This window comes from Haloarcula sp. K1 (genome assembly GCF_001647155.1).
Classification (GTDB): Archaea; Halobacteriota; Halobacteria; order Halobacteriales; family Haloarculaceae; genus Haloarcula; species Haloarcula hispanica.
In genome coordinates, this window is sequence record NZ_LRHL01000043.1 from 113186 (window position 1) to 169902 (window position 56717).

Consider the following 56717-nt stretch of genomic DNA (forward strand, 5'->3'; position numbering starts at 1 on the left):
CGGCGCGAGGGCGAGGTCGATAGCGACGAGTCGGTCGTCTGCCTGACCACGGGCCACCTGCTCAAAGACCCCGAGGCGGCCGCTGAGGCCGGGAACGAGCCGGAGCCGGTCGAAAACAGCACCGAAGCCGTGCTGGACCTCATCGAAGAACCGTCGTCGGTCGCCCAGACGGTTCGGCGACAGGCGTCGAAGGCCGCCGACGCGCCGCTGGTCCCGGCGCTGGTCGCCGGCGGCCTCGGCGTCGCGTACCTCTACCGAAAGTTCCTCTCGAAGAAGTAACGTCGGCGAACGGGCCGCCAACGGCGAGGCCCTGCCCGACTTTCTGGTCGAAAACTGACTGCGCTGGCTCTTTACTCAGTATTTTCCGTCTTCTACCCAGTAGAAATATCTATCTTCCCCGGGAACAGCCAACCAATGGACGCACAGACGCGAAGTGCAGTACGACTGAGCGCTGCCGTCGAACCGTCGATTGCGTTGCGGATGCCACCAGCGCGGGTGAGACTGTGACGGGCGTCTACGAGCGGGCGCTGGGCGAGGCCGCGGCCGACCTCCACCCGAAGGTCCGCGACCGGTACAGCCTCGCCCCGGACGACGGGACGGTCTGTGTCGGTCGCGGCGAGATGGATATTACCCGCGGGACGCTGGTCCTCCCGGCGCTGTACGCGATGACGACCCAGAACATGCTGTTTCCCGAAGCCGGCGAGGACGTGCCGTTCTCGGTGACGACGGTGGCCTACACGACGGACGGCGGTCACGAGGCGATGACGACCCGCCGCGCCTTCGACTTCGGCGACACCACCCGCCTGTTCGACTCGCTGACCGTCTGGGACGCCGAGGCCGAGCGACTGCTCGACTTTCTGGGGACACACGGCCGGATCGCCAGCGAACTCCACCCGCGGGTCGAGGACGGGGCGCTCGTGGTCGCCGGCGGCCGACAGTGGGCCCGCCTGGGCAACCACTACGTTCCCCTGCCGGGACCGCTTGCCGCCGACGTGGAGGTCCGGGACCGCTACGACGAGACCGACGAACGCTACCACGTCACCGCGACTGTCGAGAACGACCTCGTGGGCCACATGCTCGGCTACCGCGGGACGTTCACGCAGGACCAGACTGCCAGCGACGGGACGCCCGACGAGCTACGCATCGTCCGCGGGCTCGACCGGCTCCCGCCGCGATGAGCGACCGCGCCGGCGGGTCCCGGCAGCCAGCACTCGGCAGTGTCGCCAAGCCGTCTATCCGGGGCATCGCCGTGGCGGACCTGAGCGCGGTGCTTGGTGCGGTGGTCTGGCTGGCGATGACGGTCACAGGCGAACTGGCCGCTATCGAACGGGCGCTCGCCCTCGCGCCGCTTGTGCTGGTCCCGCTCGCCCTCCGCACGGCGGTGACCGGAGCGTTCGAGGCACCTGTCAGTCGGCTCACGACCACAGCCATCTGGCTCCAGCCGGTCGGTGCACTCCTGTTTGCGGTATCGCTGGTCGTTCCGTCACCAGCACTGCTGGCCGCCGCGCTCGCAACGCCGTGGCTTGCGGTCACCGGCCTCCTCGGACTCGCCGCGCTCGCACGGATCCGGGTTCGAAGCGGCCTGACGCTCCCGGAGACGGCTATCGACGCCGGCTTCGCCTACGTCTCAGTTGGTGCAATCGCGCTCCTGCTGGCCCATCTCGACCTGACGTTCTGGTTCGACCGCGTCATCATTCGGCTGACGGCGGTCCATTTCCACTACGCCGGGTTCGTCCTCCCGGTCGCGGCGGGACTGACCGGCCGACACCTCGGTGACCGCTCGCGGGGATTCCGCACCGTTGCGGGTGTCATCCTCGTCGGCCCGGCACTCATCGCGGTCGGCATCGCCTTCTCGCCGCTGGTGGAGGTCGTCGCAGTGAGTCTCTTCACCGTCGCCGTGGCGGCCTTCGGCGTCGTGGTCCTGCGTCGCGTCGTCCCCACCTGTCACCAACTGCAGGGGCTCTTGCTCGGCATTTCGGCCGTGGCGCTCCCGATCTCGATGGCGCTTGCGCTCGGCTACGGGGTGTCGACGTTCACCGGCCGCTCGCTGGGTCTGACGATTTCGACGATGGTCGCGCTCCACGGCTCGCTCAATGCCTTCGGGTTCGGGCTGTGTGCGACGCTCGGGTGGCGGCTCTCGGTCCAGTGACGCCGGTCAGTGCTCCGCTCGCTCCGGCTCTAACCGGTAGCGCGTCGTCTCCTGTCCGTCGAACCGGGGGCCGTTTCCGGTCGAGGTGAACCCAACCGCCTCGACGGCGGCCCGGACTTCTGATTCGTCTTCCGGCAGCAGTAGCTCCACGGACATGTGTTCCCGGCGCGCGAACTCGATAGGGTCGGTCAGGAGTACTTCGCAGGCGTCGCTCGACCCGGCCAGTTGCGTTACGTGGACGGTCCCACGCTCGGCGTCGAAGCTCACGAACCCCACGATGTCGTCGTCCTCTTCGGCCACGCGGACGGTGCGGTCGTGAACGAGGTTCTGCATCACGTCCGGCGGCCCGTCAGCGAGGGTGGCCAGTCGCTCGGCGTCGTCCTCGATAGCGTCGCGGATATCCATGCATATGTGTGGGAACCCCACGCAAATAAACGGTGTGTCGGACGCTTCGGGTCGCGTTCGCTTCCGTAGCAGTAGGTCGTCACGCGACGGACTCTGTCGGGTCCTGCCGACAGTGCGGTGTGGAAACAGATGGACACAGTTATCCCGAGCGACGGATAACGCGAGGGCAATGACTCACGTACACATGGACACGGTGGTAGCATGCGCGTAGTCGCCAAGTTCGGTGGGACGAGCCTCGGCAGCGGCGACCGCATCAACCGGGCCGCTGACTCGATTGCTGCGGCCGTCCAGCAGGGCCACGAGGTCGCGGTCGTCGCCTCGGCGATGGGCAACACGACCGACGAACTGCTCGACGAGATCAACTACGACGCCGACTCCGCGGACCGCGCCGAAATCGTCTCGATGGGCGAACGGACCTCCGTTCGGATGCTCAAGGGCGCACTCGCCGCCCGCGGTATCGAGGCCGTCTTCCTCGAACCCGGCAGCGAGGACTGGCCGATCATCACCGACGAGTACGGCGAGGTCGACGTCGAGGAGACACAGAAGCGTGCCCACGCGCTGGCCGGCCAGCTCAAGGACGTCGTCCCGGTCATCACCGGCTTCCTCGCCGAAGATTATCAGGGCAACGTGACGACGCTCGGCCGCGGCGGCTCCGACACCAGCGCCGTGATGATGGGCGACTACATGGACGCCGACGAAGTCGTCATCGTCACCGACGTCGAGGGTGTCATGACCGGGGACCCGCGTGTCGTCGAAGGCGCACGGAACGTCGGCAAAATATCCGTCGACGAACTCCGTTCGCTGTCGTTCCGCGGGGCCGAGGTGGTCGCGCCGTCGGCGCTATCATACAAGAGCGACGACCTCGGCGTTCGCGTCGTCCACTATCAGCACGGCGACCTGCTCTCCGGTGGCACGTCCATCGAGGGCGAGTTCCAGAACCTCATCGACCTGCAGGAACAGCCAATCGCCTGCGTGACCGTCGCCGGCCGCGCTATCCGGAACAGCCCGGGCATCCTCGCGGACCTGTCGGGCGCTATCGCTGACGAGGAGATCAACATCGAGGCCAACTCCTCAGGGATGGACTCGCTGACGTTCTACGTCGACGAAGACGACGCCGAGGAAGCCGAAGCACTGCTGCACGCCCGTATCGTCGACGACGAGACGCTCTCGTCGGTCACCGTCGAGGACGATATCGCCGTCATCCGTGTCACCGGCGGCGATCCGAGCCAGTCGGCGCTCGCCCATCAGGTCGTCGAACCGCTGGCCGACGCGCACATCCATCTCTACGACGTGATTACGTCCGCAACATCGGTCTCCGTGTTCGTTCCGTGGGAGGACCGTGAACAGGCCCTCTCGCTCGTACAGGACGTGTTCTGACCGCTGAATTCTTTTTAATCGGTTGAGGAGGCCTGCTCGAACCGGCTCGCGGGCAGCAACAGTTCGCTCACTTCGGGGAGGTGTTTCAGGTTGTAGACGATCTTCGCGTCGTCAGACACCGGTGCGGCGATACACGACAGGCGAATCCCCTTTTCGGTGAGGTCCGGCGGGAGAATGTGGCTCGCCGGCGACGGCATCTCGCCTTCGACGACTGCCACCGCGCAGTTCGTGCACGCGCCGCCACGGCAGGCAAACGGCCACGCGAAGCCGTTCTTTTCGGCCGCTTCAAGCAGCGTGTCGTTCGGGTCGACGTAGAACCGCCCGAAATCAGTCGACTGCAGGTTCGCGTCGGCGGCTTTCGCGAACAGGTCCTCGTCTTCCAGTGCCCAGCCGTGGTCTTCGAGCACCTCGAAATTGAGAAATTCTACCATCGGGTCGTCCGGTTCCGGCGGGGCCTCCTCGGCCTCGGATTCGGACTCTGACGCCTCGTCGGGCAGGGGGTCTCCGGGCTCGTACCCGTTCTGCAGTCGCTCGTAGGCTGTCTTGACTGCCTGGAACTCGGCCGCCGACCCGCCCTGATCCGGGTGTGCCTCTTTTACCCGCTCGCGGTACGCGTCGACGATCTCCCCGTCGTCGGCGTCCGGCGTGATTCCGAGGACCTCGAATGGAGACGCCACGCAACACAGTAGCGGTCACGGACATAAATCCCCTCCTCCCGCTGCAGTATCTGCAGGCTACCGACGACAGCCGACGTGCTGTTCCCGGGCTACCGGCCCTGTGTCAACCGGAAACCGATTTGCCGCGGCAGGTCAGCGTCGGTAACCGCGTCGATGACCTCGCTCGTGTCGTAGGCCACGCGGTGCTCCTCGACAGTCAGGTCCGCGAGGTCGAGCACGGCGTAGGCTGCCCGGTGGTCCTTGTCGCGGGGCTGGCCCACGCTGCCGGGGTTCATCACGATGCCGTCCTCGTACACCTCGTGGTGCTGATGGTGTGTGTGCCCCATCACGAGTACGTCCTCGTCGCCCAGCAGGTCCGGGCCGAATTCCTCGGGGAACGTATAGTGGTCCGGGTCGTCCGGGTGGCCGTGGACGAGTTTTACCCGGCCGTCACACACGCGGCGCTCGTCGGGCAGCGCCGCCAGCCACTCGATCTGCTCGTCGGATAACTGCTCCGTGGCGTGTTCGACGCCGGCCTGGGCCATCCCGTTGAACGCGAACGGCGTCTCGGCGGCGACCGCCCTGTCGTGGTTGCCCATCACCGTCGGGACTTCTTCGGTCGGCCAGGGAACGTCCGCTGGGAGCCCATCGGTGTGCCCCCGCATCGCGTCGACACAGTCGGCGTGCCAGGGGTTGTAGCCGACCACGTCGCCCGCACAGACCAGCCCGTCAACCGGCGGCATATCCGCAAGCACCGCCGCTAGCGCCACCCGATTGCCGTGGATATCAGAGAGGATGCCGAGTTCCATTGCTAGTGTCTACCCCCTGTGGGGTCTTGAGTGTCGGTCCTGGCTCAGTATCTGTGTCCGCTGCGTGGCCATCTGCTCACTCCCCGTTGTACACTGCCACGTCGAACTCGCCAGCCGACCCCGCGACGCCGGCCGAACAGACGGCGTGCTCGTACTCGTGGTCGTACACCTCGCGGGCCACCTCGCTGGCGTCGGTCGCGGCCAGGTCGAACGCCGTCGGACTGTCCTCCTCGTAGGTCGCCACCAGCGTCGGCTCGGTGACTTCCTCGACCAGCAGCGCGTCCCGGCGGACGGTCCCGATGACCGCCCCCGGCCCGTCGGCGTTGGTCGTCGGGTCCGCCCCGTCGACGCCGACGATGCCGGCGACCCGCGGCGTGTCGTAGTCGTCCTTCTCGAAGTCGAGCGAGAGGAGCGGCTCCGCGATAGCGTCCCGTGCCGGATAGCCGAGTTCGAGCTTTTCGGCGATTGGGTCGACGTGAGAACCGTTCCCGATGACCGCGCCGCGCTCGGTGACGCGGACGCCGTTGTAGGAGATGTAGGGGTTGTCCGTCTCCGGCGCGTCTGGCGTCGGCTCGACGGTCACTGTCCCGTCGCGCTGGACTGCCTGGCGGTTGGGGAACGAGCGCGAGGAGACACGGTACGCACCGACCTCGGGACTGACGACGACAAATCGTCCAACGTACATACGCGAGTGTGCACAGCACCCCGAAAAAGCGCTGTCGATGTCTTGCCGTCTAGCGTAGGCGTTACGCTGTTGTCTTCCCGATAGTATTGTGCGGGCTGCTGACACGCTTCATGTCCGACCGAATCGCGCAACGCTTACAAAGGGGCACCCGATACTGTAGAGTGCGCACAGTCCATTGGGGTAGAGGCCAATCCTGAAGCCTTCTGGGGGCTTCGACCCTGGTTCGAATCCAGGATGGACTATTTCTGTGGCGAACAACTCGTGAGCGACAGCGTCGTTGTTACTGGACTATTCTCTGGTGCCGACGGAACCAGCAACGCCTCGCTTGCCCCTGGCTACTTGTAGCTCCCTTCCAGAGAGAACATATGACACCGACACACGTCCTCGTCCCGCTGGACGGGTCACCGCTGGCTGACGAGGCGCTGACGTACGCGCTGGAGACGTTTGACTGTCGGATTACAGTCCTGAACGTCGTTGCGCCGCTCGACACGGGAATGAGCGAAGGTGGGATGCTCGAACCGGGCGCGGATCGCCGGGCGGCGGCTGACGAACGGGCCACGAATCTCGTCGACCGGGCGGCACAGCAGGCCAGCGAGGTCGGCCAGCAGATCGAAACGGCTGTCGAGACAGGTGATCCGGCAGAAACGATTCTGGACTACGTCGAGGCGGTCGACGTGGATCAGGTGGTAATGGGTGGCCACGGTGGAACGCGAAACGAGATCGCCCGGCGGTTGCTCGGAACGGTCGCGACGGCGGTCGTCAGCGAAGCGCCAGTGACAGTGACGGTCGTCCGATAGTCACCGACGCCGACGACTCGGAGACAGCACGCGGCGACTCACGCTTGGCTGCCGAGGACGGCTTCCAGCCCCTGATACACGCCGAAGCCGATCACGACGCTGGTGGCGAGCGTGATGAGCCAGAACCCGACAGTCACGCCTATCTTCCGGCGCGAGACCCCGGCGGAGCCGCCGGCGAGGCCGCCGCCGATGACTCCGGAGATGATGATGTTGTTGAACGAGATGGGGATGCCAAGCGCGATGGCGGCCTGTGCGATGATGAAGCCGGGGACCAGCGCCGCAATGGAGCGGCGGACGCCGAGTTGTGCGTACTCGCGGGAGGTCGCCTGTAGCAGGCGGGGGGCACCCATCCACGCGCCGCCGAGGATACCCACGGAACCGAGCGCCAGCAACACGATCCCGGGGAGGCCGAGTTCGGTACCGTAGAGGTTTTCGAGTGGCCCGGTCGCGAGGCCGACCTGACTGCCGCCACTGGAGAAGGCGACGACGCTGCCGAGAACGACCAGAAACGTCTTGATACCCTTGTCGACGGAGGCCTGTGTCTGCAGGCGGATGTAGTAGAAGCTCCCGGCGGCGACGAGCAGCGTCGCGGCGACGGCGGCGATATCCGTCCCGGTGACCATCGCGGCGAAGCCGGCCAGCGAGCCCTGGTCGGTGCCGGCAGGCGACGGGATGATGCTCAACTGGACGTTGGCGACGATACCGCCGACAACGCCGGCGAGCAACGGGACGCCGACCGTTTCGGGGATGTCGTCCCGACGTAACACAGTCGCGGTGAGATAGGCCAGGCTTCCCGAGACGGGCGGGACGAGCAGCCAGAAGGTGGCGATGCGGCGGTAGGTGTCGAAGACGGGGTCGCCGCCGAGCGAGAGGCCGACGCCGACCATCGCGCCCGTCGTCGCGAACGCCGCCGGAACGGGGTAGCCCGAGTAGATACCGAACGCCATGAACCCAGTCGCGGTCAGCAGGCCGGCGACTGCCGCCAGCGAGGTGATTGCGACGCCGTCGATGAGACCGGCCCCGACTGTTTCCGAGATGCTCCCACCCTGTGTCAGCGCTCCCAGCGCGGCGAGGATGCCGATCAGGAAGGCGGCGCGCATCGTCGAGATGGCGTTTGCACCGATGGCTGGGGCGAACGGCGGTGAGTTGCTGTTCGCACCGAGTGTCCAGGCCGTTACAAGGCCGGTGACTGTCGCGAGGACGACCAGCGCCCAGAAGACGACGGTAGTCACCGCGTGCTGAACTCCGCTTGAGCCTGCCAGTTGTTGCTGTGTGAACGCGACCAGACTGTCATTGCCAGCCGTTCACACCCAGTACATAAAATGTCCGCGGCGTCGACAGCGAACAGTAACCGGCCCGCCTTGCCATGGTTTGTCGCCGATGTGGCTAATGTGCGACACCGAAGTCTTTAACGCCTATCGACACCGCTGGTGGGACATGTCACAGCGAAGACGCACGTTCATCAGTAGTGTTGGTACCGCAACTGCAATCGGGTTAGCCGGCTGCCTTGGCGGCGGCGACGGTGGCGACGGCGGCGACGGCGGAGACGGCGGAGACGGCGGCGACAGTGGTCCGGCCGCTCGTATCGGAATGGTGTACGCGACGGGCGGACTCGGCGACGGGTCGTTCAACGACCAGGCCCAGACCGGTGCTATTCGGGCAGCAGACGAGCTAAACATCGAATACGACGAGTCGCAGCCGGAAGCGGTACAGGACTTCGGCAGCCTCCAGCAGCAGTACGCACAGTCCTCGAACCCGGACTACGACCTCGTCTGCTGTATCGGCTTCCTGCAGGCGGACGCCCTTACAGAAACCGCCGAACAATACCCGGACCAGAACTTCATGATCGTCGACTCCGTCGTCGAGGCGGACAACGTCGGCTCGTACGTGTTCGGTGAGCATCAGGGCTCGTTCCTCATCGGACTGATGGCTGCGAAGCTGACCAGTCAGGACTTCTCGGCTGGAGCCGGATCCACGCAGGGTGACTCCGCGAGCGTCGGTTTCGTCGGCGGTGTCGAGGGTGACCTCATCGGTCGCTTCGAGGCCGGCTACAAAGCCGGCGTCAAGCACGCGGAGGAGGACGTCGAGGTCCAGTCGGCCTACGTCGGCGATTTCAACGACCCTTCCGGCGGACAGGAGGCGGCCCTCTCGATGTACGAATCCGGTGCTGACATCGTCTACCACGCGGCCGGCAACACCGGGACCGGCGTGTTCCGTGCGGCCCAGGAGGCGGGGCGCTTCGCAGTCGGCGTCGACCGCGACCAGTCGGTCACGAAAGCGGACTTCAGCGACGTCATCCTCGCGAGTATGGTCAAACGCGTCGACAACGCGGTGTACACGTCGGTCGAATCCGTCGTCAACGACAACTTCGAGGGCGGTGCCGTGAACACGCTCGGTCTCGAACAGAACGGTGTCGAAGCGGTGTACGGCCAGCAGCTCGGCTCGGAGATCCCACAGGGCGTCAAAGACGAGGTGTCCGAGGTCCGCCAGAGTATCATCGACGGCGACATCAGCGTTCCGACTGACCCCGACAACGCCTGAGACGGATCGTTAAAGCGATTTGCCGATCTGTTCCGCCTCCGCGGTCGGAATTATCCGAAAATAATATACAACAATCCGTCCGAGTCACCGCGGCCACACACGCGGTTGCCGCATATTTTTGCCAGACATGTGGAACCGTGAAGTTAAAACAACGGGAAGGTAACGGCTCAGAGTATGGAACAGGCCGTCCACCTCGATGGTATTACAAAGCGGTTTCCGGGGGTAGTCGCGAATGACGACGTCGATCTGGCGGTTGAGAAGGGGACGGTTCACGCACTGCTCGGCGAGAACGGTGCGGGAAAAACCACCCTGATGAACGTCCTCTACGGGCTCTACCAGCCCACCGAGGGGACGGTCAACGTGCACGGCGAGACACAGCAGTTCGACTCGCCACGCGACGCCATCGACGAGGGTGTCGGTATGATCCACCAGCACTTCATGCTGGTCGATCCGATGACCGTCACCGAAAACATCACGCTTGGGAACGAGCCCCGCAAGTGGCTTGGACTCACGGTTGACAGCGAACAGTCCCGAGAACAGGTCCGTGAACTGTCCGAGCGGTACGGGTTCGACGTGGACCCCGACGCCCGAATCGAAGATGTCGGTGTCGGCGTCCAGCAGCGCGTCGAGATCCTCAAAGCGCTCTATCGCGGCGCGGATGTCTTGATTCTGGACGAACCGACGGCAGTACTCACGCCACAGGAAGTCGAAGATCTCTTTCGCGTGCTCGAAGAGCTGACCGACCAGGGCAAGACGATTATTTTCATCACGCACAAGCTCGGCGAGGCGATGGAGGCTGCCGACGAAATCACTGTGTTGCGCGAGGGGAAAAACGTCGGGACGGTGCCGGCCGACGACATCACTCGGGAGGAACTGGCCGAGATGATGGTCGGCCGAGAGGTGCTGCTGGATCTCGACCGGGAGCCCGCCGAGCCGGGCCGGTCTATTCTTGCGGTTTCGGACCTCGTCGTGGAGGACGACCGGGGTGTCCGCGCAGTCGACGGGATTTCGCTCGAGGTCCGGGCCGGCGAGGTACTCGGTATCGCCGGCGTCGACGGGAACGGCCAGTCGGAACTGGTTGAGGCAATTACCGGGCTCCAAATGCCTGACGAGGGGACGATTACCTACGACGGCGTCGACCGGACCACCGACAGCCGCCGGGAGCGCATCGAGGCCGGGCTGGCCTACATCCCGGAAGACCGACAGGAGCGGGGACTGGTGATGGACTTCGACCTCGTCGAGAACGGCCTGCTAGGGAGCCAGCACGCGGCCGACTACACCTCGAAGGGGCGCATCGACTGGAACCACACGCGCGACCACGCGGAGGAGATAATCGAAGAGTACGACGTTCGGCCGCCGGATGCCAACGCCCACGCCAAGTCCCTCTCCGGCGGGAACCAGCAGAAGTTCGTCGTCGGCCGGGAGTTCGCCCGGGACCCGCGTCTCGTCGTCGCCTCCCACCCCACCCGCGGCGTGGACGTAGGGTCGATGGAGTTCATCCACGATCAGATCAACGCGCTCCGCGAAGCGGGCCGGGCCGTGTTGCTCATCTCCTCGAACCTCGACGAGGTCCAGTCGCTCTCGGACCGTCTCGCCGTCGTCTACGAGGGCGAGATCGTCGACATCGTCGACCCCGAGCGCGTGACCGAGGAACAGCTCGGACTGCTGATGGCCGGGCAGCAACCTGACGCCGTCCCGACCATTGCGGCGAACGGGGAGGGTCACCAATGAGCGACGACGGCCCGTCGCGGAACGGCGACGACCCGCCGGCACCGGCCTCGGACGACCGGTGGTCACAGTACCGGCAGCGACTCATCAGGCTGGGCCAGACCTCCGTCGGCGAGCGGATTCTCATCGCCGTCTCGGCGCTGTTGCTCTCTCTCGTCGTCGGGACGGTCATCGTCACCGCTGCGGGACTGATGGCGACGTGTCGGTCGCCGGTACTTTCCTTTGGTTCCACGACGCTGTGCTACGACCCGTTCTACGTGTTCAACCGCCTGTTCCTCGGCGCACTGGGCGACCCCTTCACGGGCGGCTGGTCGCCGCTGAACGCGCAGTTCGCGGCGACGCTTCGGGAGACGACGATTCTGGTGTTCACCGGACTCTCGGTCGCCTTAGCCTTCCGTGCGGGCATCTTCAACATCGGGACGCAGGGCCAGCTCATCATCGGCGCGCTGGCGGCCGCACTGACGGTGTTGTGGGCCGGCTCGCTGGTCTCCGGAACAATCGCCCTCGTTCTGTTCATCCCGCTCGGGCTGCTCGCCGGCGCAATCGGTGGCGGCCTCTACGGTGCGATACCCGGCGCGTTGAAAGCTTACGCCGACGCGAACGAGGTAATTACCACTATCATGCTCAACTTCGTCGCTGTCCGGGTCTCGCTGTATCTCGTCCGGAACCACTTCGCCGACCCGACGAGCCAGGCGACACAGACCCGAACACTGCCCGTCGAGGGACAGTTCCCCTCGATCCTGTTCGACCCGCGGACGGACTTCTCCTTGCTCGCGCTCCTGATTGCGCTCCTGTTCGTCGGCGGCGTCTACTACCTGCTCGAACACACGGCCTTCGGCTACGACCTGCGGACCGCCGGCATCCAGCCCGCGGCCGCGGAGTACGGCGGTGTCGACTCCGCCCGGACCATCCTGACGTCGCTGACGCTGTCCGGTGCACTCGGTGGTATCGGCGGGGCCGTGTTCGTGATGATGACGCTCGGGAAGTTCCAGACTGGCATCCCGAGCTACGGCTTCGACGGGATCACCGTCTCCATCCTCGCCGGCAACAACCCCATCGGGGCCGTCTTCGCCGCGCTCCTGTTCGGCGTCCTCAAGTCCGGTTCGAACGTGGTGGCGTTCGCGACTAACGTGCCGCCACAGCTGGTCGGTGTCCTGCGCGGGCTCATCATCCTGTTCGTCGCGATGCCGGAGTTCTTCCGTATCATCGGTCGGCGGCTCGCAAGGGGACAGCGCGACAGACAGGCCACCGCGACCGCGGGAGGTGGTGCCGATGACTAACGACAGCGCCATGGAGCGACTCTCGTCGATGTCAGGCCGGCTGTTCATCGCCGCCGCGGCGTTCCTCCTACTGGCCGTCCTCGCCGGATTCGGCCTCCTTGCGCCGGCGTCGACGCCCGGTCAGATATTCTGGGTACTGGCCTCGAAATCGACGCTGTCCTCGACGCTACGGCTCTCGGTCCCGATCGTGCTGGCCGCGCTTGGCGGCATCTTCGCCGAGAAGAGCGGCATCATCAACATCGGGCTCGAAGGCCTGCTCATCATCTCGGCCTTCGCAGCTATCTTCGGGGCCGACGCCACCGGCTCGCTGTGGCTCGGGTTCCTCATCGGCATCGTCGCGTCGACGCTGCTCGCTGCCGTGTTCGCCGTCGTCTGTATCGAGTTCCGCGCCGACCAGATCATCGCCGGCCTGGCCGTCTGGCTCATCGCGCTCGGCCTCGCGCCGTTCGCCTCGCAGGTGTTCTACGGCGGGCCGAACACCAGCAACGTCGGCACCTTCGATACGATAACAGTCCCGGCGCTGGCCGACATCCCGTTCTTCGGCGCGCTGTTCGACGCCTCGCCCGCGGTGTACATCATGTTCCTCGCCGTGGCGGCGTCGTGGTACGTGCTGAACCGCACCACCTTCGGCCGCTGGGTCCGGGCCGCCGGCGAGAACCCGAAGGCGCTGGACACCGCCGGCGTCGACGTGTCCCGCGTCCGCTACGCAGCCGTCCTCCTCTCCGGCGTCCTCTCGGGGATGGGCGGGGCCGCGCTGGCCATCAACATCGGCCAGTTCACCGGCAACGGCCCGACGATGGTCAACGGCAAGGGGTTCATCGCCATCGTCGCCTATCTGTTCGGCAACTACAACCCGGTCGGCGCGCTGCTGTCGACGACGCTGTTTGCCGGCCTCGACGCCGTCCAGTTGCGCCTCCAGACAGCCGATGTCATCGCCGTCCCCGATTCACTGGTCCAGGCCATTCCGTTCGTCGCCGTCATCGTCGTCCTCGCCTTGGTGGGCAAAACCCGCCTGCCAGAAGCCGCTGGCGAGCACTACGAGTCCGGCGAGGAATGAGCTAGACACAACCTTCTCTGGACTTGTTTCTGCCCGCAGCAGTTGATCAAATGCGAACAGCCAGAAAGCCCCCGCACTATCGACTCCCGCGGCTTGCTGCGCCCTTCACTCACTGCGTTCGCGCCAGTGCTTGCTGCGCCGGGGTTCGCCGATGGTGCGGCCCCTTTCAGTCCCGCCCAGCGTGGATTGGCCAACCGGCTATGGGTGGGGATGAAAGGGGCGAGGCGCTGGGCGTTCGAGATCGTCCGAAAATCTTCGATTTTCGGGATGATGAGAGAGCTCTGCTCTCTCGGACCACGACACAAGCACCGCAACGAAGTGAGGAGCGAGGGACCTGCGGTCCCTCGGAACGTGCGAACGGCGTTCCGCGCCGTGAGCAGAGAGCGCAGCGAGCCGCAGGAGCCCAGCGCCTCGGGACTTTCTGGTAGCCACTGGAAGAGAATAGTCCAATCCTAGCCGAACACTCATGTGCGCGGCAGGCACAGGACGAGGTAGCAAATGTCGCGCCGATATGACCACGCCCGGGTTCAAGAATACTGGCAGCAGGCCTGGGAGCGAGACGGAGTGTTTGAATGCCCCACTGACGCCGAGAACCCGACGTACGTGTTGGGAATGTTCCCCTATACCTCTGGCTCGTTGCATATGGGGCACATCCGGAACTACGCCATCACGGACGCGTCTGCTCGGTACCGGCGGATGGCCGGCGACGACGTGCTTCACCCGATGGGGTGGGACGCGTTCGGCCTGCCGGCGGAGAACGCGGCCTACGAGCGGGACACGGACCCCGAGTCCTGGACTCGGACGTGTATCGACCAGATGAAAGCCGACCTCCGGGAGATGGGCTTTGGCTACGACTGGTCCCGGGAAGTCACCACCTGTGACCCCGAGTACTACCAGTGGAACCAGTGGCTGTTCACCCAGTTCTACGACGAGGGACTGGTCGACTACGGCGCGGCGACGGTGAACTGGTGTCCGGACTGTGAGACAGTGCTTGCTGACGCGCAGGTCGAAACGCCGCCGGAAGCTGATGAAGGCGAAACGACTGCCGGCACTGGCCACAGCCACACCCACGGCGGCGTCTGCTGGCGCTGCGGGACCGGCGTCGAGCAACGCGACCTCGACCAGTGGTTCTTCGCCATCACCGACTACGCCGAGGAGCTGTATCGCGGGTTGGATGACCTGGAGGGATGGCCCGACGGCGTTCGGGACAGCCAGCGCAACTGGATCGGTCGACAAGAAGGTGCTCGCGTCGCCTTTTCGGTCGACCACGACGACCACGACACTGTCGAGGCGTTCACGACGCGACTCGACACGGCGTACGGCGCGACGTATCTGGCGCTGTCGCCGGGCCACGACCTCGCGCGAGCGCTGGCCGAGACGGACGACGCCGTCGCCGACTACGTGGAATCAGTGGCGAGCACGGATGACGCCGGGATGAGCGGCGTCGAGACGGACCTCACCGCGACCCACCCCTACACCGGCGAGGAACTGCCGGTGTACGTCGCGGCGTACGTGCTGGATGACGTGGGAACAGGCGCGGTCATGGGCGTGCCGGCCCACAACGAACAGGACCACGCCTTCGCCGACGAACACGACCTGCCCGTCGAGCAGGCTGTCGAACCGGTCGACGGCAGCGGGACGGACCTGCCGCACGCGCCCTACACCGGCGACGGGATGCTCACGGACAGCGGCGAGTACGACGGGCTCGCCAGCTCCGCCGCCCGCGAGCGCCTGCGCGAGCACGGGGCCGCCGAGTCCGCGGTGACCTACCGCCTGCGGGACTGGCTCATCTCCCGGCAGCGCTACTGGGGGACGCCGATTCCCATCGTTCACTGCGACGACTGCGGCCACGTCCCGGTTCCGGAAGACGACCTGCCGGTGGAACTGCCCGACTACGTCCAGACGACCGGCAATCCCCTCGATGCGGCTGAGGAGTGGAAGCAGACGACGTGTCCCGACTGCGGGGCCGACGCGGTGCGAGAGACGGACACGATGGACACGTTCGTCGACTCCTCGTGGTACTTCCTGCGATACTTGTCGCCGCATTTCGAAGATGCCCCCTTCGACCAGGAAACCGCCGACGAGTGGCTCCCGATCGACGTGTACGTCGGCGGCGAGGAACACGCGGTGCTCCACCTCCTCTATATACGCTTTTTCACTCGTGCCCTGTCGGATATCGGCCTGCTGGACCGTGAAGAGCCCGTCGAGCGGCTCATCAATCAGGGAACGGTGCTCCACAGCGGCGAGAAGATGTCCAAGTCGAAGGGCAACGACATCGCGCCCCACGAGTACGGGGCCGAGACGACGCGGCTGTTCGTCCTCTCGGCGGCCCACCCCTCCCAGGACTTCGAGTGGACCGTCAAGGACGTCTCGACGGCCTACGACTTCCAGCAGACGCTGTACCGACTTGTCACGGAGTACACTGACAGAACCGAGACACGGACCGAAAGCACCGACCACGACGCGTACCTGGAGCGGGAAATCGACCGGACTATCGCGGCCGTCACCGAAGAGTACGACCGCTTCCGGTTCCACCGCGTCATCGGCGAGCTACAGCGGTTCGCCCGGCTGCTGGGGCGCTACGCGGGCTACGACCGGCCCTACCAGTTCGCCTACGGTCGCGGCCTGCGGGTGCTCGCCGGCCTCGTCGCGCCTATCGCCCCCTTCCTCGCCGAGGAGATGTGGCAGCTGCTCGACGAGGACGGCCTCGTCGCCGAGAGCCGGTGGCCGGAACCGCTCCGGGACGTGGAGGACTATCGCATCGAGCGCCAGGTCGTCCGGCGAACGCTCGACGACGTGCGCGAGATCACGGAGGTTGTCGACATCGACGAACCGAACGAGATCGAACTCGTCGTCGCCGCCGACTGGAAGTACCGGGCCTACGAGATCGCCCGCGAGTCGGACCCCGACGACGCCATCGTCGGCGAAATCATGGCCGACGAAGACATCAAACAGCACGGTGACGCGGCCGCCGAGTTCGCCGACCGCCTGGCCGACCGCGGCGCGGGACTGGAACCGATCATCGACGGCGAACGCGAACTCAACACGCTCCAGCAGGCCGCGTGGCTGTTCGAAGACGAGTTCGGCTGTGACGTCGTCGTCCGGCGGGCCGCACCCGACGACGACCTCGCGGCCAAGGCGCGACCGAACAAGCCCGCGATCCACATCTCCTGACTACTCGGTCGCGGCCGTCGTTTCCGCCTGGGCGGCCTCGTGGGCGCCGGTCACTGCGTCGACCAACTTCTCCCGCTGTTCGTGGCGTATCAGGTGCGAGCGGCAGTCACAGTCCGAGCAGCCGAAGGCGTCGACGCGGTCGAACCCTTTTGCCGCCGGCCCGTCGACCCGTTTGGCGACGGCGCACTCGACGTCGGCCTCGGTCGTGACGACCCGGTCGACGGTCGTCGCCGCGTCGCCGAGCAGATAGTCGATGTGCCAGTGCCGGGTGTCGTTGTCGCCTTCGGCGACGGCGCGGTGGCGGTCGATGCGGCCGAAGCCGCCGCTGCCCAGCGCACTCCCGGTGTAGGCGTACCAGCCCGCCGGGAACTCGATTTCGCCCAGCGCGCCGACTGCAATCGGCCCGCTGGCGTCCCGTTCGAGAACCAGCGTGTAGGTCCCGCCAGGCATGCGCGCTCAGGTCCCGATGTCGGGGTCGGCGGCGAGTTCGCCAAACCCGTCGATGCGGAACGCCCGGGAGTCGGTGCAGTCCTCGTTTTCCGCGGCGAGTTCGCCGATGACCCAGTTGAACCGGCGGCCAAAGTCGTCGTATGGCGCGTCCGCGAGCAGGTCGGTGACGCGGTCGCTCGTCAGCTCCTCGTCGTACTCCTCGGCGAAGTCGGCGATGTTGTCGGCGGCTGTCTGTGCGATCTCGTCGTCGGTCTCGTCGGCGAACGCCGCGGCGAGCGTCTCGCTCAGGTCGGACATACGCGAACGAACGCGACGATGCCACCTATGCGTTCTGAAACAGAGGGCTGTCCGAGCGTTTCTTGTGTTGAGAGCGACAATATCGGCACAATGAAGCCGTTGCGACAAAGCCCAACCGTGGTCACGCTGGCGGTCATCGGTGCTGTGTTCCTCGCACAGCAGGCCGTCGGCGTGGTGACCGCCCCGCGGAGCCTGTTCGCCCTCTCGCCCCCGTTGTTCAGTCGTCCCTGGACGCTCGTTACAAGCGTGTACGCACATGCTGGCCTGTCACATCTCCTCGCAAACGCCGTCGGATTGGCTCTCGCCGGCGTCGTCCTCGAACGCCGGACGTCGCCGCTCCGGTTCCACGCCTTCTTCGTCTCGACCGGCGCACTCGCCGGCGTCTCACAGGTTTCGATTACCAGTCTCGTCGGCCCGCTGGTCCCCGGGATGGTCAGCCACGTCTCCGTGCTCGGGGCCAGCGGCGCGGTGTTTGCCCTCTTCGGCTACCTGCTCGCTGCCAACCGCCTGACCGACACTGTCATCGGGGGCTTCGAACTCGCGCCGCGCGTCCAGTTGGCGCTGGCCGGCATTGTTGCCGCCGCGATCACCCTCGCGACCGCAAACCCTGGCGTCGCGCTCATCGCACACTTCACCGGCCTTTTGCTAGGGTTCCTTGCCGGGCGCGTCCACCTGCTGCGGCCGACGGACTCGTCACAGACGCCCGAGGCCGCCAACTACTGAGCAGCACGTCGTTCCGAGACAGTTTCGCCACGCCCGTTCTGATAGGACGCTGCTGATACAACTGGCCCCACACTTCGTAGGTGCCTGGTAACAATATGTACTGAGTGCGTAGCGCAGTGTATGTGGGACAGTGACATAGAAACGGCCGACCCACCGCTGGGGAGGTGTCCGGTCTGTGACGTGAGGATTCCCGCAGCGAATCTCGTCATCGCGTACGACACGGCCGGCGACTGGCCGCGGATGCTCGCGACGTGTCCGGATTGTGAGGGCGCGGTGAATCCGGTGTGATTCCTGCTGGAACAGACATGACAGAAACCGTGGACGTGAATATACATAGACACGCCGAAGCGGCCGCCTATATGTGTAACAACCACCGATTAGGTGCGGTATACTGTTGTTTCGACCAATGATACCAAGGCCAGACAGGGTGAGTGACAGTGGGGTCATCGAGCAGCGATAGCCCCCCGCTGCCCCAACGGAGCGACACCGATAGATTACGACCGACGGACGCCGGCCGATACCTCGACACGCTCGTGTTTGCGGTCCACGGAGTCTGGACCGTGACGCTCGTCGGTGTCCGACCGTTCGCGTTCTGGGGAGCCGTACTACTGCCGCTGTTGTATCTCCCGTCGCTCTACGGCGTCGGCACCGGACAGGATACGGCGCTGTTCCTCGAACTTGTTGCCTGGCACGTCGCTTCTATCGTTCTCGGACACGGGCATACGCCCTTCTGGAGTCGATAACTCGATACGCCTGGGTTCACCAGGATCATTTGATATTCCGTCACACTTCCACACTCCACTCGAAACAATGGGGGTATGGTGACGGTTCACGACCGGTTTGTCAACCAACGAAAACCTGCTCGTCAAGCCGCTCGGTGGCTGTCTCGGCCAGCATCTTGAGGTTCACTGTATCCTCCCGGTTGTACGACACCAGCGTTTCGAGTGCACCGTCTCGGCCCTGTTCGTGTTCCCGCCAGAGCCGCACCGCGTCCCGGCCAGAGATGTCCGGTCGGTCCCGTTCGATGCCGATGTCCTGCTCGACCTGCTTGAGGCCGCCGGAGAGCCCGATTTTCTTGCAGGTGTACATCAGGTCCAGATGTGGGCGGTCGAGATTGACATCGAAGTTCGCTTCGAGGAAGGGCACGTCGAATCGCTTGCCGTTGAACGTCACCAGCAGGTCCGCGCCGTCGAAGGCGGCCCGGAGGTTCTCGGCGGTCAGGTCGTCACCGGCGATGAGCGTCTGCGTCTCCCCGTCCTGATGGAGGCTCACCGTCGTCACCTGATTGCGGTCCTGATCGAGTCCGGTCGTCTCGATGTCGAAGAAACAGGCCCGCTCGCGGAAGGTCTCGTACAGTCGCCAGCGCTCGCTGCTGGGAAACGCGTGGTCGAAGTAGGACACGTCGGTTTCGGCCACGCGGTCCCGCCCCTCGTCAATGAACTGTTGGATTCGGTCGCCGCGCTGGCCGCCGACGACGGACGGTTCGAACTCGTCCCAGTGAGTCACGCCCTGCTCCCAGATGGACCGCTCGGTCTTCTCCCCGACACCGTCGGTTCCGATGAAACTGTTCTCGACGCGCACGCTCTCGGGTACAGGTTGGGCTGTATGTAAGCCCGTCGGTGCGCGTGACAGGCCACCGGAGCGTCATGTCCCTCCCCGCCTAATGTCCACACATCGGAAGGATGCTGTTGTACACTGATTGACTTTCCACGGAGACGACGACTGTGCTATCGCAGCTATCACACACTGACTGGGGCCGGCCGAACGTCCGCTCACAGAACGGACAGACGAACCGTACCGGGTCCGGGGTTTCGGATAGGGGCATGGCTTCGCAAGGAGTCCCGTATATGAGTAGCCAGCCGCTATGTGTATGCTACGCCCCTGATTCTGTTGCTACCTGTATAGCTGCCCTTCGTTGTGGGCGCTGCTGACGAGCGAAAGCACGAAGCCGAGCGACGCCACAGAGTAGCCCATGACGACGTTTCTACTCGCCACCAACTCGGTCCACGTCACTGCGGCCGCCGCTGACTACCTCCAGAAGCGCCTCGACCCGGCAGCTGATGACGACGTCATCGTGGTCGCCGTCCGCGACCCCGATGCACCGTCGCGCGACGCGGGCGACGCAGTCAATGTCGCCCGGTCGCGGCTTGCATCGTTCATGCCCGCAACAGAAACAAAGGACGGAGAGCCAGTAACGGAGATACTGGCGGCTATTGACGAGCACGACCCGGACGAACTCCTCATCGGTCCCCATCGCGGAACCGACGACAGCGAGGGCGTCGGGTCGACGGCCCAGGAAATCCTGGCTCGGGTCGACCGCCCAGTCATCGTCCTCCCGCTTCCCTAGCGAGAGAACAGGCCATCGTCCTCGAAGGTCAGACCGAGGTCGACATCGAGCAGGTCCTCGGCCATCGCGGCGACGGTCGGTGCGACATCGGAGTTGGGGTCCGTCGCAAGTGGTCTGGGCGCGCCCGCGCCGATGTGCGGAACCGTGTGTGCGGCGTCCTCGACGGGTTCGCTGTCATCGCCGTGGACACGCGTCGCGACGACGGCTGTGGCCGGCGCACCGATGTCTCGAAGCCGGCCCTGCTGTCTCGGAAGGAGGTCGCCGCCGCGCCGGCTGGCCGGCACCACGAGCGCCCGCCGCTGTGCGGTCGTGGCAGCGGCGACGGCCTGATTCGACGCAATCGGCGGCACGTCGAGCAGGACGTGGTCGAACCGGCCGGCCACCTCTTCGATAGCCCGTTCGAGCGTCTGTGCGCTCTCGGCTGACTTCGCTCGCGCGAGGCGCTCGAACGGCGCGTGGGCCGGACAGAGCGCAACCCGCCCGTCGGCGTCGATATCCCACTCGAACAGCGCGCTGTCGACCGGCACGTCGCCGACGGCTACCGCAGTCACGTCGGCGTCGAGTCGCCCGTCGACGTACGTTGCCAGTCCCTGCGTGCCGAAGGCCGCGTCGACGACGGCGACGGACCGCCCACCCCGGGCCAGCGTCGCCGCCGTCTCGACTGTCAGCCTGGTCGTTCCAGCCCCACCGGTACACCCTACGAACGCGAGCGTCGGAACCCCCATGCGTCGCTGTTGGACTATCTTTCGATAAAAAGATACGGAATTTTACGCCTGTTCGGCCACGATATCGTCCTCGATGGCGTCCAGTTCGTCATCAGAGAGGTCGGGGCGGTCGTTGACCAGCGCGTGGATCGGCCGGCCGCCGTCGTCCTCGAACCGCGGGATGATGTGGCCGTGGACGTGCGGGACTTCCTGGCCGGCGACCTCCCCGTTGTTGAACGCGACCGTGCTGGCGGGGGCGTCGACCGCTGCTTCGACGGCGGGGACGAGTTCGTGCAGGGTCGACAGCACCTCCGCGGCCACGTCGGCGGGCGTGTCGTTCAGCCGTTCGTGGTGGGCCTTCGGGATGACGAGCGTGTGCCCCGGCGAGAGGGGATTTGCATCGAGGAACGCGAACACGGTGTCGTCCTCGTAGACGGTTCGGCTCGGGATGTCACCGGCGACAATCTGGCAGAAGATGCAGTCCTCGCTCATGGTCGTCCCTGTGTCCGGCGGTCACAAGAAGGTTCTAGGTGTCATCGACACTGGTGACCGTGTCGGCGATGGCCGCCGTGTACTCGTCGTAACTGTAGCCCAGCCGCGAGAGCCAGACCTCCTGATACGAGGGGTGGAGCAGCGGGACCACGGGAACGCTCAGCGCCTCGCTCTGCAGCGGGTCGAGCACGCTGTCGAGAAACCCGTCGAGGCTGTCGTCGTCCAGCGCCAGCACGGTCTTCGTCGCGTGCTTGCCGGTGGTCAGCACCGCCGCTGGCTCGATTGCTTCGACTTCCTCGACGAGGTAGGGGCGGCAGTTCGCCAACTCCGCGTCGGTCGGGTCGCGGTTCTCCGGCGGATGGCACTTCACGGCGTTGGTGTAGTAGCAGTCGTCGTGGCCGAACCCGGCGTCGGCGAGCACCTGCCGGATTTTCCGGCCGGAGCGCCGCGAGGTGTAGGCCATCCCGGTCAGGTTGCCGCCCCGCCACTGCTCGGCTTCCGGGTCGCCGTCAGCCGGTGCTTCGCCGATGACCACGAGGTCGGCCGACGGCGGGCCGTTGCCCCACGAGATACAGGTCCGGCTCTCGGCGAGTTCCGGGCAGCGTCGGCAGTCCTCTGTGAGGGCGTTTTGCTGCTCGTCGGTCGGGAACGCTGGCACATGCGCTGGCACGGCCGTCGGCGGCAAAGCCGTGGCGGTCGCCACCACAAGACGTTTATCGCCGGTGGCCGCTCCAGCATCTGTATGCCCTCCTACGAGTACCGCACTATCGAGGTTGACAGTGATGTCATGATCGCCGGACTCGGCGGCGAGGTCACGCCGCCGGTCGAACAACTGAACGAACTCGGAGCCGAGGGGTGGCATGTCGCCGCTCCGCTCACAGACAAGACCGGCGAGACGGTCAGCTTGCTCCTCCAGCGTGAGCGCGAGCCCTGAACAGCACACATACAACCGATTGTCCTTTATTGGAGGCGGCGAATGTGCCGGTATGGAACGTTTCGCCGCTGTCGACGACCAGTACAACCCCGACGCCGTTGAGGACGGCATCTTCGAGTACTGGGACGACGTCGACGCCTACGAGCAGACGAAGGCCCACCGGGCCGACGGCGAGGACTACTTCTTCGTTGACGGGCCGCCCTACACCTCCGGCGCGGCCCACATGGGGACGACGTGGAACAAGACCCTGAAGGACTGTTACATCCGCTACCTGCGGATGCAGGGGTACGACGTCACTGACCGGCCGGGCTATGACATGCACGGCCTCCCCATCGAGACGAAAGTCGAGGAGCGCCTCGACTTCGAGAACAAGAAAGACATCGAGCGCTTCGGCGAGGAGAACTTCATCGAGGAGTGCAAAGACTTCGCCGAGGAACAACTCGAAGGCCTCCAGACCGACTTTCAGGACTTCGGCGTCTGGATGGACTGGGACGACCCCTACAAGACGGTCAACCCCGAGTACATGGAGGCCGCCTGGTGGGGCTTCCAGCAGGCTCACGAGCGCGGCCTCGTCGAACAGGGCCAGCGCTCTATCAACCAGTGTCCGCGCTGTGAAACTGGCATCGCCAACAACGAGGTCGAGTACCACGACGTTGGCAAGCCGTCGATTTACGTCAAGTTCCCGCTGGCGGACCGCGAGGGCGAGCGGAGCGAGACCTCGGAACGAGCGAGCGGTGAAACCGCGAGCCGCGAGGGCAGTCTGGTCATCTGGACGACGACGCCCTGGACAATCGTCGCCAACACCTTCGTCGCCGTCGACGGTGACCTCGACTACGTGGGCGTCGACGCTGAGAAAGACGGTGATACCGAACGGCTCTACGTCGCCGAGGCCTGCGTCGAGGACGTGCTGAAGGCCGGCCGCTACGACGACTACGAGGTCGTCGAGGAACTCACCGGCGAGGAGATGGTCGGCTGGGCGTACGAGCACCCGCTGGCCGAGGAAGTGCCGGACCACGCCCAAGGCGAGGGCTCTGGGCAGGTGTACACCGCCGACTACGTCGAGGCCGACCGCACGGGCCTCGTCCACTCCGCGCCCGGCCACGGTGAGGAGGACTTCGAGCGCGGACAGGAACTCGACCTCGAAAGCTTCTGTCCGGTCGGGAGCGACGGCGTTTACACCGACGACGCGGGCAAGTACGCCGGGACGTTCGTCCGCGACGCCAACGACGAGGTCATCGACGACCTCGACGAGAACGGCGTCCTGCTCTCCAGTGAATCTGGCCACACCGTCCGCGAAGGGCAGTGCTGGCGCTGTGACACCGACATCGTCCGTATCGTTACCGACCAGTGGTTCATCACGGTGACCGACATCAAGGACGAACTGCTTGCGAATATCGAGGACAGCGAGTGGTACCCGCAGTGGGCCCGCGATAACCGCTTCCGGGACTTCGTTGAGGACGCGCCGGACTGGAACGTCTCGCGGCAGCGCTACTGGGGCATCCCGATCCCCATCTGGCTCCCTGAAGACTGGTCCGGTGACATGGACGACGCCATCGTCGTCGGCGACCGCGAGGAACTCGCCGAGCGGGTCGACCAGGACATCGACCCCGAAAACGTCGACCTCCACAAGGGCACGGTCGACGACCTCACCATCACCGAGGACGGCACGACCTACACCCGCGTCGGCGACGTGTTCGACGTCTGGCTCGACTCCTCCGTGGCGACGTGGGGGACCGTCGACTACCCCGAACAGACTGAGGACTTCGAGGAGCTGTGGCCCGCCGACCTCATCATGGAGGCCCACGACCAGACCCGCGGCTGGTTCTGGTCGCAACTGGGCATGAGCACCGCCGCCACCGGTGAGATTCCGTACAAGCAGGTGCTGATGCACGGCTACGCCAACATGCCCGACGGCCGCGGCATGTCCAAGTCCAAGGGCGTCCTCATCGATCCCCACGAGGTCATCGAGAAGCACGGCCGCGACCCGATGCGGCTGTTCCTGCTGTCGGTGACTGCCCAGGGCGAGGACATGAACTTCTCCTGGGAGGAGACCGCCGAGATGCAACGGCGGCTCAACATCCTCTGGAACGTCGCGCGCTTCCCGCTGCCGTACATGCGTGCGGATGATTTCAATCCGGAGGAGACCACAGTCGAGGATGTCCGCGAAGACCTCGAACTCGTCGACGAGTGGGTCCTCTCCAGGCTTCAGACCGTGACCGAGGCGATGACCGACTCGATGGACGACTTCGAGAACGACAAGGCGGTCGACGAACTGCTCGAATTCGTCGTCGAAGACGTTTCCCGGTTCTACATTCAGGTCGTCCGCGAGCGGATGTGGGAAGAAGAGGACAGCGCCTCGAAACAGGCCGCCTACGCCACCCTCTATCGCGTGCTGGAATCGGTGGCCGCGCTGTTCGCCCCGTTTACGCCCTTCGTCGCCGAGCAGGTGTACGGTGCGCTCACCGGTGATTCGGGGCACCCGACGGTCCACATGTGCGACTGGCCCGAGGTCGACGCCGACCTGCACGACCCCGCGCTCGAACGCGAGATTGAGGTCGTCCGCGAGGTCGAGGAGGCGGGCTCGAACGCCCGCCAGCAGGCCGAGCGCAAGCTCCGGTGGCCCGTCACCCGCGTCGTCGTCGACGTGGACAGCGACGACGTGGCCGACGCGGTCCGCGCGCAGGAAGCTATCATCGCCGACCGGCTCAACGCCCGCGCCGTCGAGGTTGTCGGCGCTGACGACGAGTGGGGCGAACTCCAGTACTCCGCCGAGGCCGACATGAGCGAACTCGGCCCGGCCTTCGGCGACGACGCCGGCCGCGTCATGAACGCGCTCAACGAGGCCCGCGTCGCCGAGCAGTCACTCGATACCCTCGAAGGTACAGTACGCGAGGCGCTCGGTGAGGACGTCGACCTCACCGAGGAGATGGTCGCGTTCCGCCGCGAGACGCCCGAGGGCGTCACCGGGACGGAGTTCGCTGCGCTCGATGGCGGCGGCGTCGTCTACGTCGACACGGCGCTCACCGAAGGCATCGAGAGCGAGGGGTACGCCCGCGAGGTCATCCGCCGCGTGCAAGAGATGCGAAAGGACCTCGAACTCGATATCGAGGAGCGCATCGTCGTGGACCTGGCAATCGACGACGAGCGCGTGGATTCGCTGGTCCGCGAGCACGAGGCGCTCATCAAAGAGGAGGTTCGGGCTGACGAACTCGGCGGCGTCGAGGACGGCCATCGAAAAACGTGGGACGTCGAAGGGATTGAGATGGAAATCGCGATAGCACCGGTCGCCGCGGCTGAGGCGTCGGATTAAGCGGCATGCAGTCGCGTTACAACGAGCGGGGTTTTTTTGCCCCTCGTGTTTCAGCACCGGTGTCTACAGCTCTTCGGCGACGACCGGTGCGGCGCTGACCTCGCTGACGGCGCGTTCAAGCGTGTCCGTGCCGTAGACGGCTTCGACGCCGGCGCTGTTGAGCTTCGTCAGGGCGTTGCTGGCGAGCATCGGGTGGATACAGGTGACGAACACCCGTTCGGCGTCGCGGTCGTCGAGGACGCCAACGGACTCGCTCATCGTCGACCCCGTGGCGATGATATCATCGACCAGCACCACATCACGGCCCTCGACCGGCGCGTCGCTGGGGCTGATCTCGATGTCGCCGGTGTCGTAGTCACGATCCTTCTCGAAGAAGTCCGTCTCACCCTCGCCGTACGCGTCCCGGACCGTCGTCGCGAGGGCGATTGCGCCTTCGTCGGGCGAGAGAAAGAGGGGGTTCGTCAGGTCCGCAGGCAGCGGGTCGGCGAGAACACTCGCCGCGTCGACGTTGGTGGCTGGCACGTCGAAGAAATCACAGACGGCCGGTTCGTGGGGATTTACGGTCAGTACACGGTCGGTTCCCGTCGAAATGGCGCGGGCCATCGCCCGCGAGGAGACCGGTTCGCCAGGCTTGAATGCCTCGTCCTGACGGGCGTAGCCCATGTACGGGATGACGGTGATGACCTCACTCGCGCCGCTTTCGCGGGCCGCGTCCTGCAACTGGAGCAACTGGAGGTGCGCGTCGCTGTCGACAGTGGATGCGACGACGACGGCACGCTCACCGGAGACGGCTTCGGGCACCCGGACGACGTGCTCACCGTCGGGAAACCGTTCGTACTCGACCCGTCCAAGCCGCTCGCCCGTCGCCTCGGCGAGGGTCGCCGCGAACGCCTGCGTGTCCGCCCCGGGGATAATCATGTGCGGTGGGTGGCTGTCCGGGCTAAACCTCTTTTCGATTCCCCGACATCGTGGCTGACTCTCCCTTCAGACAACTGTGCATTGTAATTGACACCCCTAGCGACAACACTCACGTAACTTGTGTGATCATGCCTATTTTCCGATACAATGATATATTTTCATAATATTATTTACAACTAGATGAGGTATTTATCTCTGCTCGATTCCAAAGTACGAACAGCGCAGTCCCTCCAAAATCATGAAGGTATTACATTTAGATGACGAACCTGATTTTGCGGATTTGACCGCCCAGTTCCTCGAACGGGAAAACGAACGGCTCGAAGTTCAAACGGCAACGAACGGTACTGACGGTCTTGCGATTCTTCGGGCGGAGAACATCGATTGTATCGTCTCGGACTATGATATGCCAGTAATGGACGGGCTGGAGTTCCTGGCTGCAGTCCGCGAACAGTCTCCTGACCTGCCGTTCATCCTTTTTACTGGCAAAGGGAGCGAAGAGATCGCGAGCGAAGCTATCACGGCCGGCGTGACGGAGTACATCCAGAAAGAGCATGGGACTGACCAGTACGCGATCCTGGCCAATCGAATCACGAACCTTGTCGAACGCTACCGTGCCGTCCGTACAATCGACCGTAGCTACAGGGCGATGAAGACTGCCAGCGAAGGGATCAGCCTCATCGACCCGGACGGGACGTTTTCGTATGTGAACCCTGCCTTTGCGGACCTATTTGGATACGAGCAGGATGAACTGGCCGGCGAGCCCTGGACAATTCTGTACCACGACGATGAAGCGGACCGGCTAGAGAACGACATCATCCCAGCGGTCAAAGAAAACGAGTACTGGTCGGGTGAAACAGTTCGACTGATGAAAGACGGCGACAGGCTCGTTACGAACCATCGCCTGGCTCACGCTGACGACGGGGTACTCGTGTGTACGGCGCGGGACATCACCCCCGAACGGACGCAGTTGGTGGGACAGAGCACTCAGTTCGACGTTCTTATCGATGCCATGGACGACCACGCCTTTTTCACCCTCGACCATGAGGGCTACGTCACTCGCTGGAACGACGGTGCTCAACAATTCACTGGCTATAACGCGGAGGAAATCATCGGAGCGCACGTTTCGACGTTCTTCGAGGAGTCTGATCTGGCGAACGGCCTTCCCGAGCAACTCCTCGATACCGCGAAAACAGACGGGACCGTCTCCCACGAAGGGTTACAGATCCGTCAGGACGGCACGCGCTGCTGGACAGACATGACGCTCTCTGCGAGCTTTGACGAGTCCGGAGCGCTCCGTGGCTACGGCATTATTTTGAAAGAGGCCGACAGACAGCAAATACCGCAGTAAGAGTGCATGGACGCCGGTCGATACTGATCTATTGCCATGAAGGCCGGATAGAACCGCGAAGTCCCGCTTAGATACTACTGATCGAATCAGGCCACAGCGACGCCAACGACGTCGGGGACGCCCAGCGAGCGCTGTCGCCAGCCGCCCTGTCCGTCGGCGGTCGCCTCGGCCGCGGTTGCGACGAGGAAGGTCCCGTTCTCGGTGATCGCGTAGGTGTCGTCGCCGTAGGTCACGTCGACGACGCGCTCGGTCGCTGGCAACGTGCAGGGCTCCCACGCGCCGGCTGTCAGTTCGTACAGGCCGTCCGCCGCGGCGGCATGGACCTGCTCACCGTCGCTTGCAACTGCCAAGTGTCGGCCCGACCGGACCTCGGTCCACTCGCCGTCGCTGTCGGTGCTCCCGCTTTCGTAGCGGTACAGCCCGCTCTCGGTCGCGGCGTAGTCACCGGCTACGTCGACCACGTCCACCAGGCCGAGTCGGTCGAGCGACGGGAGGGCGTACACGCCCTCGGCCGCGGCGAGGCGGTCGCCGTCGATGGCACGGACGTCCGCGACCTCGCCGATATCTCGCCACTCCCCGCTGTACCGAGCGACGCGGCCGTCGCCGGCTGCGAGCAGTCCGTCGCCGTCGTAGCCGACGGCGGTGGCTGGCCCGAACCCAGTCGGAACGAAGCCGTCGTCGGTCAACACGAGCACGTCCTCGTCGGTGGCGACCGCGACTTCGCCGCTTGCGCCGGCCACATCACGGGCATTGCACCGTTCGCTCAGGCTGAACCGCCCGATCTGGCCGCCGGCCGTCTCGACGCGGGTGACGCCCAGTCCCGACGCGACGTACGCGTGGGTCTCCGGACGTTTCGCCCCGTACATTCGCTTCTCGGACAGTGCGATGTCGTCGTCGCTCACCTCATATCGCCTCTTTGTATGCTTCGAGCGCATTCTCTATGTCTTCACCTGTGTGGGCATCACAGATGAACTGTGACTCGAACTGGTTCGCCGTGAGGAACACGCCCTGGTCTTTCATCGCAGGCCAGAACAGGCGCTCCCACCGCTCGGTCTCGGCCTGTGTCACGTCGTGGCCGGTCTTCGGACAGTAGTCGAAGCGTGGACAGGACTCCCGCTGCCGGCAGCCAGCCTCGCAATGTCCGTCGAAGGAATCAGGCCCGTCGCGGGTGAAGATGACCTTGAACATCGAGTCCCGGCCGACGACGGTGTACTCGGGGGCCTGGTCTTCGAGGATGTCCTGCAGTCCCGCTCGGAGCCGGTCGCCGAGCTCGTTGACGTGGTCGTATACGTCGTGTTCAGCCGCATACCGTAACGTCTCCAGACCGGCCGCCATCGTCACGGGGTGGCCAGAGAACGTTCCGGACTGGAACACATCGCCGGCAGGGGTGAACTGCTCGATGATCTCGCTTTTGCCACCGATTGCCCCGACCGGGAAGCCGCCGCCGACAATCTTCCCGAACGTGGTGATGTCGGGGTCGATGTCGAACGCGCCCTGGGCACACTGGAGGCCGCCGACGCGGAAGCCGGTGATGACCTCGTCGAAAATAAGCAGGGAGCCGTGGTCGTCACACAGTTCCCGGAGCGTGTCGTGGTAGCCCTCGACCGGGTGGACGATGCCGTAGTTCCCGAGGATGGGTTCGGTGAGCACCGCGGCGATGTCGTCGCCGTGTTCCTCGAACACCTCGTGGGCGGCTTCCTCGTCGTTGAACGGCACGGTCAGGGTGTGCTCAGCGAAGCTCTCGGGGATGCCGGGGCTGGACGGGGCCGTGTGGTCGCCCTCGCCCTCGACCAGCGTGGACTCCTGTGCCCCGTGGTAGCCACTCTGCATCACGACGATTTTGTCCCGCCCCGTGTAGCCACGAGCCAGTCGGACCGCCGAGACCGTCGCCTCGGTCCCGCTGTTGACGAACCGCAGCATCTCGACACTGGGGACGTGCCGGGTGACGAACTCGGCCAGTTCGACCTCGACTTCGGTCGGCGCGCCGTACATCGGCCCCTCAGCGGCGTGTCGCTGGATGGCTGATTGGACCTGCTCGGGCAGGCTGTGGCCCAGCAGCAGCGGACCGTAGCCCATGACGAAATCGATGTATCGGTTCCCGTCGGCGTCGATGACGTGCCCGCCGTCCCCTTTCTCGACGAAGAACGGGTAGGGCTGCGTGGCTCGCACGGAGGAGTTGACGCCGCCCGACAGCACCGACAGGGCGCGGTCGTACAGCGCTCGCGACTGCTCGTGGTTCATACGCTGCCGTTTGACCGCTGTCAGAAAGAAACTGTTGTTAGCTCGCGGTCCCACCGACCTAGTGGACGGATGTCATGCGTTCACCGGTAAAATAAATATTTCGTAAAGAGTCACTGTTATACGGTGCGTATTCATCTATGTAATTACGATAATGGCATCCGAACGTACTTCGATATCATGCCAAATTGGACAAATGGGCGTCTTGACGGCGCGTGGGCGGCTGTGAGCGACTGGGTACCGACGACGTGTATGCGGTGTGCCGTTGGCTGTGGCCACATGCACCAGGGCGCTGACGAAGGGTACGGTATCGACGCTGTTCGTGGCGACGCCGCCCATCCGGTCAGTCAGGGACTCGCCTGTGCGCGTGGCCTCCGGGAGAGCAAGGCCCCCGACGGCGAGTGGCTCACCCGACCGATGGTCCGCAGCGACGGCGAACTCCGTCAGACCCAGTGGGACGTGGCGCTGGCCCGCGCGGTCGAGGGGCTTCAGGCCGTCCACCAGCGGGACCCCGATTCGGTCGCCGTCCTCGGAAGCGGTCAGCAGACCAACGAGGCCGCCTACGCGCTGGGGAAAGTCGCCCGCGGCGGCTTCGGGACGCGCAACTACGACGCCAACACGACGCTGTGTATGGCCAGCGCCGTCACCGCCTACTACCAGGCCTTCGGCAGCGACGCGCCGCCGTGTACCTACGCCGACATCAGCGACGCCGACCGACACGTCGTCTGGGGGGCGAACCCGGCGGTCGCCCACCCCGTGATGTTCCGCTGGATTCAGCAGTCTGCTGACGAGGATGGCGTCGAAATCATCGTCGTCGACCCCGTCCGCTCCGAGACCGCAGAGAACTCCGAGCACCACGTCGCGCCCGACCCGGGGAAGGACCTCGCGCTGGCCCGGGCCGTCCTCGCCCGCATCGTCGAAACGGGGCGGGTCGACCGCGAGTTCGTCGACGCAGCAACCGAGGGATTCGACGACCTGCTCGCGACCCTGCCCGACGCCGCCGACGCGGCAGCCGAGGCCGGTGTCGAGATGGCCCAGGTGGACCTGCTGGCCGACGCGATGGACCAGCAAGCGCTGGTCTACTGGGGCATGGGCATCAACCAGCACGTCCAGGGGACCGAGACCGCCCGGGCGCTCATCGACCTGACGCTGGCGACGGGGAACCTCCGGCCCGGCGGCGGCCCGTTCTCGCTGACCGGCCAGGCCAACTCGATGGGGACCCGCATCTGCTCCTCGAAGGGGTCCTGGCCCGGCCAGCGGGCCTTCGAGGACCCGGACCATCGCCGTCTCGTCGCCGATCACTGGGACGTGCCGGTCGACCGCCTCCCCGACGACACCGGCCCCGGCCCTGTCGGGATGCTCGAAGGCGAGCCAGACGCCGTCTGGGCCGTCGCCACCAATCCCGTTGCCGGGATGCCCGAGGCCGACTCTGTGCGCGAGACGCTCGAAGACGCCTTCGTCGTCGTGCAGGACGCCTTCCACACCGAAACGACGGAAATCGCCGACGTGGTCCTGCCCGCCGCGACGTGGGGCGAGAGCGACGGGACGACGACGAACATGGAGCGGACCATCTCCCGGGTCCGGTCGGCGACTGACCTGCCAAGCGGCGTCAGGCCGGATCTGGACATCATCGCCACCATCGGCTCGCGGCTGTTCCCCGGCCTGTTCGAGAGCACGTCGCCGGACCCCTCGGACGTCTTCGACGAGTTCACCGCCCTCACCGAGGGGACAGTCGCCGACTGCTCGGGCATCACCTACGAACGCCTCGACGACAGCCACGCCGTCAGGTGGCCCGCGCCCGACGGGGTGAGTTCGGGCGGCTACCGCTACTACGACGACGAGTCGTGGTCGTTCCCCACCGCCTCCGGCCGCGCACAGTTCTCGACGGGCCGCCAGGAGTCGCTCCCGGAGCCGACCGACGACGACTACCCGCTGACGCTGACCACGGCCCGCGAGGCCGACGGGTATAACACCGGCGTCCGGTCCCGCGGGGGTGAGGCCGGTCCGCTGGTGGCCCGCATCCACCCCGAGACCGTCGAGGAACACAGCGGCCTCGTTACCGACGACCGGCTGACCGTCGAGACCCGCCGTGGCTCCGCGACGGTCGCCATCGACCGCGACGAGGGCGTCCCCGAGGGGATGGTGTGGCTCCCCATTCACCACCCGGCAACGAACCGGCTGACGCTTTCGGACCGCGACCCCCAGTCCGACGAACCGAACTTCAAGCAGTGTGCCGCCCGCCTCGTCGCCGCCGAGGCTGAACTCCCGCCCGCCACGGCCGACTGAGCCGATATCGGGCGCGGCCCCGACGGTTCGTCGACACGCGCTTCTCCATCGCCGTCCGAAGTAATCTAAATATGTCCAATTATTCCCCCGTCCGCTGGGCGTTCAATGTCCTTAAACAGGGGATATCCGATGATATATTTGCGGTCTATCCACTCAGGCTGGGTAGAATAGCCGTTCTGTAAACGGTTACTGTTATTAAATGGTGGGACTTTCGGACTTCATGTACTGATGTGGGCACACATCCAAAATAAAGGCGGATTGGTGAACAAAGTCTCGTTATCGACCGTGAACAATACCGCGTCCGTAACCGAGGTGTCGGCATGGGACTGATCAAGATGACGAAGTACCGGACGCTGTTGCTGGCGACTATCGGGTTCAATTTCTCGTTTCTCATCTGGTTCTCCTTTGCGCCGTTTACCGGCCCGATGGCAGAGGAGTTCGGGCTCTCGACCGCGGAAATCGGTATTCTCGCCAGTTCGGCCATCTGGATGGCACCGTTCGGCCGGATGCTCACCGGCTGGCTCTCGGATAAGTTCGGTGCGCCGGCCATCTTCGCCATCGTACTGGCCTACGTCGGCGTGTTCTCGATAGGGAGCGCCTTCGCACAGGACTACTCCGTGTTCTTCGTGTTGCGACTCATCGTGGCGACGGCCGGCATCACGTTCGTCATCGGCATCCAGCACGTCGCCGAGTGGTTCGAAGAGGAGAACCTCGGCCTGGCGGAGGGCATCTACGCCGGCGTCGGGAACGCCGGTGCCGCCGGCGGGGCGCTCATCCTGCCCCGTGTGTTCGGGTCCGGCTGGAACGGGCCGCTGTTCTCGACGAACTGGCGGGCCGCCTTCTTCTACACCGGCATCGTCTCCATCCTCCTCGCAATCGCCTACTACACGCTGGGCGAGGCCGCGAAAAGCGAGGCGAAACGCCAGGCGACCAAGGAGGACACCAACTTCAAGGGCTGGCTACACACGGCCACGCGCTACGGCACCGTCGTCCTCGCCGCCGCGTACATCATGTCCTTCGGCCTCGAACTGTCGATGAACGGGTGGCTCGCCACCTACTACCGCGAAGCGTTCAACCAGGACAACCTCGTCATCGCGAGCACCTTCGCGGCGACGTTCTCAATTGCCGCCGGCCTGCTCCGGCCCTTTGGCGGCTACGGCAGCGACCTGCTGGCCCGCAAGGAGAAGAACCTCCTGCCGTTCTTCAAGGGCCAGTACCGCGAACAGTGGACGTTCCTCGGGCTCTGTTTCATCGTGGTGATGATGTTCGCCATGACGCTGGCCGGACTCTCCGGGGTCCTGATGAACGCCGTCGTCATCGGCTTCCTCGTGGGCACGGGCTGTGCCTGGGCCGAGGGCGCTATCTTCGCGCAGGTGCCCGCGATGTTCCCGAACGACTCGGGTTCGGTCGCGGGCGTCGTCGGCGGCGTCGGCACCGTCGGCGGCATCGTCTACCCGCTGTTTTACTCCGCGCCGTGGCTGGCGAACCTCCACCTGGGGTACTCCGTGGCCGCCGTTACCATGATTCCGATTGTGTTGCTGTCTGCATGGGTGTTCCAGCCGGAAATCGCGAAAGTCGCTAACACGGCTGGGTTCGTCGGAAGCACGCAGGAAGGCACCACCGTCGCCTCCGGCGACGACTGACGCTCATCGCTCTCGAACGAGCCGTTCTTTCTCTTTTCCGCACGCGTGACGCACTGAACAGGCCGGTGTGTCGCGTCCCTCGTCGGTTCGGCTCGCGCGCGACTGACACCTCAGTTCTACGGGGTCGCGCTCCGGTCGGGCGAATCACGCCCGCGGAGCGTCCCCGACGCACAGTCCCGAACTCGACCGGACAACCGATTGCCGTCCTGCGGTTTCATCTCTGTCGACGGGGCAGTGTATAACCTCTTTAAACACCTCTCAGACGGTATAATTCTGGACGGCCATTTTCTAACGCTCTATTATTCTTTATTTCTTTAACGAATAGCGTTATAAGGAATCAACCTCAGTACTTAGACGTGAATTAGCGGACATTCAGATAGATATGAGAGATGAAAAACTACATCCATTAAGAACGGGGGCGCGCGAAGATGGCACATAAAAAGGAGGAGTACAAGGCGGAGCTGTACGGCGACGAGGTACGGGAGAAGTTAGAGGAGTTCGCCGAGAAGGGCTGGGAGTCGATTCCCGAGGACGAACGGGAGAAGTGGTTCTCGCGGTTCAAGTTCTGGGGGGTGTTCCACCACCGCGGCGGCCAGGAGTCGTATTTCATGATGCGGCTGACCAACTGCGGCGGCGTCCTGGAGCCCGACCAGCTTCGGGCCATCGGCGAGGTCGCTCGGGACTACGCGAAGGGACCGGCCGAGAACCCCGAGTTCGGGAACGGCTGGATCGACCTCACGACGCGACAGTCCATCCAGTTGCACTGGCTCAAGCTCGAAGACATCCCGGAGATCTGGGAGAAACTCGAAGCCGTCGGCGTCTCCTCGCGCTCGGCGGGCGGGGACACGATGCGGAACATCTCCGGCTGCCCGGTCGCCGGCAAGGCCGAGGAGTACGTCGAGTCCCGCCCGATTCTGGACGAGATTCAGGAGACCATCCGCGACGATAACGACTTGGCCAACATGCCCCGGAAGTTCAATATCTCGGTGACGGGGTGCAAGCAGGGGTGTGCCCAGGACAGCATCAACGACATCGGGCTGGAGCCGGCGCACAAAATCATTGCTGGCGAGGAAGTCGAGGGGTTCAACGTCCGCGTCGGCGGCGGCCTCGGCGGCCGCGAACCGCGCGAAGCCCGTCCGCTCGACCTGTTCATTCGGCCCGAACACGCCGTCGAGACCGTGCGGGCCTTCGTCGAGTACTACCACGAAGCGGGCAACCGCCAGAACCGCTCGAAGAACCGCGCTCGGTTTTTCGTCGACGAACACGGTACCGACGCCATCCGGGAGGAACTCGACGAACGGCTTGATTTCGAGTTCGAAACCGCCGGGACCGACTTCCGCGGGGAGTACACGTACAACGCCGGCAAGCACACGGAGTACGGTGCCCACGACCACGTCGGCGTCTACGACCAGAAAGACGACAAGAACTACGTCGGCCTCTCGGTGCCGGTCGGCCGACTCTCCGCCGAGGACGCCATCGAACTCGCGGATCTCGCCGACGCCTACGGCTCCGGCGAGGTGCGACTGACCCGCCGGCAGAACCCGCTCATCATGGACGTCCCCGACGGGAATCTCTCGAACCTCCTCAACGAGCCGCTGCTGGAGAAACACTCGCCCGAGCCGAACCCGTTCGTTCAGGGCGCGATGGCCTGTACCGGGACGGAGTTCTGCTCGCTCGCGCTCACGGAGACGAAGGCGCGGATGGCCCGCTTGCTCCGCTGGCTCGGTGACAACGTCGACGTGCCCGACGACGTGGACCGCATCAAGATGCACTTCTCGGGCTGTACGGCCGACTGCGGCCAGGCGATGACGGCCGACATCGGCTTACAGGGGATGCGCGCCCGCAAGGACGGCCAGATGGTCGAAGCCGTCGACGTGGGCGTCGGCGGCGGCATCGGCGAGGAGCCGACGTTCATCGAGTGGGTCCGCCAGCGCGTCCCTGCTGACGAGGTGCCGGGCATGATCGCCAACATTGTCGAAGCCTACGCCGCGCTTCGCTCGGAGGGTCAGACCTTCCGCGAGTGGGTCGACGCCACCGGTCACGAGACCATCGTCGAACTGGCCGAACCCCACGAGGTCCAGGGGTACACCGACCCGTGTCTAGCCGACGGCAAGCAGTCGTGGTATCCATTCGACGACGGCGAAAGCCCGGCCCCGACCGACGCCGAGGGCCAGCCGATTTCGGCGGACGACTGACCATGGCTGAGACAGACTGCCTGACCGACCACGACGGAGACGATCCGCCGGAATCCGCGGTCAAGGGGGTGGCATACGACGCGGCACCGGAGCTACTGGAGTAACGCGGCCCCGGCTCCGAACAGCCGGATACGCCGACGTGACGTGTCCGTCACAGCGCGTCCGTCTGCCTCTGACAGCTGGGGACTGCTCGTGTCCACGTCCCCGTTCGGTTCTCCGTTTGCCGTATTTTTCCGTTGCGCAGTAGTCGCTGCGCTCTGGCTCTAGTCCCCGTAGTCTCCGAGTTCGCACTCGGCGGCCGGGCCGCCGTCACAGTCGTATCCGACCGCCTTCGTGACGCTGAGCAGGTCGTAGAACCGGCCAAGGGACTGCTCGGACTCGGAGAGCCCTTCGACCACCGGCACGCCACGCTGGGCCTGATGGTCACAGCGCCGCATTGTCTGGCTGCCAAGCCCGACCGAGTACTCGTGGTCTTCCAGTTCCCGGATAACCGCCGGCGGGTAGAAGGTGCCGGCCCGCTCGACGGCCGCGGCGTACTGGAGCGTCTGTGCGTAAGCCAGATGGGCCACGCCGGAGGGCCGCTGTGCGTTCCCGTACTCGGCGGTGAAGGCGTTCTTGAACTCGTTCGAGAGGTCAGACGAGACGCTGGTGTCCCACGCGACCGTCCCGACGACGCCGTCGAGCGCCTTCGAGGCGTTCTGTGCCACGATGCGGTTGTACAGCGGCACCACAATCCCCACCTCGTCCGGGAGAATCTCCTGGGCTTTTGTCAGCGAGTTCGCGGCGTCGAGTCCGTAGTGGTCGAGGAAGACGACCTCCGCGCCGGCGTCCCGGGCCTGCTTGAGCGGCTCCTCGTAGTCCGTCGTCCCGAGACGCGTCGGAATACTTGTGAGTTCGACCCAGCCGCTCGACGTGAAGAAGTCACGGATGGACGACTCCATGGTCTTGCCCCAGTTGTAGTCCGCGTAGATCTGGACGTACTGAGCCTCCCGGCCGAACCGTTCCTTGAGTACCGGAAGCAGCGCCTGTGCTGTCATATACGCGTTGAACATCTCCCGGAAGCTGTAGCGGACACAGTCCCGTCCCGTCGTGTCGTTCGAGTGGGTCAGACAGCACATGTACGGGACCTTCTGGGCCTGTGCGACGTCCTGCTGGGCGATGGCGACGGAACTGGACGAGCCGCCGGAGAACATGATGACGTCGTCTTGCTCGATCATCTCCTCGGCGTTGGCCGTTGCGACATCCGGTTTCGTCTCCGTGTCCGCGGTGACGTACTCGACGGTCTTCCCGAGCACGCCGTCGCCGCTGAGCACGTCAAAGGAGCGTTGTCCGACCCAGCCACCGCCCTCGTTGAGATGCGTGACCGCGAGCTCATACCCCCGGAGTTCGTCGCGCCCTTCGGCGGCGTAGGTCCCCGACTGTGGGACGTTGAAGCCGAGCGTGACCGTTTCTCCTTCGACCGGATAGTTCCCGAGCGGTGGATGCTCCGGTGTGCTTTCGATTGTCGAACCCCCGCCCTGACATCCCGCCAGCCCGGCGAGCCCTGCGGTACCGACCCCACCGGCGATCTGTAGTACGGACCGCCTGTCAACTGCTCCCCCTCTTTCCGATCCCATACCAGCTGTTTTGATGGTAAATATATATAATACTTTTTTCAATAGGAATAAGTGAACAATTAGCATAGAGGGCGCTGGTATCTGGTAGTGACGGCCTTCAGACTGTCTTCTCGGTGATTACATCCACCCTGGCCGCGCGAGGAAAAGGGGGAGAAGAGATAGGGGACCGATGTTAGTCGAGAATGTCGCTGGCTTCGGTGTCTACTGCGACGTCGGTATCGAGGTCGATATCCTGGATGAGCGCGACGAGGTCCTCCAGTTCGGGGAACGTGTACACGGTCATCCCGAGGTCGCCGTCGTCGACGGTGATACGCGAGTCGACGACGAACACCAGGTCGGAGTCCGGCCAGCCGCCCATCTCGTCGACGATGCCGTCGGCCGGCCCGAACACGAAGTTCGGTGTCCCCATGTCGATGGTCGTCTCCAGCACGTTGGCCCACCCGTCGATGAACGCGGAGGTCATGATGTTGCCGATCTCCTGCATCGCCGACCGTTCCATGTCGGAGAACCCCTCGCCCTCGCTTGGCTCACCCATTCCACCCATCATCGCGCTGGCCATCTGCTTGCTGTCGTCTGGTTCGAGCAGAAACAGGACGTAGCCGTAGGGCGGTTCGTTCAGTTCGACGTAGATGCCGACGCCCTTGTCGTCGCCGATGTGTGTTTTGACGTCCGCAATGTCGAGAAAATTGATCTGTGAGGTCCGAACTGTCGCGTCGAGCCCGGTCAGCTGCCCGAGGTTCTCCGCGACTGTCCCAGACCCCTCCTTTGCCATCTGATTGAAAAGGTCCAGCTTCCGCACGTCCACTTTCAAGCCCATATCTTCTGGAGCGGCGCGAGCGGCTTAACGCCACCGCCCCTCAACTGTCGGCCGTCTCGGGTTCGTACGGCCCCAGGTCAGTACACTCGCTTGCGGGATACTCCTCGCAGCCGTACGCGACGTCAGTCGAAAGCTGAATGACGTCGAGTACCTCGGGGCCCTGACTGGATCCTTCGACGACGGGAACAGGTCCCACCGACTGGTGATCGCATGCCCGTAACGTCGCCTCGCCGCGTCCGGCCTGGTACGTGGTGCCTTCGAGTTCACGGATGACGGCCGGCGGTTCGAACGTCCCGGCCCGCTCGACGGCCGCGGCGTACTGGAGCGTCTGCGCGTAGGCCAGTCGAGCCTGGTCTGACGGGACCCGGACCTGATCGTCGGCGTACGCCGCATCGAACGCCTCCGTGAACGCCGTCGAGAGCGGTGTCTCGATGCTGTAATCCCACGAAATAGTGCCGACGATACCGGCCATGTCGGCGCCGACATCGCGGGCCAGTTGCCGACTCACGATCGGCATGACGATGTCCATCTCTTCCGGGACTATATCCGTCGCCTGGTTCAGCGCGGTGACTGCGTCGCGCCCGCGGTAGGACAACACGATGGCGTCGACGTCAGTGTCCACGGCCTCCTGCAACTGCGGCCTGAAGTTCTCCGTTCCGACCCGCGTCTTCGTCGCGCCCATCTCGCTCCAGTTCTCCGACTGGAACCGGCGCTTGAACTGCTCGGACTGCGTGAAACCGAAATCCGAGCTGGCGTGCAACTGGTAGAACTCCGTTCGCCCGTCGAACCGCTCGGTCAACACCGGAGCCAGCGCGTTGGCGGCCATCCGACCGTTGTGCATCTCCTGAAACCCGTACCGCGAGCAGCCGATCCCCGTAACGTTCGTCCCCGGCGCGAACCCGAGCATGTGGACCACGCCGCGGGTCGGACAGTACTTGAGCAACTCCCGGGCTGTGTTCGTCGACCCGCCGCCGGCGACCATCACGGCACCGTCCTGCTCGACCAGCGTCTCTGCCACGTCACGGGCCGTTTTCGAACTGGACTCCGTGTCAGCTATGACGCTCTCGACCGTCCGGCCGAGAATGCCGTCCTCGGACAGCGCCTGCCACGCGTCGGTGTCGACCCAGCCGCCGCCCTCGTTGAGGTGGTCGATGGCCAGTTCGAACCCGCGCTGCTGGCCGGTCCCAAGCGGCGAGAACGACCCCGACTGCGGGACTGTGAAGCCAAGCGTCACCTGGTCGTCGTCGACCGGCTGGTTCGCGTACGCTGTGGCACTGCTTGTCGGCGTCGTGGCGCGACTGCCCCCGCCACAGCCAGCAAGTCCGGCGAGCGAACTCGCTCCGACGGCTCCGAGTAGCTCCCGTCGCGTCACCGTTGACCCCCGAGCATCCCAATCCATGATGAAAAATATATTACTACTGCTGTAATTAAACCTTCCTTCATCGCTCAATAGGTCTCCAAACCGATACGGGACGCTACTCACTGCTGTGGTTGCCAGTCGGAAAACAGGCGTCGTCCTCAGGCGTCAGTTCCGTCGACCGGGAACTGCTCGTGTTCGCACACCGTATTCAGTACGACTGACGTCGAGGCAGATCGGATATCCTCGTCGGTCAGCAGCGTCTTTATCCGCTCGTTCATCGACTGCGTGTCGGTGAACTTCCCGACGGCCACGATGTCGTGGTCGCCGGTCACTTCGTAGACCGCGATCATCTCGCGTCGATCCCGTAACTGGTCCACCACCCGTCCGAGCCCGTCGCCCTCGACGGAGAGCTGGAACACGGCGGTCACGTCGTAGCCCAGCGCCCCGTAATCGATGTCGACGGTGTATTCGTCGATCACACCGGTCGCCTCCAGGTCGTCCATCCGGCGAGACACCGTGGTCGCCGCGATACCGGTCGCGGCGGCGACGTCACGGGCGCTCGCCCGGCCGTCCTGAAGCAGTGCGTTCACTACCTGTCTGTCGGTATCATCGACCATTTCGTCCGCTCAGACTGCCTCTGGGCCTTCTTTACCGGTTCGGACCTGGTAGGCGTTGTCCACGGGGAGGACGAATATCTTGCCGTCACCTTTCTCGCCGGTGTGGGCACCGTCGGCGATGGCGTCGACGACATCCTCCGCGGGGATGTCCGCGACCACCGTCTCGACTTTGACCTTCTGGTGCAGGTCGACGACGTACTCCTCGCCGCGCCACTGCCCCTTCTTTGCGGGCTGTGAGCCGCGACCGGAGACGTTCGTCACTGTCAGCGAGGGCGCGCCGACCTCGGCGAGCGCCTTCTTCACGTCGCCGAGTTTGTCCGGTCGAACCATTGCGACTACCATCTTGATTTCAGAGTCGTCGGTTTCGTCAGTCATCTTGGGAACCTCCGTCAGTACGCATGCTCGGGCTCACTTTACCACCATCGGCGACGACGCTCTCGCCACCACCGAACTCGGGGTAGGTCTCGACGCCGTGTTCGCTGACGTCCAGCCCTTCCTGCTCGTGTTCGGGCGTGACCCGCGCCTGGCCGGCCGCCTTGAGGGCGTACCAGACGACCCCGGTTGCGACAATCGTCCAGCCCGCGATGGCGGCGACGCCGATCAGCTGTGCGATAAAGGCGTTAACGACCGACCCGACCGTGCCGGACGTGGCGACGAACGGGAACAGCAGCGTGCCGAGCACGCCGGCGCTCCCGTGGACCGGGAAGACGGCACAGACGTCGTCGATTTTCATCCGGTTCTCGATGAAGCTGAACACGACCGGCAGCTGTCCGCCCGCGAGGCCGCCGACGACGATTGCGCCCCACCACGTCGTGGTGTCGGGGATCGCCGTGATGCCGACCAGCCCGGCGAGCAGCCCGTTTGCCACGTACAGGGTGTCGACCTTCCCGGTCTTCAGCCACGCGACCAGTCCGGCACCCATCGCACCGCAGGCCATCGCGATGGTCGTCGTCATCGCGACGCGGCCGACCGTCGCGAACGCGCCGAGGGCGAGCGATCCGTCCTCAACGACGAAGACGGTCGCCGCCGTCCCGACGTTGAAGCCGTACCAGCCGAACGCGAGGATGAGCGTTCCCAGAACGGCGAACGTCAGGGAGTGGCCCGGAATGACGTTCGCGGAGCCGTCCTCGTTGTACCGGCCCATGCGTGGGCCGAGGACGTACGCCGCCGTGAGGCCCGCGATGCCGCCCATGCCGTGGACGATCATCCCGCCGGCGAAGTCGTGGAACGCCTCGCCGCCGAAGCTGATGTACGCGCCGGCCCACGTGATCCCGGTGACGACTGGGTAGATGACCGCCGCCAGCAGGAACGTGTACGTGATGTACGCACGGAGCTTGGCCCGTCCAGCGACCGCGCCGGAGACGATGGTCGCCGCCGTCATCGCGAAGACGGCACCGAACAGCCAGCCGACGTAGTCATTTGCGGCCCCTGCGCCGAAGGCGGGCGAGAAGCCGCTCCCGCCCACGAGGGACTCGATCCCAGCCCCGATCAGGAAGAACACCGTCACGCCGACCGACCAGGTCAGGAGGTTCTTCGTTAGCTGGTTCGCGACGTTCTTCGAGCGCACCTGGCCCGCCTCCAGCATGGCGAAGCCCGCGTGCATGAAGAAAATCAGGAACGATACCACCAGTACCCACAGCAGGTTAACCCCCTCTGCGAGTACGCTCGGATCTACCTGTAGTGCAGTGTAGCTCATTTCTAGCTCACCTGTTTCGTTTTCGTATCGGCAGGCGTCTGGATGTCCAACTTTGCCCCACTTTGCCTCAACTTCTTCAACTCTTTCACGAGAAAGGCTCTGGTAACAACACTACATAAGGTTTGCCTTTATGAACACGGAAATTAGAGGGGATATGGTAGACGACCGTCCAGATTAGGGTATGATATTATGGATATAAGGTTGTTCTCCGTCAAGAAAGTCCGTATATGCACACTGGAATTTTGGACGTTTGTTGCCCCCAGTTCCGGCCAGAGGGGGCCAAATAGGCCGTTTTCCCTTGCGCGCGCTCCCGTCTGGCGGGTGTTGCCAGCGACAACAGGGTTATATCTCGCGAATACAGATTCTGATTCAGTATAAATATCCGGAAAACAGTGGCGTTTCGTGGCACAACGTCCCGAGAAACTGTACAACTCGACTATGAATCGGAGGGACAGTAGCTGATTATGGCTTCAGACCACTATCCCTCCGTTCCGGACCAGTCGACGGCCGTGACAGAGGAGCGAGCGGTCGCAAACGCACAGGGCGCACTTGATGTCGTTCAGGCGGCGTCGGCGACCGTCGGCGAGCAACTCGCGGCGATTGACGACCGCGCAACGGCACAGGCGACCGACGCACAGCAGATCGCCGACGACGTCTCGTCGCTTTCCGCCACAATCGAGGAGATCGCTGCGACCGCGACCGAGGTCAGCGAGCAGAGCCAGCGGGCGACGGATGCGGCAAACGACGGCCGGGAGGCCGCATCCGACGCCATCGAGTCGATGGACGAGGTCCGCGAACTGGGGCAGGCAGTTGCCGCGGAGGTGGCCGCCCTGGAGGACCGGGTCGACCGTATTGCCGATGCACTGGCCGGCATCGACCGTATCGCCGACCAGACGAATATGCTCGCGCTGAACGCCTCGATAGAGGCGGCGCGGGCGAGCGACACCACCGACACAGACGGGTTCGCCGTCGTTGCAGACGAAATCAAGGGGCTCGCCGAGGAGTCCCAGCAGCAGGCTGCGGAAATCGAAACGACGCTGGCTGCGGTTCGCGAAGCCACAGACGACACCGTTGCACAGCTCAACGAGGCCATCGACGGAATCGACACTGGGGCCGAGCAGGTCACCACGGCGATGGCGCGGCTCGACGACGTGGCCGATACCGTCGCGGAGACGGCCGACGGCATCGCGTCTGTCTCGGCGGCGACCGACGAGCAGGCGACGACGAGCGAAGCGGTCGCCGAGCGGTGTGAGACGGTTTCGGACCGCGCCGCCGCCATCGAAGACGACCTCTCGGAGATACGCGCCGCCCGCTCCGAGCAGACCGCGATGCTGGACGAGATTGACGACGTACTCGCCGCTGCAGAGGCTGACCGGCAGGACCGTCTGGCGGACGCACCGACAGTCTCGACCGGTATCGACGGTATCGACGACCTCTGTGGCGGCGGGCTCGTCATGGGGGGCCAGGCTGTCTTCCGGTACTCTGACGGAACGCAGGTCGACGGCGCTATCGCTCAGTTGTGCGCGACGGCCGTCGCCGCCGGCCGGGCGGTCTCGCTGACGCCACCCCCGTCCCTCGACCGGTCGACGCTTGCCGCTGCGTTCGCAGCAACCGACCACTCGCTCGAAGACGCGCTTGATGACGACGCCCTGTTCATCCTCGATGCGTTCGGGAACTGGGACGCCCGGTACAACGTGTTCGACCTCGAACGGACCTCGCTGGCTGCCGCCAACGAGACGACGGCCACCAGACGGGACGCCCCGCTGGTCATCGTCGGAAACATTCAGGGCGAGATACGGATGATGGGCGAACAGGCGGCCAGGGAAGCCCGGTACGAGAACGACGACGGCGTCTTCGCCCCTCACGACACAGTGGTCAACGTCATCAACGACGACGCGGTCCCGGCCACGCTCGGGGCGTTCTACTCGGGCGCTGCCGACCAGGAACTCACGCTGGCACGGACTGACGGCCGCGAGTACCTGACGCTCACGGCCTCGCCGCGTGGTACTGTGGGTGAGAAACAACCGGTCTCACAGCTGTCGAGCCCACCCTTCCTCCGAGTCCGAGACGACTGATGTTCGGCATCGACGACACTGGTCGGTTCACGTTCGCGACGGACGAATTCGCCGCATTGCTTGGGCGGACGCCTGCCGAACTTGTTGGAACACCTGTCGAGGCGGTGGTCGCAGCCGAGGACCGTGAGCCACTGACCACAGCGAGACAGGCCGTCAACAGTGCGCCAGACCGGCTGACCGAAACCTGTCAGGTCAGGCTCCCGCAAAGCGACCTCTCCGGTCCGGTTACGATTGAGCTCACGACGGCAACCGACGGGTCTGTCGTCGGATCGCTCTGTCGGACGGCCGAGACGGCCGACCCGTTCCAGTACTTGTTCGACCTCATTCAGGATGCGGTCGTCGGCTTCGAAATCGTCAATTTCGTCCCGATTGTCCGCACGGTCAACCCCGCGTTCGTCGACACCTTCGGCTACGACCGCGAGGAAATCGTCGGCGAACCGCTCAACGAGTACATCGTTCCCGGCGACCGCGTCGAAGAGGCGGTTAACTACGACCAGCGGACGGCCTCGGGCGAAATCAACTACGCCGTCGTCTCCCGGAAAACAGCCGACGGCTGCCGCGAGTTCATCTACCGCGGCGTCCCGTACGACACGACCGACGGCCGTCGCTGCGGGTTCGCGATGTACACGGATGTGACTGACAGCCGGCGGCAAAAGCGGCGACTCCGCGTTCTCCACCGCGTCCTGCGGCACAATCTCCGCAACGAACTCTCTGTCGTGCTCGGGACGGCTGAATACGTCCGAGCCCACGCAGCTGACTCGTCCGTCTCGTTGGCCGCGTCTCGCGCCCTCGATGCGGCCGACCGCCTCGCCGCCGTCAGCGAAAAGGCCCGAAGCGTCGAGACCGCGCTCGACGGCGAATCCGATCAGTCGGTCGACGCGGCGGCGCTGGCTCGGTCCGTCGCCGACAGTTATCGCCCCGATACACCGGTCGAAACAGCACTCCCCGAGACACTCCCTGTCACCGGCGGGACGGCCGTCTACGATGCGCTCGACAACCTCGTCGAGAACGCGGTGAGCCACACACCAGAGGGCACAGCCGTTCGAATTACGGCCGAGCGGACCGGTGGAGACGCGTTCGTCCGCGTTCGCGACGACGGCCCCGGTATCCCCGCCGTCGAACGGGCCGTCGTGTTCGAGGACGCGGATATCACCAATCTCCAGCACGGGAGCGGCCTCGGTATCTGGCTCGCTCGGTGGGTCGCCGAGGCGGCCGGCGGCGGCATCGAGTACGAACGAGCCGACGGGTGGACGACCGTCTCGCTCAGGCTCCCGCTCTCCGATGCCGATGACGTTCTCACACTGGCTGACACCGCGGAATCCGAGGTTACACCGACGCGGAAGTGAGCGCTGTCCCGTCCGCTGTGACGCTAGCGCCTGAGCGCCGCGGTCAGCGCGATTGCGCCCAGCACGACGCTCGCCAGCGCCAGCGGTGACAGCGGCGGCACGTCGAGCTGAAAGAGCAGCGTCGTCACCACGACGCTCGCCCCGACAAGCCCTGTCGTTCCCGCGACATGGGTGAGTTCCACGGGCGTTCCGGGCGCTGTTCCGAGGTCCGCGTAGAGGTCGATAGCCGCGTGTGCGAACGTCCAGGCCAGCACCGTCGCGCCGCCGGCGACCAGCACCGTGGTCGTCGTTGCCCCCTGAAGGGCGGCCACCAGCAGCGCCAGGAACAGTGACGCGCTGGCGACGTCGATGAGCCGGCCGGACTGAATCAGTTGCCCGCCGGCGAGCAGCACAACGCCGACGAGGGCGGCAGCGGTCGAGACCGCGCTAATGCCGGCGACGAAAAGCGTCACGACGCCCGCCGTCAGCGCCGCACCGCCACAGACGGCTCCGGTTCGCGGTATCATTGGCCACCCCGCCAGGCCCGTTCGGTTACCTGTTCCAGCGGCTCAGTTGCGGGCCAGTCGTGGACGGCGATGCCGGCGGCTCGCAACCGACGGAGCCGCTCACGGCGTTCGAGCCGTGCCAGCCGGTGGCCCGCCGTGTCCGTCGCGGTCGGGTCGGGACTCAGGACCGTCACCGGGTGGCCGCTGGCGGCGAGTCGACGGACCAGCGCCTCGCTGTCGTCGTCACACAGCGGCCCGAGGAAGACGACGTTCGCCGCTGTCGGCAGTTGTGCGATGAGCTTCGTTGTGTCCGGTGTTCGGGTGACCGATGTCGCGGCGAACGCGCGGTCGGTCCTGAGCAGGTCCCGGGCCTGTTGCTGGTGCGCGGCGCTCGTGCCCGGTGCGAGCCACGCTCCGTGTGGCGAGTACGCCGCGACGCCGACCTCGTGGCCGTCCTCGGGGAGCCCCTCGACGAGGGCGACGGCAGCCATCGTCGACCGCTCGATGGCTGTCTCGGCGTCCGGACGCGGCGCGAGCGCGGCGGCTGCTCTGGCGTCGACGACCACCACGACCGTCGCGGATTGCTCGCGGCGGAACTCGACGGTCCGCAGGTCGCCGGTGCGGGCGTACTGATTCCAGTCGACGCGGGAGAGCGGGTCGTTCGACCGGTGCTCCCTGACCGCGTAGAAGGAGACCCCTTCGCCGCCCTCGTCGACGGGTACCGTCCCGGGTCGGCGGGCCACTGCGGGGACCAGCGGCAACAGCGCCGAACTGGTCGGCTGTTCCCAGGTGACGGTGTCGGGTTCGGTCGTGACGGACGTTCGTCGGGCGACGACGCCGACCACGTCCCTGACGACGACCGTCGCCGGGTCGAACACGCAGCGGTCGGTCCCGCCAGTAATCTCGTAGGTAATCGTCGTCGATGCGCCGGGCCGCAGCGCCGTCCCCAGCGACGCCGACCCGTCAACGACGCGGACAGAATCCGGCACGCCGTCGGCGAGCCGGAGGTCCGGAATCGTCCGTGATCCGTCGTTGCGGACGGTGAGCGCCACGGTGACCCGCTCGCCGAGTGCGGGTTCTGTCGGTGTGATGGACCGCTGTATCGACACGTCCGCCGCTGGCGGGACAGCGACCCGGTCGTACGCGCTCAGCGTGACGCCGAGCCCGCCCAGCAACACGAGCGCGGGGACTTGCCCCACCAGTCCGACGCCGACGGCGACCAGTGCGGCCCCGGCCAGCCCGAACCAGCGGCCGGTGCGGTGGACCTCGCTCATCGCTCCTCGTCGCGCCGTCGGAGTTCCGCCGTCGCGTGGGCGACGCGCCGCTGGAACGGACGGATACCCGAGAGCCACCCGGACAGCCGCGCCCGGAGCGATATCGGTGTCCCGTCGAACAGTTTCCGAGCCGGCTCCCTGTCCGTCCACGCGCCGGACCGGAGCGCGTCCGCTGCCTCGTCGGGAGAGAGCCCGTCGCGCTGGAGGACGGTGACAGCGACCCCCTCGACGCGCCGCCGGATCGCTTCCTGTCCGGCTCCAGCAGCAAGCGCCTCGTCGATATCGTCGCCGGGGACCGTGACGTACTGGCTGTCTGTGTCCGGCAGCGCCATCCCGCGTTCGCTGTCGAGGGAGCGAACCAGGAGCGCGAGGAGCGCGACACCGCCAGCGAAGACGGCCACCGCGAGTATCGGGAGATCCGAGACAGCGCCCGAGGGCAACAGCGGCGCGCCGAGCGCGGCGAGGCCGAGGCCGATGGCTGTCGCGACGAGGCCAAGTGCCAACGGGAGCCGGCGCAGTGTCACGCCTTGCCCTCCCCGGCGGACCCGTCGGCGTCTTTGTCCGCAGAAGGCATCTCGTCGGGGCTCGCCGCGATATCGTCCGCGTTGTCGGCGGCCCGTTCCAGCGCCGCACGGGCTTGGGACTCCAGGTCAGCGTCCGGCCGCTCCCGGCCGTAGCGAACCCGCTCGAACACCGACCGGAGCGAGGCGACGGCGTCGGGGTCGGCCCCGGCCGCCGTCGCGTCCGCCTCGATGTCCTGCGGGGACGATGCATCGTCGTCCACGGTCACCGCATCTTCGAGGGCGGCCCACGCGCGGTACACGTCGTTAGTCAGGGGTACGTCGATTGCAGCCGCGCTATGCGAGGGGGCCTTCGCGGACTCCGCTGTTGCGACGGCTGGCGTTTCGCCGCCCGTCTCGTCGATGGTCCGGCTCTGACCGGCCAGCCGCCAGAGGACGACCAGACCCACTGCGAGGCCGACGGCGAGCGCACCGACTGCCGGGGCGGGGACACTCGGCAGCAGCGCGCGAGCGCCGTTTTCGCTTTCGGGTGGGTCGATGCTACCCGGCGGGTCGCTGAGGCCCTGTCCGTCGGGGTTGTCGATCTCGCTGTCGTCACGGGTCATCTCCGCCTGGTCGGACCCGGTGGCGGCGTCGAGGCTCGCGGCGCCGACGCTGAACGACAGCAGCGCAATCGCGGCGACAACCGCCACGAGGAGGGACTGTCGCTGCATACGGCCACTCCGCCCCTGTCACATGAATAGGTTAGGGACCTGCCGTTCGCTGGAACCCATGGGCGCGGTTCGAACGGGTACACACGGGGACTGGTCCCGCCTATAGTAGCCATTGAAAATCAATGCACACCTGATCGCACGACTGCAGTGCGATCAGTGTGTAAATCGTTTCAATTGTTACTATAGAGTTCGTCAGCGAGGTCCTCGGCGAAGTAGGTCAGAATGAGGTCCGCGCCGGCGCGTTTGATGGACAGCAACGACTCGTAGGCGACCGCTTCGAGGTCGAGCCAGCCCTTCTCGGCGGCGGCGTGGAGCATCGCGTACTCGCCGGAGACGTTGTAGGCGGCGACGGGGTGGTCGTAAGACTCCCGGATCTCCTTGACGATGTCCAGATACGGCAGGGCGGGCTTGACCATCAGCACGTCTGCGCCCTGCTCGACGTCGAGGTCGACCTCGCGGCTGGCCTCGCGTGCGTTCGCGGGGTCCATCTGGTAGTGCCGCCGGTCGCCGAAGGCCGGCGCGCCGTCCGCGGCGTCCCGGAACGGGCCGTAGAAGGCCGACTCGTACTTCGCGGCGTAGCTCATGACGGGCACGTCGGTGTCGCCTTGGGCGTCCAGCGCCTCCCGAATCGCCCCGACCATCCCGTCGATCATGCCCGACGGGGCGACCATGTCGGCCCCGGCCGCGGCGTGGCTCGCGGCGATTTTCCCCAGCAAATCGAGCGTCTCGTCGTTACGTACCGTCAGCCGCGGGTTCTCGGCAGCGTCATCTTCGAGGACACCGCAGTGGCCGTGGTCGGTGTACTCACAGAGACAGACGTCCGTGATGATGTAGGCGTCCGTCTCACTCGTGATGCGGCGCGTGGCTTCCTGCACGACGCCGTCTTCGGCCCAGGCGCGGCTCCCGCGCTCGTCTTTCGACTCGGGGACGCCGAACAGCATCACCGCTTCGACGCCGGTTTCGAGGACCTCCTCGACGCGCTCGACCGCCTCGCCGACCGGGACCCGTTCGTGACCCGGCATCGTCTCGATTGGGACTCGCTCGTCGGTCGTCGCGTCGACGAACACCGGCGCGATGAGGTCCGACGCAGAGAGCTCCGTTTCGCGTACCAGCGGTCGCACGCCGTCGGTTCGCAGGCGGCGCGGGCGCTGTGTCAGGTTCATACTGCCATTTCAGACCGTGGCCGGCATGAACCCACCGTTTGTGTGCTTAAACGCAACCACTTTTTTGACAGACGGAAGCCTATATCGGGGTAGTCGCTCTGTCGTCGGGGCCCGATTTACGAATACATCGGTGAACTGGCCGTATTATAGGCTGTAACTGAATATTCCGGCTAGTCTGGACAGTCAGGACACGCACTGCACACGAATCTGAGCGAAGCTCTCCCATCCACACACTGGCTTGTCCCGATCCATTTCTTACCGGTAGCATTGACGCCCAATAGGTGCAGAATACGCAACTCAGCAAGGAGCGACGGTATCACCGGACAGTCTTTCAGTCCCTGTTTTGGTTACGAGATAGCGGGCATAGTGCTCAGCGTCATACACTGCTTCGCCCTTTGCCGTCGAATATGGTCGTCTAACCCGAACAGTGAGACCACGATCTGATCGGTTTACGACGGTCACCTTTGGACCAACAGTGAATGAACCGACATCCCAGCTATCAAGACAACTCGCATTCTGAAGCCGAGCAGTCACATAGTCCGTTTCCGAGTTTAGTGCGCGTTCTTTGGCTTCAGAGACGTTTATTTGTGCGCCAATGGTTGGGGTTTCCTGACCACTGTCTACGGCCGATTCTGGGGTTGCTGGGCCGTCGGAAAGCGTAGAACATCCCGTGAGCACAAGGCTACAGACAATAGCGAGAAGTAGAGCCCTTTGATCGTACATACAGAGAAATAATTTATAACTGACAAATGCCTTGTGGGAAATCCCATCTTATGACGTGTCATCTATTGCCGCTTCAGCTGTACCCGCAGGAGTAGCTACCAGATACTGGGTCCTCGTGCACCGGTCTGGACAGTCACCAGATAGCAGGAGCCTGTGACGCCTTCGAGGGAATCTCCGGAAAGCAGTTCACTCGATGTCGACGACCTCGATTCGCTCGCGGAGCCACGCCGCCGCGTCGGCAACGGTTGCCGGGTCGTCACCGGTAATCTTCACCCGTCCCGGCGCATCGTCCTTGCGCGGATAGCTCCCGACGGCAACCGCGAACTGCTCGCGGGCCGCCGTGATGTGGGTGACCAGTGCGCCTTCGGGTGCAGGCGTGTGAATTGTCTCCGTCGTCCGGTCGCCGTCGAACTCGTCGGCAACGGTCTCGTACATCGCTTTCAGTTCCTCGGGGATACCCGGCAGGACGTACACGCGGTCGATGACACAGCCGGCGGCGAAGCTCTCGTCGGTCAGCAGCGCCTGCCCACCTTCGGGGACCGACGCCCACGCATCGAGGTCGAGGTCCATGTCGTAGCGGTCCACCATCTCGGGGTTGTCATCAGCGAACCGCTCGGCCTTCGCTTCGAGGTGTGCCCGCACGTCGTCGGGAACGACGAGGTCGCGGCCGAACGCCCGCGCCACGGCGGCTTTGGTTATGTCGTCGGGTGTCCCGCCGATGCCACCGGTGACGATGACCGCGTCGAAAGCGTCGTGATACCGCGCCACGGCGTCGGCGATGACCGCCTCGTCGTCGGGCACAGTCAGGACTCGGGTGACGCTTGCGCCGGCGGCCGTGAGCTGGCGGCCCAGCCACGACGCGTTCGTGTTCTCCGTGTCGCCAGCGAGCAGTTCGTCACCGACGGTGAGCAGTGCGACCTCCATCATCTCGCTGTGAGTGTCTGGCGGCGTTAAGCGTTTGGCTGGACGCAGGTGGACACAGACTCAGGTGTCGTCGGCCCGCTACGGACCGAATGAATATGAATGGTGTATAATGACATTATATCTAGTCTAGCCATATTTCGGTAACATACATATACTGGGTCCGGCAATTCAAAATCATGGTACTTGTCACCAATTGTGCCGATTGCGTCAAACGGGTGTACCCGAACCGAAGTCGCGTGCCGAGTACGGACCGCGACAGCGCTGACCCGGTCGACGAAGCGTCCACAACATCCGCTGGAACGCTGACAGACTGACGCTGCTGGCAGCACACCGCGTCGTCGCGCTATCGGGCTCGTCGCGGTGTGTCGTAACGGCAACTCTTGGCAGGTAGCTACAGCAATGGAACACAGCGATAGCACAGGGCCGGACCGCTCGCTGCTCCGTCGGCTTTCCAGACCGGTTCTCGCGTTCGTTGGACTCGTCGCCGCCGGTGTGTTCGGATTCGTCACGTTCGGTGGCGTCGGCGTCGTCAACGCCCTGTTCTGGCTGCTTGACCCCACGAGCATCGAACTCCACTTCCAGACCCACGAGGGGCCCGCGACGCTGGTCAAAGGCTACGCCATCGTGGTGCTGACCGGTCTCGTCGTCGCTGGACTGTGGATAGGTGAAACAGTGCTGTCGGCAGCCTTCGGCGGCCAGATTCAGCAGGAACTTACACGTATGCAGATTTCGCAACGACTTCAGGAACTGGACGACCACATCGTCGTCTGTGGCTACGGGACGTTCGGACAGACTGTCGCGGAGCAGATAGGCGGCACGGACGCACAGGTGGTCGTCATCGAGAAACAGACAGAACAGTACGAACGGGCGCTCGACGATGGCCATCTCGCGCTGGAGGCCGACGCGAGCCGCGAGGACGCGCTGACGGACGCGGGCATCAAGCGAGCCGACACGGTCGTCGGGGCGATTGATGACACGAACGCAAATATTCAGATTGCGGTGCTGGCGAGCCAGCTTGCGCCCACTGTCCAGCTCATCGTTCGGGCCGGCGACCGACAGGACGAGACCGTGGCCCGCCGCGTGGGCGCGGATGAAGTGATAATTCCCGAAGTCGTCAGCGGAAAACAGGTGTGTGAGCGGCTGTGGCGGCGGTTCAGGCGTTATTCCTCGGATAGTTCGGATTCCAGTGTCTCGACCCGGCGTTCGAGTTCGGAAACCCGCTTCTCGTAGCCGCGTTTACCGTCGAGAAAGTTGTAGACGAGTACCATGCCAGCGGCTGGTAGTCCGATGTACACCGCCAGTACGAGTACCATGAGGATAAGTTCTGTTGCGCCGGGTAGTCCCGGTATCTGGAGGAGGGCCATGGTGAGCCTTTTCGTTTCAGCTACTTGAAAACTCACATCTGAGCGATCAGACTCCCGCTTCCCCGACCGCTTCAGCGAGTAGCTCCGTGACCCCGACGATTTCAAGGTCCTCCTCGTAGCCGCCGGTTTTGCGCCCGTCCTCGTACATCGTCATGCACATCGGGCAGGCAACGACGAACTTCTCGACGGCCGCGCCCGCCTCGGTGTCTTCGAGGGCCTCGCGCAGGCGTTCCTCGCTGGGTTTGCTCTCCTCTTCGAGGTCCATCCAGAGGCCGCCGCCGCCACCGCCACAGCAGAAGGAGTCGTCCCTGTTGCGGGGCATCTCGTGGAGGTCGGCTCCGGTCGCGTGGATGAGGTCCCGCGGCGCTTCGAACTCGCCGTTGTACCGCCCGAGGTGGCAGGGGTCGTGGTAGGTGACAGTGTAGTCCAGTTCGGTCCCGGAGAGGCCGAGCGCGCCCGCATCTGCGAGGTCGGCGACGACCTGCGTGTAGTGGAACACGTCGTCTTCGCCCCACTCACAGGCCTCGAACTCGGGGTACTCGTTCATGAACGTGTTGTAGGCGTGGGGGTCCGTCGTGACGATGGACTGGAACTCACAGTCCAGTATTGCCTCGGCGTTGTCCTCGACGAGCATCTCGTAGAGCCCTTCCTCGCCGACGCGGCGCACGTCGTTGCCGTCGGTCTGTTCGGCCTCGTAGAGGATGCCGTAGTCCACGTCGGCGGCCTCGAAGACGGTGGCGAGCGCCTGCGCAATCTTCTGGTTGCGCTCGTCGTAGCTCGGGTAGTCGCCGACGTACCAGAGGTACTCCACCGGTTCGTCGCGGGCGTCCGGCACCTCGAAGTCGAGGTCCTCGGTCCAGTCCGGCCGGGCGCGCTCGGGGTCGCCGAAGGTGTTGCCGTGCTGGAACACGTTCATCATCGCGTCCTGGACGTGTTCATCCATCTCGCCGGCCTCGGTGAGCCGGCGGTTCATCTCAGTGAACTGCGTGACGTGTTCGATGTCGACCGGACAGGCGTCCATGCAGGCCATACAGGACATGCAGGACTCCATCGTGTGGGCGTCGATGACCGAGGTGCCGCCGTCGGCGATGATAGGCACGTCCTCGCCGCCGGCGTCGCGCTCCTCGCGGTAGCGTTTCAGGTCGAGGATGACGTTCCGCGGGTCCAGCGGCCGCCCGGACGCTTTTGCCGGACAGACCGACGAGCACCGGCCGCACTTGGTACAGGCGTCGTGGTCGAGCAGTTGCTTCCAGGAGAAGTCGTCGATGTCGCTGGGACCGATGTCGTCGGGGTCAGCGTCGGCCGGGACGCCGGGTAGTCGCACGCCGGCTTTCTCGTCGCGGGCGACGAGGTTGGCAAACGACGAGAGCATGTGGAACGGCTTCGCGTACGGAATCCAGGCGACGAACCACAGCGCGACCAGCGAGTGGCTCCACCAGACGAACGGGTACGCACCCGCTGCCATTTCCGGTGTCATCCCGGCCATGACGAGCACTTCTTTGACCGACCAGCCGACGAAGCTCACCGTCTCGAAGGAGACGTCACGCACCGTCGAGGTGCCGAGAATACGGATGCCCTCGGTGAGGTAGCCGCCGACGCCCAGCACGAACAGCGCGCCCAGAAACAGGTCGTCCTCGCGGGAGGTGTGGCGGTCGTGGAGGCGGTCGAGCTTGCGACCGTAGCGCCGCCACAGCGCGACACCAACGCCGACGACGAACAGCAGCCCCATCGCGTCCATGACGAACGAATAGGAGAGGTAGAACTGGCCGACGAAGAAGGATTCACCGGTCAGCGGCCGATAGAGGTCCATGTCGATACCCAGAATCGTCGTCCCGATGAGCAGCGTCAGAAAGCCCCAGACGATGAACGCGTGCATCACGCCGGCGACGGTGTCGCGGTCCAACTGCTTCCGGTTCGACAGCGCCAACTGCGCCGCCGCGACCGTTCGCTGGGGCAACTCGTCCAGGCGGTCGAAGGGGTCATCGCTGCCCTGGGCATAGCGGGTGACGCGGTCGTACACACCGTACAGAAAGACGATGATGGCGAGCGCTGCCAGATAGTAGAACAGCGCTTTCCCCACGTCGCCGATACGCCAGAACGTCGGGCGCGTGGTCGTCTGGAGTATAGATGACATACGGTAACACGCGATTTGTGTCCGCTTAAATCTTGCCACGCCCCGTCGCAGTCTTGCGGGAATTAGGGACCTGTTGAAAGTTTCCTCGCATTACGTTGCCCATCCGACAGATATATGACTCCCGAGAAGTAGTTTCATGTTCGATGGACGAGAAGACCGAAGAACTCCGTGACATCTTTATGGATGTCTCCGACGAGGAGGCTGTGACGGAGTCTCAGGAGGCGTCGAGAGGGTCCCTGGCCGATACTGACGAGGCCGGTGTCGCGGACCGACTCGGTGATGTCATCGCGCGGATGCGCGAGCGGTACGAGTTCCGAACCGACCTCGCCGACGAATCCCTGATAACAGTGGTCCGACTGTTCTACGAGGGGAGCGACGACGCGGCTATCGCGGCCGAAATCGTCGTGGACGAGCCTGACGTGGTCGAGGCGCGGCTGGACCTGCATCTCCTCCGCGACGAGGACACAGAGGCACCGTTCGACCTGGCCGAGTTCCGCCGCCGCGTCGCCGACGCCGACCCCGCTGTCACCGAACTCGCGGCCGAGTTCGACATCGACGAGTCCTGGGCCGCCCACTACCGTCGCGTCGTCGCCGCACAGGACGCCGCGCGCCGGGTCTCCCACCGGTTCCAGAGCGAGTTCGAGGACGTGCTCACCGACGCCGGGCTGTCGACACAGCACGCTGCCGGCCTCCGCGAAGACGGTCTCGACGAAGCCACTGAGGACATCGACTCGCTGGATTCCGGCGCTGACGTGTCGATGTAACTCTGGGCATTCTTTTACACTAGCTGTCGGCTGAGATGGCAGGGTTTTCTGGCTGTCCGAAACACGACCGTTCCGTCCCGCCGAACATTCTTGTAGTGGAACACGACCACGCAGAGCCATGCCGACCCACACGTTCCGAGAGCTAGAAACGGCCGCCTACTGCCCCCGGAAGCTCTACTACCGCCGCCGCGACGGGGCGAGCGAAATCCCCGACGAGATTGAGTCGGTTCGCCGGCTCGCCCGTGATTACGAGCGGCTGCTGACCGACGACGCCGCCCTGCTGGCAGCCCCCATCGAAGTGGGTCCGGACGAGTACCGCGACCGGCTCAGAGGGCTTCGAGAGCGCCTGGCCGACTGGGACGCGCTGGTCGCCCCGGCGGCGACCGACGCGTATCTCGAAGGGAAGGACGCCCGCGGTATCGCACACAAGGTCGTCGCCGGGCGGGACGGTCCGGTCCCGTCGCTCGTCTTCGCCGGTCGGCCGCCCGAGGACGGTGTCTGGGAGCCCCAGACCGTGCGGTTGGTCGCCGCCGCGAAGGCGCTCTCTTGGGAGCGCGAGCGTGACATCGACATCGCCTACGG

General features: G+C 65.0%; 53 protein-coding genes (2 of these 53 running past the window's edge). 25 read left to right on the forward strand and 28 right to left on the reverse strand.

What is annotated here, in order from left to right; translation table 11 throughout:
* The 3 genes from thrC to AV929_RS14040 all read left to right on the forward strand — a co-directional run.
* Positions 1-279: the 3' end of a threonine synthase gene (gene thrC, locus AV929_RS14030; protein ID WP_064288554.1), read on the forward strand. Its footprint begins 1113 nt before the window's first position; only the last 279 of its 1392 coding nucleotides appear in the window; the start codon falls outside the window, past its left edge; its stop codon occupies positions 277-279.
* A gap of 224 nt (positions 280-503) precedes the next feature.
* Positions 504-1178 (forward strand): DUF4166 domain-containing protein, encoded by a 675-nt coding sequence (locus AV929_RS14035; protein WP_064288555.1) that lies wholly within the window; start codon positions 504-506, stop codon positions 1176-1178.
* Positions 1175-2149, forward strand: coding sequence for a YndJ family protein (locus tag AV929_RS14040; RefSeq protein WP_064288556.1), 975 nt, complete (start codon positions 1175-1177; stop codon positions 2147-2149). The genes AV929_RS14035 and AV929_RS14040 overlap by 4 nt, the downstream gene beginning before the upstream one ends.
* Before the next feature lie 6 nt (positions 2150-2155).
* Here the strand turns inward: AV929_RS14040 and AV929_RS14045 are convergent, their stop codons facing one another.
* Positions 2156-2554 carry a hypothetical protein gene (locus AV929_RS14045; RefSeq protein WP_064288557.1) on the reverse strand — a complete coding sequence of 133 codons (399 nt, stop codon included), beginning with the start codon at positions 2552-2554 and terminating at the stop codon, positions 2156-2158.
* 201 nt (positions 2555-2755) lie between these two features.
* Here AV929_RS14045 and AV929_RS14050 point away from each other — a divergent pair, with 201 nt between their 5' ends.
* On the forward strand, positions 2756-3931 hold the full coding sequence (locus tag AV929_RS14050) for an aspartate kinase (protein WP_014041676.1): 1176 nt from the start codon (positions 2756-2758) through the stop codon (positions 3929-3931).
* Positions 3932-3945: 14 nt separating this feature from the next.
* Here the strand turns inward: AV929_RS14050 and fer are convergent, their stop codons facing one another.
* From fer to AV929_RS14065, 3 genes are all read right to left on the reverse strand, one after another.
* Positions 3946-4608, reverse strand: coding sequence for a ferredoxin Fer (fer, locus tag AV929_RS14055; RefSeq protein WP_064288558.1), 663 nt, complete (start codon positions 4606-4608; stop codon positions 3946-3948).
* A gap of 89 nt (positions 4609-4697) precedes the next feature.
* Positions 4698-5396, reverse strand: coding sequence for a metallophosphoesterase (locus AV929_RS14060; RefSeq protein ID WP_014041674.1), 699 nt, complete (start codon positions 5394-5396; stop codon positions 4698-4700).
* A gap of 76 nt (positions 5397-5472) precedes the next feature.
* Entirely contained in the window at positions 5473-6081 is a 609-nt protein-coding gene (locus tag AV929_RS14065) for an IMP cyclohydrolase (protein WP_064288559.1), read from the reverse strand.
* Between the two features lie 365 nt (positions 6082-6446).
* Here AV929_RS14065 and AV929_RS14075 point away from each other — a divergent pair, with 365 nt between their 5' ends.
* On the forward strand, positions 6447-6878 hold the full coding sequence (locus tag AV929_RS14075; protein ID WP_064288560.1) for a universal stress protein: 432 nt from the start codon (positions 6447-6449) through the stop codon (positions 6876-6878).
* A 38-nt stretch (positions 6879-6916) separates the two neighbouring features.
* Here the strand turns inward: AV929_RS14075 and AV929_RS14080 are convergent, their stop codons facing one another.
* Complete coding sequence (locus tag AV929_RS14080) at positions 6917-8110, reverse strand: inorganic phosphate transporter (RefSeq protein WP_064288561.1); 1194 nt, start codon at positions 8108-8110, stop codon at positions 6917-6919.
* A 157-nt stretch (positions 8111-8267) separates the two neighbouring features.
* Between AV929_RS14080 and AV929_RS14085 the strand changes: the two genes are divergently transcribed.
* The 5 genes from AV929_RS14085 (at position 8268) to leuS (ending at position 16658) form a co-directional block, all read left to right on the forward strand.
* Positions 8268-9419 (forward strand): BMP family protein, encoded by a 1152-nt coding sequence (locus AV929_RS14085; protein WP_064288562.1) that lies wholly within the window; start codon positions 8268-8270, stop codon positions 9417-9419.
* A 174-nt stretch (positions 9420-9593) separates the two neighbouring features.
* On the forward strand, positions 9594-11150 hold the full coding sequence (locus AV929_RS14090) for an ABC transporter ATP-binding protein (protein WP_014041669.1): 1557 nt from the start codon (positions 9594-9596) through the stop codon (positions 11148-11150).
* Positions 11147-12427 (forward strand): ABC transporter permease, encoded by a 1281-nt coding sequence (locus AV929_RS14095; protein WP_014041668.1) that lies wholly within the window; start codon positions 11147-11149, stop codon positions 12425-12427. Before AV929_RS14090 ends, AV929_RS14095 begins: the two co-directional genes overlap by 4 nt.
* A gap of 10 nt (positions 12428-12437) precedes the next feature.
* A complete protein-coding gene (locus AV929_RS14100) occupies positions 12438-13484 on the forward strand; it encodes an ABC transporter permease (protein WP_050038257.1) in 1047 nt (348 codons plus the stop codon).
* Between the two features lie 498 nt (positions 13485-13982).
* The gene (gene leuS, locus AV929_RS14105; protein WP_064288563.1) at positions 13983-16658 is read left to right on the forward strand and encodes a leucine--tRNA ligase; all 2676 of its coding nucleotides are present in this window, start codon (positions 13983-13985) and stop codon (positions 16656-16658) included.
* On the opposite strand, the gene AV929_RS14110 is transcribed toward leuS, so the two are convergent.
* Positions 16659-17108, reverse strand: a complete 450-nt coding sequence (locus tag AV929_RS14110; RefSeq protein WP_064288564.1) for a DUF123 domain-containing protein — start codon at positions 17106-17108, stop codon at positions 16659-16661.
* 6 nt (positions 17109-17114) lie between these two features.
* Complete coding sequence (locus AV929_RS14115) at positions 17115-17405, reverse strand: hypothetical protein (RefSeq protein WP_064288565.1); 291 nt, start codon at positions 17403-17405, stop codon at positions 17115-17117.
* Positions 17406-17495: 90 nt separating this feature from the next.
* On the opposite strand from AV929_RS14115, the gene AV929_RS14120 reads away from it, so the two are divergent.
* From AV929_RS14120 to AV929_RS14125, 3 genes are all read left to right on the forward strand, one after another.
* Entirely contained in the window at positions 17496-18128 is a 633-nt protein-coding gene (locus AV929_RS14120) for a rhomboid family intramembrane serine protease (RefSeq protein WP_050007537.1), read from the forward strand.
* 120 nt (positions 18129-18248) lie between these two features.
* Complete coding sequence (locus tag AV929_RS22420) at positions 18249-18416, forward strand: hypothetical protein (RefSeq protein WP_014041663.1); 168 nt, start codon at positions 18249-18251, stop codon at positions 18414-18416.
* A gap of 149 nt (positions 18417-18565) precedes the next feature.
* Positions 18566-18871 (forward strand): hypothetical protein, encoded by a 306-nt coding sequence (locus tag AV929_RS14125; protein WP_023843468.1) that lies wholly within the window; start codon positions 18566-18568, stop codon positions 18869-18871.
* Between the two features lie 100 nt (positions 18872-18971).
* On the opposite strand, the gene AV929_RS14130 is transcribed toward AV929_RS14125, so the two are convergent.
* Positions 18972-19709, reverse strand: a complete 738-nt coding sequence (locus AV929_RS14130) for a ribonuclease H-like domain-containing protein (protein WP_064288566.1) — start codon at positions 19707-19709, stop codon at positions 18972-18974.
* Between the two features lie 391 nt (positions 19710-20100).
* On the opposite strand from AV929_RS14130, the gene AV929_RS14135 reads away from it, so the two are divergent.
* Positions 20101-20475, forward strand: a complete 375-nt coding sequence (locus tag AV929_RS14135; RefSeq protein WP_050037256.1) for a universal stress protein — start codon at positions 20101-20103, stop codon at positions 20473-20475.
* On the opposite strand, the gene AV929_RS14140 is transcribed toward AV929_RS14135, so the two are convergent.
* From AV929_RS14140 to AV929_RS14150, 3 genes are read right to left on the reverse strand one after another with little or no spacing between them, the layout of a single operon-like run.
* On the reverse strand, positions 20472-21200 hold the full coding sequence (locus tag AV929_RS14140; RefSeq protein WP_064288567.1) for a ParA family protein: 729 nt from the start codon (positions 21198-21200) through the stop codon (positions 20472-20474). The genes AV929_RS14135 and AV929_RS14140 overlap by 4 nt on opposite strands.
* Before the next feature lie 42 nt (positions 21201-21242).
* Positions 21243-21671: an HIT family protein gene (locus AV929_RS14145; RefSeq protein ID WP_064288568.1), complete on the reverse strand. Its 429-nt coding sequence runs from the start codon at positions 21669-21671 to the stop codon at positions 21243-21245.
* Between the two features lie 34 nt (positions 21672-21705).
* A complete protein-coding gene (locus tag AV929_RS14150; RefSeq protein ID WP_044952092.1) occupies positions 21706-22329 on the reverse strand; it encodes a uracil-DNA glycosylase family protein in 624 nt (207 codons plus the stop codon).
* A gap of 84 nt (positions 22330-22413) precedes the next feature.
* Here AV929_RS14150 and AV929_RS14155 point away from each other — a divergent pair, with 84 nt between their 5' ends.
* The gene (locus AV929_RS14155; protein WP_023843467.1) at positions 22414-22605 is read left to right on the forward strand and encodes a hypothetical protein; all 192 of its coding nucleotides are present in this window, start codon (positions 22414-22416) and stop codon (positions 22603-22605) included.
* 52 nt (positions 22606-22657) lie between these two features.
* Positions 22658-25915 carry an isoleucine--tRNA ligase gene (ileS, locus tag AV929_RS14160; protein WP_064288569.1) on the forward strand — a complete coding sequence of 1086 codons (3258 nt, stop codon included), beginning with the start codon at positions 22658-22660 and terminating at the stop codon, positions 25913-25915.
* A 63-nt stretch (positions 25916-25978) separates the two neighbouring features.
* Here the strand turns inward: ileS and AV929_RS14165 are convergent, their stop codons facing one another.
* Positions 25979-26833 carry a ribose-phosphate diphosphokinase gene (locus AV929_RS14165; RefSeq protein WP_014041655.1) on the reverse strand — a complete coding sequence of 285 codons (855 nt, stop codon included), beginning with the start codon at positions 26831-26833 and terminating at the stop codon, positions 25979-25981.
* A 238-nt stretch (positions 26834-27071) separates the two neighbouring features.
* Between AV929_RS14165 and AV929_RS14170 the strand changes: the two genes are divergently transcribed.
* Positions 27072-28181 (forward strand): PAS domain S-box protein, encoded by a 1110-nt coding sequence (locus AV929_RS14170; RefSeq protein WP_014041654.1) that lies wholly within the window; start codon positions 27072-27074, stop codon positions 28179-28181.
* Between the two features lie 86 nt (positions 28182-28267).
* Here the strand turns inward: AV929_RS14170 and AV929_RS14175 are convergent, their stop codons facing one another.
* Together AV929_RS14175 and AV929_RS14180 are read right to left on the reverse strand one after the other, a co-directional pair.
* Positions 28268-29083, reverse strand: coding sequence for a hypothetical protein (locus tag AV929_RS14175; RefSeq protein ID WP_014041653.1), 816 nt, complete (start codon positions 29081-29083; stop codon positions 28268-28270).
* Position 29084: 1 nt separating this feature from the next.
* Entirely contained in the window at positions 29085-30422 is a 1338-nt protein-coding gene (locus tag AV929_RS14180) for a glutamate-1-semialdehyde 2,1-aminomutase (RefSeq protein ID WP_064288570.1), read from the reverse strand.
* 177 nt (positions 30423-30599) lie between these two features.
* Between AV929_RS14180 and nasA the strand changes: the two genes are divergently transcribed.
* The 3 genes from nasA (at position 30600) to AV929_RS14195 (ending at position 36543) form a co-directional block, all read left to right on the forward strand.
* Positions 30600-32705 carry an assimilatory nitrate reductase NasA gene (gene nasA / locus AV929_RS14185; RefSeq protein WP_080510089.1) on the forward strand — a complete coding sequence of 702 codons (2106 nt, stop codon included), beginning with the start codon at positions 30600-30602 and terminating at the stop codon, positions 32703-32705.
* 320 nt (positions 32706-33025) lie between these two features.
* Entirely contained in the window at positions 33026-34348 is a 1323-nt protein-coding gene (locus tag AV929_RS14190; RefSeq protein ID WP_014041650.1) for an MFS transporter, read from the forward strand.
* A gap of 428 nt (positions 34349-34776) precedes the next feature.
* Entirely contained in the window at positions 34777-36543 is a 1767-nt protein-coding gene (locus tag AV929_RS14195) for a nitrite/sulfite reductase (RefSeq protein ID WP_064288571.1), read from the forward strand.
* 263 nt (positions 36544-36806) lie between these two features.
* On the opposite strand, the gene AV929_RS14200 is transcribed toward AV929_RS14195, so the two are convergent.
* The 6 genes from AV929_RS14200 to AV929_RS14225 form a co-directional block, all read right to left on the reverse strand.
* On the reverse strand, positions 36807-38159 hold the full coding sequence (locus AV929_RS14200; protein WP_064288572.1) for a substrate-binding protein: 1353 nt from the start codon (positions 38157-38159) through the stop codon (positions 36807-36809).
* A 172-nt stretch (positions 38160-38331) separates the two neighbouring features.
* Positions 38332-38976, reverse strand: a complete 645-nt coding sequence (locus tag AV929_RS14205; protein WP_014041647.1) for a chemotaxis protein CheC — start codon at positions 38974-38976, stop codon at positions 38332-38334.
* Positions 38977-39016: 40 nt separating this feature from the next.
* Complete coding sequence (locus AV929_RS14210) at positions 39017-40375, reverse strand: substrate-binding protein (RefSeq protein WP_064288573.1); 1359 nt, start codon at positions 40373-40375, stop codon at positions 39017-39019.
* A 119-nt stretch (positions 40376-40494) separates the two neighbouring features.
* Positions 40495-40953, reverse strand: coding sequence for an HTH-type transcriptional regulator Lrp (gene lrp / locus AV929_RS14215; RefSeq protein ID WP_014041645.1), 459 nt, complete (start codon positions 40951-40953; stop codon positions 40495-40497).
* Positions 40954-40962: 9 nt separating this feature from the next.
* Positions 40963-41328, reverse strand: coding sequence for a P-II family nitrogen regulator (locus AV929_RS14220; RefSeq protein WP_004517663.1), 366 nt, complete (start codon positions 41326-41328; stop codon positions 40963-40965).
* Positions 41321-42649: an ammonium transporter gene (locus AV929_RS14225; RefSeq protein WP_064288574.1), complete on the reverse strand. Its 1329-nt coding sequence runs from the start codon at positions 42647-42649 to the stop codon at positions 41321-41323. Before AV929_RS14225 ends, AV929_RS14220 begins: the two co-directional genes overlap by 8 nt.
* A gap of 464 nt (positions 42650-43113) precedes the next feature.
* On the opposite strand from AV929_RS14225, the gene AV929_RS14230 reads away from it, so the two are divergent.
* Both AV929_RS14230 and AV929_RS14235 read left to right on the forward strand, forming a co-directional pair.
* Positions 43114-44724, forward strand: coding sequence for a methyl-accepting chemotaxis protein (locus AV929_RS14230; RefSeq protein WP_064288575.1), 1611 nt, complete (start codon positions 43114-43116; stop codon positions 44722-44724).
* Positions 44724-46070: an ATP-binding protein gene (locus tag AV929_RS14235; protein WP_064288576.1), complete on the forward strand. Its 1347-nt coding sequence runs from the start codon at positions 44724-44726 to the stop codon at positions 46068-46070. The genes AV929_RS14230 and AV929_RS14235 overlap by 1 nt, the downstream gene beginning before the upstream one ends.
* A 23-nt stretch (positions 46071-46093) precedes the next feature.
* Here AV929_RS14235 and AV929_RS14240 read toward each other — a convergent pair whose 3' ends face one another.
* The 6 genes from AV929_RS14240 to AV929_RS14265 form a co-directional block, all read right to left on the reverse strand.
* Positions 46094-46576 carry a hypothetical protein gene (locus AV929_RS14240; protein WP_050037243.1) on the reverse strand — a complete coding sequence of 161 codons (483 nt, stop codon included), beginning with the start codon at positions 46574-46576 and terminating at the stop codon, positions 46094-46096.
* Positions 46573-47829 carry a DUF58 domain-containing protein gene (locus AV929_RS14245; RefSeq protein WP_050037242.1) on the reverse strand — a complete coding sequence of 419 codons (1257 nt, stop codon included), beginning with the start codon at positions 47827-47829 and terminating at the stop codon, positions 46573-46575. Before AV929_RS14245 ends, AV929_RS14240 begins: the two co-directional genes overlap by 4 nt.
* The gene (locus tag AV929_RS14250) at positions 47826-48353 is read right to left on the reverse strand and encodes a hypothetical protein (protein ID WP_023843462.1); all 528 of its coding nucleotides are present in this window, start codon (positions 48351-48353) and stop codon (positions 47826-47828) included. Before AV929_RS14250 ends, AV929_RS14245 begins: the two co-directional genes overlap by 4 nt.
* Positions 48350-49063 (reverse strand): DUF4129 domain-containing protein, encoded by a 714-nt coding sequence (locus AV929_RS14255; RefSeq protein ID WP_064288577.1) that lies wholly within the window; start codon positions 49061-49063, stop codon positions 48350-48352. Before AV929_RS14255 ends, AV929_RS14250 begins: the two co-directional genes overlap by 4 nt.
* 170 nt (positions 49064-49233) lie before the next feature.
* The gene (gene hemB / locus AV929_RS14260) at positions 49234-50226 is read right to left on the reverse strand and encodes a porphobilinogen synthase (protein WP_050037240.1); all 993 of its coding nucleotides are present in this window, start codon (positions 50224-50226) and stop codon (positions 49234-49236) included.
* 909 nt (positions 50227-51135) lie between these two features.
* Positions 51136-51873 (reverse strand): molybdopterin-binding protein, encoded by a 738-nt coding sequence (locus AV929_RS14265; RefSeq protein WP_014041636.1) that lies wholly within the window; start codon positions 51871-51873, stop codon positions 51136-51138.
* Between the two features lie 399 nt (positions 51874-52272).
* Between AV929_RS14265 and AV929_RS14270 the strand changes: the two genes are divergently transcribed.
* Positions 52273-53103, forward strand: a complete 831-nt coding sequence (locus AV929_RS14270; protein ID WP_230458901.1) for a TrkA family potassium uptake protein — start codon at positions 52273-52275, stop codon at positions 53101-53103.
* Here AV929_RS14270 and AV929_RS21480 read toward each other — a convergent pair.
* Together AV929_RS21480 and AV929_RS14275 are read right to left on the reverse strand one after the other, a co-directional pair.
* Positions 53034-53237 carry a hypothetical protein gene (locus tag AV929_RS21480; RefSeq protein ID WP_023843459.1) on the reverse strand — a complete coding sequence of 68 codons (204 nt, stop codon included), beginning with the start codon at positions 53235-53237 and terminating at the stop codon, positions 53034-53036. The two genes, AV929_RS14270 and AV929_RS21480, sit on opposite strands and share 70 nt — an antisense overlap.
* 46 nt (positions 53238-53283) lie before the next feature.
* The gene (locus tag AV929_RS14275) at positions 53284-55371 is read right to left on the reverse strand and encodes a (Fe-S)-binding protein (protein WP_064288578.1); all 2088 of its coding nucleotides are present in this window, start codon (positions 55369-55371) and stop codon (positions 53284-53286) included.
* A 143-nt stretch (positions 55372-55514) separates the two neighbouring features.
* Between AV929_RS14275 and AV929_RS14280 the strand changes: the two genes are divergently transcribed.
* Both AV929_RS14280 and AV929_RS14285 read left to right on the forward strand, forming a co-directional pair.
* On the forward strand, positions 55515-56135 hold the full coding sequence (locus AV929_RS14280; protein ID WP_064288579.1) for a hypothetical protein: 621 nt from the start codon (positions 55515-55517) through the stop codon (positions 56133-56135).
* A 118-nt stretch (positions 56136-56253) separates the two neighbouring features.
* Positions 56254-56717, forward strand: partial view of a hypothetical protein gene (locus tag AV929_RS14285; RefSeq protein WP_064288580.1) — the 5' portion only. The gene runs 199 nt beyond the window's last position; 464 of the gene's 663 nt are visible here — the first part of the coding sequence; it begins with the start codon at positions 56254-56256; the stop codon falls past the right edge of the window.

Excerpts from the sequence above, each read along its gene's own strand:
- AV929_RS14040 (WP_064288556.1), top strand. The coding sequence starts at position 1,175 with ATGAGCGACCGCGCCGGCGGGTCCCGGCAGCCAGCACTCGGCAGTGTC.
- AV929_RS14045 (WP_064288557.1), bottom strand. The coding sequence starts at position 2,554 with ATGGATATCCGCGACGCTATCGAGGACGACGCCGAGCGACTGGCCACC.
- AV929_RS14050 (WP_014041676.1), top strand. The coding sequence starts at position 2,756 with ATGCGCGTAGTCGCCAAGTTCGGTGGGACGAGCCTCGGCAGCGGCGAC.
- AV929_RS14060 (WP_014041674.1), bottom strand. The coding sequence starts at position 5,396 with ATGGAACTCGGCATCCTCTCTGATATCCACGGCAATCGGGTGGCGCTA.
- AV929_RS14065 (WP_064288559.1), bottom strand. The coding sequence starts at position 6,081 with ATGTACGTTGGACGATTTGTCGTCGTCAGTCCCGAGGTCGGTGCGTAC.
- AV929_RS14075 (WP_064288560.1), top strand. The coding sequence starts at position 6,447 with ATGACACCGACACACGTCCTCGTCCCGCTGGACGGGTCACCGCTGGCT.
- AV929_RS14085 (WP_064288562.1), top strand. The coding sequence starts at position 8,268 with ATGTGCGACACCGAAGTCTTTAACGCCTATCGACACCGCTGGTGGGAC.
- AV929_RS14090 (WP_014041669.1), top strand. The coding sequence starts at position 9,594 with ATGGAACAGGCCGTCCACCTCGATGGTATTACAAAGCGGTTTCCGGGG.
- AV929_RS14095 (WP_014041668.1), top strand. The coding sequence starts at position 11,147 with ATGAGCGACGACGGCCCGTCGCGGAACGGCGACGACCCGCCGGCACCG.
- AV929_RS14100 (WP_050038257.1), top strand. The coding sequence starts at position 12,438 with ATGGAGCGACTCTCGTCGATGTCAGGCCGGCTGTTCATCGCCGCCGCG.
- leuS (WP_064288563.1), top strand. The coding sequence starts at position 13,983 with ATGTCGCGCCGATATGACCACGCCCGGGTTCAAGAATACTGGCAGCAG.
- AV929_RS14110 (WP_064288564.1), bottom strand. The coding sequence starts at position 17,108 with ATGCCTGGCGGGACCTACACGCTGGTTCTCGAACGGGACGCCAGCGGG.
- AV929_RS14115 (WP_064288565.1), bottom strand. The coding sequence starts at position 17,405 with ATGTCCGACCTGAGCGAGACGCTCGCCGCGGCGTTCGCCGACGAGACC.
- AV929_RS14120 (WP_050007537.1), top strand. The coding sequence starts at position 17,496 with ATGAAGCCGTTGCGACAAAGCCCAACCGTGGTCACGCTGGCGGTCATC.
- AV929_RS22420 (WP_014041663.1), top strand. The coding sequence starts at position 18,249 with ATGTGGGACAGTGACATAGAAACGGCCGACCCACCGCTGGGGAGGTGT.
- AV929_RS14135 (WP_050037256.1), top strand. The coding sequence starts at position 20,101 with ATGACGACGTTTCTACTCGCCACCAACTCGGTCCACGTCACTGCGGCC.
- AV929_RS14140 (WP_064288567.1), bottom strand. The coding sequence starts at position 21,200 with ATGGGGGTTCCGACGCTCGCGTTCGTAGGGTGTACCGGTGGGGCTGGA.
- AV929_RS14145 (WP_064288568.1), bottom strand. The coding sequence starts at position 21,671 with ATGAGCGAGGACTGCATCTTCTGCCAGATTGTCGCCGGTGACATCCCG.
- AV929_RS14155 (WP_023843467.1), top strand. The coding sequence starts at position 22,414 with ATGCCCTCCTACGAGTACCGCACTATCGAGGTTGACAGTGATGTCATG.
- ileS (WP_064288569.1), top strand. The coding sequence starts at position 22,658 with ATGGAACGTTTCGCCGCTGTCGACGACCAGTACAACCCCGACGCCGTT.
- AV929_RS14165 (WP_014041655.1), bottom strand. The coding sequence starts at position 26,833 with ATGATTATCCCCGGGGCGGACACGCAGGCGTTCGCGGCGACCCTCGCC.
- AV929_RS14170 (WP_014041654.1), top strand. The coding sequence starts at position 27,072 with ATGAAGGTATTACATTTAGATGACGAACCTGATTTTGCGGATTTGACC.
- AV929_RS14180 (WP_064288570.1), bottom strand. The coding sequence starts at position 30,422 with ATGAACCACGAGCAGTCGCGAGCGCTGTACGACCGCGCCCTGTCGGTG.
- nasA (WP_080510089.1), top strand. The coding sequence starts at position 30,600 with ATGCCAAATTGGACAAATGGGCGTCTTGACGGCGCGTGGGCGGCTGTG.
- AV929_RS14190 (WP_014041650.1), top strand. The coding sequence starts at position 33,026 with ATGGGACTGATCAAGATGACGAAGTACCGGACGCTGTTGCTGGCGACT.
- AV929_RS14195 (WP_064288571.1), top strand. The coding sequence starts at position 34,777 with ATGGCACATAAAAAGGAGGAGTACAAGGCGGAGCTGTACGGCGACGAG.
- AV929_RS14200 (WP_064288572.1), bottom strand. The coding sequence starts at position 38,159 with ATGGGATCGGAAAGAGGGGGAGCAGTTGACAGGCGGTCCGTACTACAG.
- AV929_RS14205 (WP_014041647.1), bottom strand. The coding sequence starts at position 38,976 with ATGGGCTTGAAAGTGGACGTGCGGAAGCTGGACCTTTTCAATCAGATG.
- AV929_RS14210 (WP_064288573.1), bottom strand. The coding sequence starts at position 40,375 with ATGGATTGGGATGCTCGGGGGTCAACGGTGACGCGACGGGAGCTACTC.
- lrp (WP_014041645.1), bottom strand. The coding sequence starts at position 40,953 with ATGGTCGATGATACCGACAGACAGGTAGTGAACGCACTGCTTCAGGAC.
- AV929_RS14220 (WP_004517663.1), bottom strand. The coding sequence starts at position 41,328 with ATGACTGACGAAACCGACGACTCTGAAATCAAGATGGTAGTCGCAATG.
- AV929_RS14225 (WP_064288574.1), bottom strand. The coding sequence starts at position 42,649 with ATGAGCTACACTGCACTACAGGTAGATCCGAGCGTACTCGCAGAGGGG.
- AV929_RS14230 (WP_064288575.1), top strand. The coding sequence starts at position 43,114 with ATGGCTTCAGACCACTATCCCTCCGTTCCGGACCAGTCGACGGCCGTG.
- AV929_RS14235 (WP_064288576.1), top strand. The coding sequence starts at position 44,724 with ATGTTCGGCATCGACGACACTGGTCGGTTCACGTTCGCGACGGACGAA.
- AV929_RS14240 (WP_050037243.1), bottom strand. The coding sequence starts at position 46,576 with ATGATACCGCGAACCGGAGCCGTCTGTGGCGGTGCGGCGCTGACGGCG.
- AV929_RS14245 (WP_050037242.1), bottom strand. The coding sequence starts at position 47,829 with ATGAGCGAGGTCCACCGCACCGGCCGCTGGTTCGGGCTGGCCGGGGCC.
- AV929_RS14255 (WP_064288577.1), bottom strand. The coding sequence starts at position 49,063 with ATGCAGCGACAGTCCCTCCTCGTGGCGGTTGTCGCCGCGATTGCGCTG.
- hemB (WP_050037240.1), bottom strand. The coding sequence starts at position 50,226 with ATGAACCTGACACAGCGCCCGCGCCGCCTGCGAACCGACGGCGTGCGA.
- AV929_RS14265 (WP_014041636.1), bottom strand. The coding sequence starts at position 51,873 with ATGGAGGTCGCACTGCTCACCGTCGGTGACGAACTGCTCGCTGGCGAC.
- AV929_RS14270 (WP_230458901.1), top strand. The coding sequence starts at position 52,273 with ATGGAACACAGCGATAGCACAGGGCCGGACCGCTCGCTGCTCCGTCGG.
- AV929_RS21480 (WP_023843459.1), bottom strand. The coding sequence starts at position 53,237 with ATGGCCCTCCTCCAGATACCGGGACTACCCGGCGCAACAGAACTTATC.
- AV929_RS14275 (WP_064288578.1), bottom strand. The coding sequence starts at position 55,371 with ATGTCATCTATACTCCAGACGACCACGCGCCCGACGTTCTGGCGTATC.
- AV929_RS14280 (WP_064288579.1), top strand. The coding sequence starts at position 55,515 with ATGGACGAGAAGACCGAAGAACTCCGTGACATCTTTATGGATGTCTCC.